The sequence below is a fragment of the Bacillus sp. BC05(2025) genome (assembly GCF_056725905.1).
This window is the reverse complement of the sequence record NZ_JBWYRA010000001.1, coordinates 516,689-574,359: the sequence shown is the minus strand read 5'-3', so window position 1 is coordinate 574,359 and position 57,671 is coordinate 516,689. Positions and strand designations below refer to the sequence as shown.

The 57,671-nt window shown below is 35.1% G+C and carries 55 protein-coding genes, 5 pseudogenes and 1 riboswitch (2 of these 61 running past the window's edge); of the genes and pseudogenes, 42 read left to right on the top strand and 18 right to left on the bottom strand.

All coding sequences use genetic code 11. The features are described 5' to 3' along the window. A protein-coding gene (locus ACZ76X_RS03065) for a bifunctional metallophosphatase/5'-nucleotidase (RefSeq protein WP_479849494.1) crosses the window boundary here: on the top strand, nt 1–83 show its end. The gene continues 1,507 nt to the left of window position 1, outside the view; only the last 83 of its 1,590 coding nucleotides appear in the window; its start codon lies off the left edge, out of view; its stop codon occupies nt 81–83. Between the two features lie 910 nt (nt 84–993). Further along, nucleotides 994–2,361 (top strand): lytic polysaccharide monooxygenase, encoded by a 1,368-nt coding sequence (locus tag ACZ76X_RS03060; RefSeq protein WP_479849493.1) that lies wholly within the window; start codon nt 994–996, stop codon nt 2,359–2,361. Nucleotides 2,362–2,553: 192 nt separating this feature from the next. Here the strand turns inward: ACZ76X_RS03060 and ACZ76X_RS03055 are convergent. Beyond that, nucleotides 2,554–2,673 (bottom strand): annotated as a pseudogene (locus tag ACZ76X_RS03055) (IS200/IS605 family element RNA-guided endonuclease TnpB); the annotation flags it as partial. Nucleotides 2,674–2,843: 170 nt separating this feature from the next. Next, nucleotides 2,844–3,793: pseudogene (locus tag ACZ76X_RS03050) on the bottom strand (CPBP family intramembrane glutamic endopeptidase). 489 nt (nt 3,794–4,282) lie between these two features. Here ACZ76X_RS03050 and ACZ76X_RS03045 point away from each other — a divergent pair. Together ACZ76X_RS03045 and ACZ76X_RS03040 are read left to right on the top strand one after the other, a co-directional pair. Then, on the top strand, nt 4,283–5,869 hold the full coding sequence (locus tag ACZ76X_RS03045; protein ID WP_479849492.1) for an APC family permease: 1,587 nt from the start codon (nt 4,283–4,285) through the stop codon (nt 5,867–5,869). Between the two features lie 1,713 nt (nt 5,870–7,582). Then, entirely contained in the window at nt 7,583–8,911 is a 1,329-nt protein-coding gene (locus ACZ76X_RS03040) for an MATE family efflux transporter (RefSeq protein ID WP_479849860.1), read from the top strand. Between the two features lie 382 nt (nt 8,912–9,293). On the opposite strand, the gene ACZ76X_RS03035 is transcribed toward ACZ76X_RS03040, so the two are convergent. After that, nucleotides 9,294–9,926 (bottom strand): FAD-dependent oxidoreductase, encoded by a 633-nt coding sequence (locus ACZ76X_RS03035; RefSeq protein WP_479849491.1) that lies wholly within the window; start codon nt 9,924–9,926, stop codon nt 9,294–9,296. A gap of 73 nt (nt 9,927–9,999) precedes the next feature. Here ACZ76X_RS03035 and ACZ76X_RS03030 point away from each other — a divergent pair. Further along, nucleotides 10,000–10,235, top strand: a pseudogene (locus tag ACZ76X_RS03030) (response regulator); the annotation flags it as partial. Here ACZ76X_RS03030 and ACZ76X_RS03025 read toward each other — a convergent pair. Further along, a complete protein-coding gene (locus tag ACZ76X_RS03025) occupies nt 10,221–10,640 on the bottom strand; it encodes a DUF1259 domain-containing protein (RefSeq protein ID WP_479849490.1) in 420 nt (139 codons plus the stop codon). The pseudogene ACZ76X_RS03030 and the gene ACZ76X_RS03025 overlap by 15 nt on opposite strands. A gap of 492 nt (nt 10,641–11,132) precedes the next feature. After that, entirely contained in the window at nt 11,133–11,750 is a 618-nt protein-coding gene (locus tag ACZ76X_RS03020) for a chloramphenicol phosphotransferase CPT family protein (RefSeq protein WP_479849859.1), read from the bottom strand. Nucleotides 11,751–12,265: 515 nt separating this feature from the next. On the opposite strand from ACZ76X_RS03020, the gene ACZ76X_RS03015 reads away from it, so the two are divergent. The 4 genes and pseudogenes from ACZ76X_RS03015 to ACZ76X_RS03000 all read left to right on the top strand — a co-directional run bounded on the left by ACZ76X_RS03015 (nt 12,266) and on the right by ACZ76X_RS03000 (nt 15,293). Then, nucleotides 12,266–12,436, top strand: a complete 171-nt coding sequence (locus tag ACZ76X_RS03015) for a hypothetical protein (RefSeq protein ID WP_479849880.1) — start codon at nt 12,266–12,268, stop codon at nt 12,434–12,436. A 113-nt stretch (nt 12,437–12,549) separates the two neighbouring features. After that, nucleotides 12,550–13,668, top strand: a complete 1,119-nt coding sequence (gene tnpB, locus ACZ76X_RS03010) for an IS200/IS605 family element RNA-guided endonuclease TnpB (protein WP_479849489.1) — start codon at nt 12,550–12,552, stop codon at nt 13,666–13,668. Between the two features lie 84 nt (nt 13,669–13,752). After that, nucleotides 13,753–14,955, top strand: a pseudogene (locus ACZ76X_RS03005) (Y-family DNA polymerase); the annotation flags it as partial. Further along, nucleotides 14,952–15,293, top strand: coding sequence for a YolD-like family protein (locus ACZ76X_RS03000; RefSeq protein ID WP_479849488.1), 342 nt, complete (start codon nt 14,952–14,954; stop codon nt 15,291–15,293). The pseudogene ACZ76X_RS03005 and the gene ACZ76X_RS03000, both read left to right, overlap by 4 nt. A gap of 65 nt (nt 15,294–15,358) precedes the next feature. Here ACZ76X_RS03000 and ACZ76X_RS02995 read toward each other — a convergent pair whose 3' ends face one another. Both ACZ76X_RS02995 and ACZ76X_RS02990 read right to left on the bottom strand, forming a co-directional pair. Then, nucleotides 15,359–16,213 carry a manganese catalase family protein gene (locus ACZ76X_RS02995; RefSeq protein ID WP_048527794.1) on the bottom strand — a complete coding sequence of 285 codons (855 nt, stop codon included), beginning with the start codon at nt 16,211–16,213 and terminating at the stop codon, nt 15,359–15,361. A gap of 234 nt (nt 16,214–16,447) precedes the next feature. Then, nucleotides 16,448–17,581, bottom strand: coding sequence for a zinc-dependent alcohol dehydrogenase (locus tag ACZ76X_RS02990; protein WP_061659383.1), 1,134 nt, complete (start codon nt 17,579–17,581; stop codon nt 16,448–16,450). Nucleotides 17,582–17,810: 229 nt separating this feature from the next. On the opposite strand from ACZ76X_RS02990, the gene sasP reads away from it, so the two are divergent. Then, complete coding sequence (gene sasP, locus ACZ76X_RS02985) at nt 17,811–18,023, top strand: small acid-soluble spore protein, SasP family (protein ID WP_046959866.1); 213 nt, start codon at nt 17,811–17,813, stop codon at nt 18,021–18,023. A 294-nt stretch (nt 18,024–18,317) separates the two neighbouring features. Next, nucleotides 18,318–18,833 (top strand): DUF3231 family protein, encoded by a 516-nt coding sequence (locus ACZ76X_RS02980; protein ID WP_479849487.1) that lies wholly within the window; start codon nt 18,318–18,320, stop codon nt 18,831–18,833. A gap of 35 nt (nt 18,834–18,868) precedes the next feature. On the opposite strand, the gene ACZ76X_RS02975 is transcribed toward ACZ76X_RS02980, so the two are convergent. Both ACZ76X_RS02975 and ACZ76X_RS02970 read right to left on the bottom strand, forming a co-directional pair. After that, the gene (locus ACZ76X_RS02975; protein WP_479849486.1) at nt 18,869–19,345 is read right to left on the bottom strand and encodes a YndM family protein; all 477 of its coding nucleotides are present in this window, start codon (nt 19,343–19,345) and stop codon (nt 18,869–18,871) included. 261 nt (nt 19,346–19,606) lie between these two features. After that, complete coding sequence (locus ACZ76X_RS02970; protein WP_479849485.1) at nt 19,607–20,464, bottom strand: MBL fold metallo-hydrolase; 858 nt, start codon at nt 20,462–20,464, stop codon at nt 19,607–19,609. Between the two features lie 466 nt (nt 20,465–20,930). Here ACZ76X_RS02970 and ppsA point away from each other — a divergent pair, with 466 nt between their 5' ends. Next, nucleotides 20,931–23,537: a phosphoenolpyruvate synthase gene (gene ppsA / locus ACZ76X_RS02965; RefSeq protein ID WP_479849484.1), complete on the top strand. Its 2,607-nt coding sequence runs from the start codon at nt 20,931–20,933 to the stop codon at nt 23,535–23,537. A 55-nt stretch (nt 23,538–23,592) separates the two neighbouring features. Here the strand turns inward: ppsA and ACZ76X_RS02960 are convergent, their stop codons facing one another. Further along, nucleotides 23,593–24,210, bottom strand: coding sequence for a TetR/AcrR family transcriptional regulator (locus ACZ76X_RS02960; RefSeq protein WP_479849483.1), 618 nt, complete (start codon nt 24,208–24,210; stop codon nt 23,593–23,595). Between the two features lie 171 nt (nt 24,211–24,381). Between ACZ76X_RS02960 and ACZ76X_RS02955 the strand changes: the two genes are divergently transcribed. The 9 genes from ACZ76X_RS02955 to ACZ76X_RS02915 all read left to right on the top strand — a co-directional run bounded on the left by ACZ76X_RS02955 (nt 24,382) and on the right by ACZ76X_RS02915 (nt 32,887). Continuing rightward, nucleotides 24,382–25,563, top strand: a complete 1,182-nt coding sequence (locus tag ACZ76X_RS02955) for a YhgE/Pip domain-containing protein (protein ID WP_479849482.1) — start codon at nt 24,382–24,384, stop codon at nt 25,561–25,563. A gap of 159 nt (nt 25,564–25,722) precedes the next feature. After that, a complete protein-coding gene (locus tag ACZ76X_RS02950; protein WP_479849481.1) occupies nt 25,723–26,157 on the top strand; it encodes a ferritin-like domain-containing protein in 435 nt (144 codons plus the stop codon). A 165-nt stretch (nt 26,158–26,322) separates the two neighbouring features. Further along, a complete protein-coding gene (locus ACZ76X_RS02945; RefSeq protein WP_479849480.1) occupies nt 26,323–26,784 on the top strand; it encodes a DUF2691 family protein in 462 nt (153 codons plus the stop codon). A gap of 26 nt (nt 26,785–26,810) precedes the next feature. After that, complete coding sequence (locus tag ACZ76X_RS02940) at nt 26,811–27,326, top strand: GNAT family N-acetyltransferase (protein WP_479849479.1); 516 nt, start codon at nt 26,811–26,813, stop codon at nt 27,324–27,326. Beyond that, nucleotides 27,327–28,205 (top strand): aminoglycoside phosphotransferase family protein, encoded by an 879-nt coding sequence (locus ACZ76X_RS02935; protein ID WP_479849478.1) that lies wholly within the window; start codon nt 27,327–27,329, stop codon nt 28,203–28,205. Between the two features lie 112 nt (nt 28,206–28,317). After that, complete coding sequence (locus ACZ76X_RS02930; RefSeq protein WP_479849477.1) at nt 28,318–29,646, top strand: YjiH family protein; 1,329 nt, start codon at nt 28,318–28,320, stop codon at nt 29,644–29,646. Between the two features lie 388 nt (nt 29,647–30,034). After that, on the top strand, nt 30,035–30,622 hold the full coding sequence (locus ACZ76X_RS02925) for a GNAT family N-acetyltransferase (RefSeq protein WP_479849476.1): 588 nt from the start codon (nt 30,035–30,037) through the stop codon (nt 30,620–30,622). 329 nt (nt 30,623–30,951) lie between these two features. Then, complete coding sequence (locus ACZ76X_RS02920; RefSeq protein ID WP_097907989.1) at nt 30,952–31,584, top strand: YdcF family protein; 633 nt, start codon at nt 30,952–30,954, stop codon at nt 31,582–31,584. Nucleotides 31,585–31,738: 154 nt separating this feature from the next. Then, entirely contained in the window at nt 31,739–32,887 is a 1,149-nt protein-coding gene (locus ACZ76X_RS02915) for an acyl-CoA dehydrogenase family protein (RefSeq protein ID WP_479849475.1), read from the top strand. A gap of 196 nt (nt 32,888–33,083) precedes the next feature. On the opposite strand, the gene ACZ76X_RS02910 is transcribed toward ACZ76X_RS02915, so the two are convergent. Continuing rightward, complete coding sequence (locus ACZ76X_RS02910) at nt 33,084–33,554, bottom strand: DinB family protein (protein WP_479849474.1); 471 nt, start codon at nt 33,552–33,554, stop codon at nt 33,084–33,086. Nucleotides 33,555–33,623: 69 nt separating this feature from the next. On the opposite strand from ACZ76X_RS02910, the gene ACZ76X_RS02905 reads away from it, so the two are divergent. The 13 genes and pseudogenes from ACZ76X_RS02905 (at nt 33,624) to ACZ76X_RS02845 (ending at nt 44,034) form a co-directional block, all read left to right on the top strand. After that, nucleotides 33,624–34,352, top strand: a complete 729-nt coding sequence (locus ACZ76X_RS02905; RefSeq protein WP_479849473.1) for an ArsR/SmtB family transcription factor — start codon at nt 33,624–33,626, stop codon at nt 34,350–34,352. A gap of 146 nt (nt 34,353–34,498) precedes the next feature. Next, a complete protein-coding gene (locus ACZ76X_RS02900; RefSeq protein WP_479849472.1) occupies nt 34,499–35,644 on the top strand; it encodes a stage II sporulation protein P in 1,146 nt (381 codons plus the stop codon). A 190-nt stretch (nt 35,645–35,834) separates the two neighbouring features. Further along, the gene (locus ACZ76X_RS02895; protein WP_479849471.1) at nt 35,835–36,512 is read left to right on the top strand and encodes a copper homeostasis protein CutC; all 678 of its coding nucleotides are present in this window, start codon (nt 35,835–35,837) and stop codon (nt 36,510–36,512) included. Between the two features lie 23 nt (nt 36,513–36,535). Further along, nucleotides 36,536–37,087, top strand: coding sequence for a signal peptidase I (gene lepB / locus ACZ76X_RS02890; RefSeq protein WP_098671161.1), 552 nt, complete (start codon nt 36,536–36,538; stop codon nt 37,085–37,087). A 180-nt stretch (nt 37,088–37,267) separates the two neighbouring features. Beyond that, the gene (locus tag ACZ76X_RS02885; RefSeq protein WP_479849470.1) at nt 37,268–38,020 is read left to right on the top strand and encodes an IclR family transcriptional regulator; all 753 of its coding nucleotides are present in this window, start codon (nt 37,268–37,270) and stop codon (nt 38,018–38,020) included. A 14-nt stretch (nt 38,021–38,034) separates the two neighbouring features. Further along, a complete protein-coding gene (gene pxpB / locus ACZ76X_RS02880) occupies nt 38,035–38,748 on the top strand; it encodes a 5-oxoprolinase subunit PxpB (protein ID WP_479849469.1) in 714 nt (237 codons plus the stop codon). Further along, complete coding sequence (locus ACZ76X_RS02875; protein WP_479849468.1) at nt 38,739–39,728, top strand: 5-oxoprolinase subunit C family protein; 990 nt, start codon at nt 38,739–38,741, stop codon at nt 39,726–39,728. Before pxpB ends, ACZ76X_RS02875 begins: the two co-directional genes overlap by 10 nt. An 18-nt stretch (nt 39,729–39,746) precedes the next feature. Beyond that, nucleotides 39,747–40,508 (top strand): 5-oxoprolinase subunit PxpA, encoded by a 762-nt coding sequence (pxpA, locus tag ACZ76X_RS02870; RefSeq protein ID WP_479849467.1) that lies wholly within the window; start codon nt 39,747–39,749, stop codon nt 40,506–40,508. A gap of 23 nt (nt 40,509–40,531) precedes the next feature. Further along, nucleotides 40,532–41,227, top strand: coding sequence for a DUF969 domain-containing protein (locus ACZ76X_RS02865; RefSeq protein WP_479849858.1), 696 nt, complete (start codon nt 40,532–40,534; stop codon nt 41,225–41,227). A gap of 1 nt (nt 41,228) precedes the next feature. After that, the gene (locus ACZ76X_RS02860) at nt 41,229–42,191 is read left to right on the top strand and encodes a DUF979 domain-containing protein (protein ID WP_137035699.1); all 963 of its coding nucleotides are present in this window, start codon (nt 41,229–41,231) and stop codon (nt 42,189–42,191) included. 16 nt (nt 42,192–42,207) lie between these two features. Next, nucleotides 42,208–42,855 (top strand): pyroglutamyl-peptidase I, encoded by a 648-nt coding sequence (pcp, locus tag ACZ76X_RS02855; protein ID WP_479849466.1) that lies wholly within the window; start codon nt 42,208–42,210, stop codon nt 42,853–42,855. A gap of 169 nt (nt 42,856–43,024) precedes the next feature. Further along, nucleotides 43,025–43,219, top strand: a pseudogene (locus tag ACZ76X_RS02850) (hypothetical protein). Nucleotides 43,220–43,299: 80 nt separating this feature from the next. Next, the gene (locus ACZ76X_RS02845) at nt 43,300–44,034 is read left to right on the top strand and encodes an NAD-dependent protein deacylase (protein ID WP_479849465.1); all 735 of its coding nucleotides are present in this window, start codon (nt 43,300–43,302) and stop codon (nt 44,032–44,034) included. A 47-nt stretch (nt 44,035–44,081) separates the two neighbouring features. Here the strand turns inward: ACZ76X_RS02845 and ACZ76X_RS02840 are convergent, their stop codons facing one another. Then, nucleotides 44,082–44,660 carry a hypothetical protein gene (locus ACZ76X_RS02840; RefSeq protein ID WP_479849464.1) on the bottom strand — a complete coding sequence of 193 codons (579 nt, stop codon included), beginning with the start codon at nt 44,658–44,660 and terminating at the stop codon, nt 44,082–44,084. A gap of 279 nt (nt 44,661–44,939) precedes the next feature. Here ACZ76X_RS02840 and ACZ76X_RS02835 point away from each other — a divergent pair, with 279 nt between their 5' ends. Continuing rightward, nucleotides 44,940–47,093: a peptidoglycan D,D-transpeptidase FtsI family protein gene (locus ACZ76X_RS02835; protein ID WP_479849463.1), complete on the top strand. Its 2,154-nt coding sequence runs from the start codon at nt 44,940–44,942 to the stop codon at nt 47,091–47,093. A gap of 82 nt (nt 47,094–47,175) precedes the next feature. Continuing rightward, nucleotides 47,176–47,697, top strand: coding sequence for a signal peptidase I (lepB, locus tag ACZ76X_RS02830; RefSeq protein ID WP_479849462.1), 522 nt, complete (start codon nt 47,176–47,178; stop codon nt 47,695–47,697). 35 nt (nt 47,698–47,732) lie between these two features. Here the strand turns inward: lepB (ACZ76X_RS02830) and ACZ76X_RS02825 are convergent, their stop codons facing one another. Then, a complete protein-coding gene (locus tag ACZ76X_RS02825; RefSeq protein ID WP_479849857.1) occupies nt 47,733–48,356 on the bottom strand; it encodes a cephalosporin hydroxylase family protein in 624 nt (207 codons plus the stop codon). A 157-nt stretch (nt 48,357–48,513) separates the two neighbouring features. On the opposite strand from ACZ76X_RS02825, the gene ACZ76X_RS02820 reads away from it, so the two are divergent. The 3 genes from ACZ76X_RS02820 (at nt 48,514) to ACZ76X_RS02810 (ending at nt 50,190) form a co-directional block, all read left to right on the top strand. After that, complete coding sequence (locus ACZ76X_RS02820) at nt 48,514–49,038, top strand: NUDIX hydrolase (protein WP_479849461.1); 525 nt, start codon at nt 48,514–48,516, stop codon at nt 49,036–49,038. Nucleotides 49,039–49,129: 91 nt separating this feature from the next. Beyond that, nucleotides 49,130–49,285: a hypothetical protein gene (locus ACZ76X_RS02815; protein ID WP_479849460.1), complete on the top strand. Its 156-nt coding sequence runs from the start codon at nt 49,130–49,132 to the stop codon at nt 49,283–49,285. A gap of 47 nt (nt 49,286–49,332) precedes the next feature. Then, nucleotides 49,333–50,190 (top strand): PhzF family phenazine biosynthesis protein, encoded by an 858-nt coding sequence (locus tag ACZ76X_RS02810; protein ID WP_479849459.1) that lies wholly within the window; start codon nt 49,333–49,335, stop codon nt 50,188–50,190. 48 nt (nt 50,191–50,238) lie between these two features. Here the strand turns inward: ACZ76X_RS02810 and ACZ76X_RS02805 are convergent, their stop codons facing one another. Continuing rightward, entirely contained in the window at nt 50,239–51,000 is a 762-nt protein-coding gene (locus tag ACZ76X_RS02805; RefSeq protein WP_479849458.1) for a class I SAM-dependent methyltransferase, read from the bottom strand. 342 nt (nt 51,001–51,342) lie between these two features. On the opposite strand from ACZ76X_RS02805, the gene ACZ76X_RS02800 reads away from it, so the two are divergent. Further along, the gene (locus ACZ76X_RS02800; protein ID WP_479849457.1) at nt 51,343–52,110 is read left to right on the top strand and encodes a MerR family transcriptional regulator; all 768 of its coding nucleotides are present in this window, start codon (nt 51,343–51,345) and stop codon (nt 52,108–52,110) included. A 164-nt stretch (nt 52,111–52,274) separates the two neighbouring features. On the opposite strand, the gene ACZ76X_RS02795 is transcribed toward ACZ76X_RS02800, so the two are convergent. The 3 genes from ACZ76X_RS02795 to ACZ76X_RS02785 all read right to left on the bottom strand — a co-directional run bounded on the left by ACZ76X_RS02795 (nt 52,275) and on the right by ACZ76X_RS02785 (nt 54,962). Next, on the bottom strand, nt 52,275–53,045 hold the full coding sequence (locus tag ACZ76X_RS02795) for a DNA alkylation repair protein (protein WP_479849456.1): 771 nt from the start codon (nt 53,043–53,045) through the stop codon (nt 52,275–52,277). A 33-nt stretch (nt 53,046–53,078) separates the two neighbouring features. Further along, a complete protein-coding gene (locus tag ACZ76X_RS02790) occupies nt 53,079–53,384 on the bottom strand; it encodes an iron-sulfur cluster biosynthesis family protein (RefSeq protein WP_479849455.1) in 306 nt (101 codons plus the stop codon). Between the two features lie 111 nt (nt 53,385–53,495). Further along, nucleotides 53,496–54,962 carry an amino acid permease gene (locus ACZ76X_RS02785; RefSeq protein ID WP_479849454.1) on the bottom strand — a complete coding sequence of 489 codons (1,467 nt, stop codon included), beginning with the start codon at nt 54,960–54,962 and terminating at the stop codon, nt 53,496–53,498. Between the two features lie 112 nt (nt 54,963–55,074). Then, a riboswitch (Lysine riboswitch) is annotated at nt 55,075–55,267 on the bottom strand. A gap of 322 nt (nt 55,268–55,589) precedes the next feature. Between ACZ76X_RS02785 and ACZ76X_RS02780 the strand changes: the two genes are divergently transcribed. Beyond that, nucleotides 55,590–56,039 (top strand): GNAT family N-acetyltransferase, encoded by a 450-nt coding sequence (locus ACZ76X_RS02780; protein ID WP_479849453.1) that lies wholly within the window; start codon nt 55,590–55,592, stop codon nt 56,037–56,039. 39 nt (nt 56,040–56,078) lie between these two features. Here ACZ76X_RS02780 and ACZ76X_RS02775 read toward each other — a convergent pair whose 3' ends face one another. Beyond that, nucleotides 56,079–56,981, bottom strand: coding sequence for a sulfite exporter TauE/SafE family protein (locus ACZ76X_RS02775; RefSeq protein ID WP_479849452.1), 903 nt, complete (start codon nt 56,979–56,981; stop codon nt 56,079–56,081). Nucleotides 56,982–57,187: 206 nt separating this feature from the next. Between ACZ76X_RS02775 and ACZ76X_RS02770 the strand changes: the two genes are divergently transcribed. Then, nucleotides 57,188–57,671, top strand: the 5' portion of a protein-coding gene (locus ACZ76X_RS02770; protein ID WP_479849451.1) for a VOC family protein. Its footprint extends 314 nt past the window's final position; the window shows 484 of its 798 coding nt (coding positions 1–484); it begins with the start codon at nt 57,188–57,190; its stop codon lies off the right edge, out of view.

Here is a 57,671-nt window from a genome sequence, read left to right as displayed (position 1 = left end):
TTGAAGCATTAGTAGATTATATAAAAAAATCAAAAGAACCCATTCAGTCTATTATTGATGGAAGAATTCAAAAAATAAATTAGGTTTTTATTAATCTCAAAAACAAATAGATTACTTGTGCGCTAAACTTTTTCGTGTGCAGGTAATCTATTTTTTATGGGTTTGAAATAAAGTCTTACTGTGGACAATGGGTATACCGTCTAGATGCAGAATGCCGAAAAAAATGAAGTAAGCAGAAAAGAACCCTTAAATGTAACCTAAATGATCGGAATTTTAAACATTCCACAATTAACAGTTTCCTAATACTTATCTAAAATGAGAGGGATGGTTCTAAGAAGAAATCTTCAGGGATAAGAAATTTACTATAGTATGGAAAACTGAAAAACTGAAGAAATTATGGGATGATTAGGATCAATATAATAAAATATTAGGCCTACCATTTAAAGAGTCATTTTGTTGTAGGAATGGGGATTAACCATCAAGGAAGGGTTATTCTAGCAGACGTAATTATCATTGTTTTGTTTGATAGCAATGGAGTCCGGACACATCCATCAACTTAAGGGTTTGGACTATTCTGGATATTAAAAGCACGTTACCATTTTCTTAATTAATGAGAAAGGGTGATGTGCTTTTTATGAATATGCATAAAAAACAAGGGTTGTCATTATTTGCCGAAGATTTATCTCGATAAAAGTCTCCCAATACACTTAAACCATTCATTAAATAAATCTTACTTTTTAATTTTCGATCTTAATGTTGATTGTTATGTGTTAATAAAAAGTTAAATATTTCTGCACAACTTCTGCACATATATAGGTAGTTTCTATGTCATGATATATCAGTCAAGTGAAATGTTTCACATAAAGGGTAGGATACATCTTCACTATAGTTCCTGCGTAACTTACGCATACCCGAAACGATTTACTCTCTTGTTATACTTTTACATCAAAGCCCACATTACACTACAAAGCATAACAAGAAGGGGACATGAACATGAATAACCGAATGATTAAACACCTAAAAAACTTAAAAATGAACAAAAAAAGTCTTGGAGCGGTTGCATTAGCAGCTGGAATTATTGGCACGACACTTATTCCTCAAAATGCATACGCGCACGGTTTTGTTGAAAAACCTGGTAGCCGTTCCGCTTTATGTAGCCCAACTTACGGCGCACTAAATGTAAACTGCGGAAGCATTATGTACGAACCACAAAGTTTAGAAGCTCCAAAAGGATTTCCGCAAGCCGGCCCAGTTGATGGACAAATTGCTTCTGCAGGCGGCAAATTTGGTGGCATTTTAGATCAACAAACGGTAGATCGTTGGTTTAAAAATACAATTACTGGCGGAGAAAATACGTTTACTTGGAAGTTTACAGCGCCACACTTAACAAGTAAGTGGCATTATTACATTACAAAAAAAGGATGGGATCCAAATAAAGCGTTAACAAGAGCAGACTTTGAGCCAATTGGTACTGTACAACATGATGGCTCTGCGGCCTCAAATAATGTAGCGCACAAAATCAATGTACCTACTGATCGTAGTGGATACCATGTGATTTTAGCTGTATGGGATGTAGCGGATACTGTGAATGCTTTCTATAATGTTATTGATGTGAATTTGATTAATGATGTGAAACCAGACATAGAGGCACCAAGTATTCCAAATGGTCTTCAAGCTCAAAAAGTAACAGCGAATAGTATTGAACTAAAATGGAACGCTTCTACGGATAATGTAGGGGTAAAAGGATATCAAGTCTTCCGTAATGGAGAGATGATTGATACCGTACCAGGCACTCATTTTATTAATAAACAATTACAACCAAGTATGGAATACACTTATACTGTGAAAGCGATTGATGCAGCTGGAAATGTATCAAAAGAAAGTGAAGCGCTTACAGTGAAGACGACTGTTGAGGCTCCTGATACAGAAGCACCAACACAACCAAAAGGATTGCATAGTATGGGAACAACAGCGTCAAGTGTAGATTTAATGTGGAGTCCATCTGACGATAATATTGGTGTAGACCATTATGATATTTATAGAGAAATAGAAGGATCAATGAAAAAGATTGCAACATCTACAACGACTTCTTATATGGATAAAAATTTAGCTGCTAATACTACTTATAAATATGTAGTGAAAGCTGTTGATGTAGCTGGAAATGAATCTGTACAGAGTGATATATTCACAATTACTACAAAAACTGAAAACGCTCCATATGAAGCATGGGATGCAAAGAAAGCATATAAAAAGGGAGATAGAGTTCTACACGAAGGAAAAGTGTATGAAGCAGTCCAGAATCATCAAGGGCATGGGGATCCAAACTGGATTTATGCTTTATCATTATGGAAAACGGTGTAAACATTACTTAAATATAAATTAAGAGATAATTGGCTTTGATGTAATAAGAAAAACTTGAGAAATCACTTTACTCTTTATCAAAAAGACGACGTATTCAGCGTCGTCTTTTTTTATCTATTATATGTTCTAATGTTACTAGGTAAAATATAGCATAAATCATTTCCTATCTACATTGCTATACTATTGAACTCTTTACAGCCCCGTAGTCCTGGCGGCTAGAAGCCTTATCGCTTCATTTTTTAGATTGATACTTGCGTTAATATCCTTATCATGATGTGCACGTCAAGAAGGGCTGTCCCATTTACGTAGATTATCCAAGCTATATGATTACAAATGTGGGGGGGGATTTCTTTGCAAGCAATTATATTTCATTTTGAATAGAGAATGACGTTTTTTGTTTTGGGAAAGAATATGATTCTTAACTTGATAGAGATGTGGTGGTATCCTATTGTCATTAACTTATTATTCTATGGTTTTCTTTTCTATTTACTTATATTTTTATTGTTATTGAACTCTACTTCATTAAAAGTTTGTTTATATCCCAGGTTGCCTCGTGTGAAAATAAGAATAAACAAAGCAACAAATCCCAATCCTATCACTACAAATATATCCGTATTCTTTAAAACAGGGTTGGTGGAATGAATTTGTGCCAAGCTAAACGTATTTATACTCGCATGAATTAGCATGACAATAAATAAGTTACCGTGATTGCAGTTATAAACCCAAGTGAGAATGATTGAAATCGGTAAACACAGTAAAATAAAAATTGGTAAATGAATATATAGGAGAGAAAGATCAGAACCCGGGCCACCCCTTTGTGCAGCCGTTAAGAAATGTGGAAGATGCCAAAAGGTCCACAAAACACTAAGTAGTAATGTAGCTTTTAACGGTCCAAACTTCAATTGTAGTCGAGGCAGGGCAAAACCTCGCCATCCGATTTCCTCAGGTAAAGGTCCACCGAGAAAGAAAATTGCTACAAAAGAGATGAGATAGGTTATAAAAAACTCATAATTAAAGTCAAGGAAAGTAGGTATCGCTCCATTTAATATCACCATACCTAGAAACATTGCAGCGGGGATAACGATGAGAGTAAACACATACCACTTCAAACCGACTTTAGTAGATAAGATGCTTTTTCTAAATTTTTCCATGATTCCTTGCCTTCCAGAGTTCGAAACATGATATATGCTGCTAACATAGGACCTACAAATGCATTGGCGAAAAAGAAAATATCAAATACCTTTATTTTAGGGAAAATACCCCATTGAGATAAGATAAATGGAATTAATACAATCCACGAGAATAAATATGCCATTACAAAAAATGAAGTTAACGGATAGGATTCCAAATACCCTCTCAGACCTGTTGATGAGTTTTTTGATTTTGTTAAATACTTCAACACAATCACCTCTTCATTTATAAAATACCGCATATGTGCTAATTCTACATATTTTCATAAAGAACCTTTTTAATGTAATAGAGTTGGTTTTTTTGTAAGAAGGGAGCGATATGTTCCGAAAGAAATGTAGAAATTTCTATAATAGTTTCCTTCAGTTCCTTATCTAACTTGAGTGCATCTGGGGGGAGTACCTTCTATCAAATTAAGAGCATAGACAAGATGAACTTTCGTCTATTAGAACTAAATTATTCATATTATAGAGGCATACTAGATTATGATGTTTTTCCGTAACAAATATAGTTGAAAACTTCAGGTTTAGAGAGAATTATAAAGGGTATACATACACTATAAAGAGTTGATTGGAGATGAATTTTATGGTTTCAAATTACAGCAAATTTTATGGTGAATGAGTCTATAAAATTTGTATTCTTACTTTAAATAAAAAGGGGGCTAGTATACATGAATAAAGGATTAATAAATAAGAGGATTCTATTTATTTTGTAAACAAGGGGCGTGTGAAAAATGAAAAATATGAAACGTAAGCTAGGAACCTTTGCACTCACAATGACTGGGATTGGCTCGATTTTAGGGTCTGGCTGGTTATTTGGTGCATGGAAGGCTGCTAAAATATCAGGGGGGGCCGCTATCTTTTCTTGGCTCTTAGGAATGATTGTAATATTATTTATTGCCTTACCATATAGCGAATTAGGAGCCATGATTCCGGAGGCTGGCGGAATGGTAAAATATACCCAATACTCACATGGAGATTTCGTAGGATTTATTGCTGCATGGGCTAATTGGATAGCCATCGTCTCAGTGATTCCAGTTGAAGCTATAGCCTCAATACAATATATGAGTTCCTGGCCTTGGGAGTGGGCGAGTTGGGCAAAGGATTTAGTAGACAATGGGATGTTGACTTCAAAAGGCCTTGCAGCTGCTTCTTTACTTATTATCATATATTTCTTTTTAAATTATTGGACTGTTAGTCTATTTGCGAAAGTGAACTCGTTAATTACTATATTTAAAATTCTAATTCCTGGCCTTACAATTGGTGCATTGCTATTTGTTGGATTTCATGGAGAAAACTTTACTAGTCATCAGGACTTTCATGTATCTAATTGGTCAAATGTATTAACTGCTATGGCAACATCTGGTGTTATTTTTGCATTCAATGGTTTTCAAAGTCCAATTAATATGGCTGGTGAAGCAAAGAACCCAGGGAAATCCATTCCTCGGGCAGTTGTAGGATCCATTTTAATTTCAACTATAATATATGTATTATTACAAATTGCTTTTATCGGCGCTGTAAATCCCAATATAATAATTAACGGATGGTCGAATTTAAATTTCAATTCACCATTTGCTGATTTAGCAATAGCACTAAATATTAATTGGTTAGTTATTGTATTATATTTAGATGCTTTTGTATCCCCTTCTGGTACAGGTACTACTTATATGGCAACCACATCACGCATGCTGTACGGAATGGAGAAGAATGGATATTTCCCTAAAGTTTTTGGGAAATTACATCCTATATATGGTGTGCCTAGATTTGCCATGATGTTTAATTTAGTGATTTGTTTTGTTTTTTTATTTTTATTTAAAGGATGGGGTGTTTTAGCTGAAGTTATTTCAGTAGCTACATTAATTTCATATGTTACTGGACCTATAACAGTAATGACTCTGAGAAAAACTGCACCTAATTTTAATCGTCCTTTCTATATAAAAGGATTAAACATTATTGCGCCTTTAGGGTTCATTTTTGCATCATTAACATTATATTGGGCAAGATGGCCATTAACAGGAGAAGTAATGTTTATTATACTTATGGGCTTACCTATATATTTTTATTATCAATTAAAAACAAAATGGGTTGGATTTAAGAAGAATTTTTTAGCGGGATTATGGATTGTGGGGTATTTATTATTTATGATTTGTATATCGTACATTGGAAGTGAAAAATTTGGTGGGTTAAATATTATAACTTATGGATGGGATATGGTACTTATTTCAATTGTTTCATTTCTATTTTATAGATGGGCTATAAATAGCGGATTTAAAACAAACGATCTAAAGGTAGCACAGAAGATTAATGGTAGAATTAGTTGAATAATATACATAAATCATTTGTATTTATTTAGAAAGTATAGTTAAATGATTTCTTTAAGTAACAGGAGCAGCTAGCAAAGGCTAACTGCTCAACTCTCGACCAAGGGAACTAGAGTTGGGCAAATATTCAAAGCTGACTTTTTAAAGTCTTATATAGTATCGAGAAAATGTGGGGCGTATTTGTATGAAACATAAAAGAGTAGCTAATAAAAGTTAATTGCTAAGCCTTCGAGTAAGAAGGGAAAACAAAAACTGTATTTGCATTGCTAACGGAGTGTTACGTTTTATTCATAGAGAAAATGCATGGAATTCTATATTGCATGGGATAAGCGATGTAGCTCTGTTGGAAGACAGAGTGAATAAATCCCAAAAAAATCTAGACAACTTTTGAACAAAAGTTTATTAGCGCTTCAAGTGCTTTAACGGAAATTGAAATGAAAATTATGGGTTAATGGTATGAATGTATACTAAAAACTATTACGTGAAAAGTATGTATTAAATGGTGAAGGTAAATTAAATGATTTAAGTGAAAATGTATCTTGAACAGAAGACACTATATAGTAATACTTATACAAAAACAGTTAATTTAACTAAAAAGGACAGTTAAATGACATATAACCGTTCCTAATTATAGGAACGGTTATAAATTTATCATGTGCTGGAGGTCAATCCGAATGGCATGGACTACCGTTGCTAAATAGTATGGACATGGAATTTAACGAGTATACGTAATAATAGCAAACAATAATAGTAGAAGCCGTAACAAATTATTAGTTCGTGATGCTGAAAGTGTAATCGATCAAATGAAATATAAAATCGCACAAGATTTCGATATACTACTTGGCGGTCGATTCACTCGCTAATTATATAGTGTATGGATTAGAAGGAGGGATTATAATCTCTCCTTTTTTAATGGGAACAATCTATGCTCAAATGGTTTTCAAGGAATTTTAAGTAAAAGTATAAACTATTCTTCTGGATAGAAAGAACTAAGCTAATAGTTAGGAATTCATCATTTTGATGAGAACATATTTAATAATAAAAAGTAGTTAGCAAAAGCTAACTACTCGGTAACCAATTTGTTCTAAAACAGGTTAGTTATATTTTGGACAAGTCTTAAAAAATATACAACATAACTGAAAACAGTAATCTATGTTAATTGCTCTAACAAACAAAGCAACAAGGGTCTAATATTAATTATTAAGTATTCACGATGTTAAAAACATAACAAAAGACATGTTTTATACCAATTTCGCTTCCTAATTGTTTATTACATTTAATAATGTAAATAATCTTATTAAAATAAATGGTGCAACGCAAATTAATTTAACTGTTGTAGATGTTGAAGAGTTAACTTGAAGGGGTAAAGAAGCTGTTTACTACTGCTTAGAAGAAATATCAGAATAGGTTTTTATAAGGGGAAAGCTTCATTTCGTTTATATCAAAATTTTTTGGGGGAAAGAGATAAATGGTAGAAAGAATGAATAGATAAACAAATTCTCAAAAATCATTATTACGTAGGGGGAAATCTATGGATAAGATAATAACGTTAATTTAAAAATTTCTTTTTTTATTTTTAACGTATTATTCTCAGAATAACATAATTCCTCCAAATAAAAGGGGAAATCAAATGTGAAATCATCGATAGATAGTATTCAAAAAAGTAAAAAATTAAAAAATCAAGAAAAGGAAGAGAGAGCAACATGGAAATCAATGTCTATGTTTCTAGTTCCCTTGCTCTTAAGTAACATATTACAATCAGTTGGACAATTATTTGGTATGGTGGTAGTTGGACGATGGCTTGGTGTGAATGAATTAGCTGCCATTTCAGCATTTTTTCCATTATTCTTTTTACTTGTTTCGTTTGTAATTGGGATTGGATCAGGCAGTTCGATTTTAATTGGTCAGGCATTTGGAGCCCGTAATGAAGATCGTTTAAAAGCCATTGTTGGTACGACGTTGACATTTACCTTTATAATAGGAGTTATTTTGGCAATAGCGGGAAATATATTTGCTCTGAACATTATGCGTTTTATGGGTACGCCAGAGAATATAATTGATATGAGTGTACATTATGCGCGTATTTTATTTATTTCTATGCCAGTTTTATTTCTATATTTCTCCTATACAACGTTTATAAGAGGGACAGGAGATTCTAAGACACCGTTTTATTTCTTAATTGTTAGTACAGTCTTAAATATAATTCTATTACCTATTCTAATTTTTGGTTGGCTAGGAATACCCAAACTTGGTGTGTATGGAGCTGCCTATGCTTCTGTTATCTCGACCGTTGTAACATTTATTGTTATGCTTATGTATTTAAAGAAGAAGAATCATCCACTGCAATTAGATGAGACCGTACGGAAATATCTTCGTATGGATTGGGATTTATTAAAACTATTATTACGCCTTGGAATTCCAGCGAGTATTAATATGATTCTTGTTTCGTTATCTGAGATTGCGGTAATCGCATTTGTGAATCGTTTCGGTTCTGATGCGACTGCTGCATATGGGGTTGTAAACCAGGTTGCAAGTTATGTTCAGATGCCTGCGGTTAGCCTTGGAATTACGGTATCTATTTTCGCTGCGCAATCTATTGGTGGGAAACAATTTAATCGATTACAGGAAGTTATTCGTGCTGGAATTATTATGAATTATATAATTGGTGGTATATTAATCGCTTTTATTTACTTGTTTTCAAGAGAAATCTTATCGTTATTCTTAACGAACACGAATACAGTTGAAATTGCGCATAGTTTGGTGATGATTACACTTTGGAGTTACTTAATTTTCGGTCATGCTCAAATTATTGGTGCGACAATGCGAGCAAGTGGAACTGTATTATGGCCCACTATTATCGGTGTCATATCAATATGGCTTGTAGAAGTCCCTGTTGCTTATTACCTTTCTTATCATACAAATCTTGGTATAAAAGGAATATGGATTGGGTATCCAGCAGCATTTATTGTAAGTTTACTTTTGCAATATGGATATTATCAACTTTCATGGAAGAAGAAACGAATTTCACGACTTGTTAGTTAGAATAGAAGGTGAAAAATGATATTCTCCTATAAGTTGTCAGTTTTAGGAGTATGACTATAACATCATCAAACGAATAAAACCGAGTTATCCTTAAACGGGAGTATATTGGTTTTAATTGTAAATTCAATTTCACCCTTTCATAGTTATCTTTAGAAGTTCAACTCAATTTTTCATGTTAGGGAAGAATATATTCCTTAAATTGATAGGAATAGAACAGATTATATTTCGATTTGAGATTACGGACAATAAGGAGTTAAAACAGCCAAAACAGCCAAAACAGCCAAAACAGCTACATACTATATAGCTGTTTTGGCTTACATAAATTTAATTAGTAACCAGAGTCTTCTGAAGTAAGGGTATCTATCATTTTATAATCGTATTTTTATAATGGTTTCTCAGCAGGTCCTTCAAGTACTCCTCCTGTATATGAGAATCGCGAACCGTGGCACGGACAATCCCAAGAGCGTTCTCCATTGTTCCATTCAACCTCACATCCAATATGGGTACAAGTTGTATCTACAATATGAAGCTTACCTTCAATATGAAGCTCTTTATAAGCTTCTACTTCTTTTTCTAACTTATATGCATATTCTTCTGTTGTGGCATACAGATAAGCATCTTGTTGAGTGAAATCGCAATCAATTTGATGTTTATTAATTGTGGTTTGAATGAATTTTAAAGCATCGATGTTTGCTTCGTAATACAATCTTGCGGTAGTTCTTCCGGTATATCTGATAAGCTCGTCATAAATCATATCATGTTGAGCAGTAATTTTAGCTGTCGTATGTCCAGTCGTTCCATTTAATAATTTGTCTGCCTCTATAACAGCGACTTTTAGACCTTCATTTACTAAAAGATAGGCAGAAGTAATGCCAGTAATTCCTCCTCCTACAATAATAACATCGACCTGCATGTCATTTTCTAAGGAAGGGTATTCAGGTAAATGAATACTGCTCGTCCAGTAAGATTCAGCATTATGTGGTAATTTCCCACTGTAATTATCGTTATTCTTCAATATAAATCCTCTATCCAAAGTTTTAAAGTTCTATTATTTCCACTTATTGAAGTGAAGGAAGAGGTAGAATAAAATGAGGATGATTACAATTTTAATAGCTGATGATGACTTGGAGATTGCTGAATTAATTGAAATCCATTAAAAAAAGAAGAATACCAGATTTTAAAAGCAACTAATGGAGAAGAGGCGTTTGGAATAAATCAATCGCAGTCAATTGATTTATTAGTTTTTGACATCATGATGCCAAAAATGGATGGTTATGAGGTGAAGCGTCAAATCTGTACTAAATCCCAATCATTGCCCCTCATTATTCGCGATAGGATAGCTACTTAAGGACAAAAAAGAATGGGCTAACTTTTGTGCAAAATGTAATGGAGGCTCTACCGACTGGATATGAATATACATAATTAAGGGATTCATGTACAGCCAGTGATTATGTAAAGCACTTACAATAATTCCTTGTTGTACAATTGATTTCATAAATGCAGGAATTTCTTCTTGTAGAACAGCAATTTCGCCTAAATTTAATGCATTACCATTTGGATCCAACGACTCAAAACTTACTCCGACGGGCACTACAGAAGTACTCGCTTTTCCTTGAACAAGCACCCTAAAATCGCGGTGAAAAGACACTGAACAACCACCTTGATTTCTTTTACCTTTCCCTTTAAGTATTGTAGCAAATTGTTCACAAAGGAAATTAAAATTTTGCATAAATTCAATTCCTTTCTTGTACAAAATTATGTTATTAGAGCTTCGATTGAGGAGATACAGATAAATTATGCAATGATACACTTCTAGTTTATGTAGGTTAGATAAATATGTGTCTAAATTTAAATGATAAAACTAGAAAACAACGTTGAGGAAATAACTAATAATATTTTATTTTCTATAAACAGGCACTGCTAAATAGTAATCTTTTTCGAAATGAGTGTAAAAAGACAATAAAACTATTAAATTTTAAAGCCTAAAACAAGCATAATCCCGTTCTAAATTTAGGACGGGATTAAAATATAGTTGTTTAATTTTCGATATAAGATACTTCACTGTACTCAAAAATATAAACAATAAAGTAGTTTGAAAATCTAAGGTTTCTTCAACAATAGCTCCTCTAATGGAAGATTGATCTACAATATCAGAGTGAAATAATCACCTGATTCATAGAAAAAACGCGGTTTATACTGTAATCCGTGCCATAACAAAGCATTAGCCAGTTCCCATGTGTTCAATTAATTGAAATGCTGTCGGAGTTGGACCATTTTCGAGCCTCAAGCGAATTAAATTAGCACAATCTTCAGGGGTTAGTACTGAAGTATCGATTTCTAAGTCATAAATACCGAGCTCATGGACGGACTCTTGCCATAGTTTTACTGGTAATGGGATTGAACCATCTTCTGAGTAACCAACTTTCCATGTCTCTATCCGTCGTTGCATAATAATTTCAATTGGACAATGTACCCCCACAAACATAACTGGCAGTCCCTTTAGTATCCGTGCACATTCGGGCAAAATTCTCCGTGGGACGGAATAATTGTCATGGTGACCAACATCAACTACGATGTTTATCCCTAAACGACTGTGTGCAGCAATAGACTCATACATGGCTTTATACATAAGTATAACCAAGGGCTCAATATCGGGTCGCTCGCCACCAGGACGTAACCCAATACCTGGGTGATAGCATTCTGGGGTCATTTGCATGAACCCATCTACTCCTAAGTTCATCCACACACCTTTAAACGTGCTCTGGATTATAGTGGCGATGCTAGATTTCCCAGATCTAGGAGTACCGTTCATAATAATAATTTGTCCAGGTTTATCCATTGGTAACATACAGGAATACCCCTTTCATGATTCTACCTTGTAATCGTAACTCCGATTTTCCCTTTAAAAGAATAACTTACAACTTCAAGAATGATCCTCAAGAGTCCTTTCTCATTTCACAATCTGGCCCAATTGTTGAATAACATAATAAAGTCGTTTAAAACAACTTTATTATGTTTTAAACGACTTTATTGTAAATCGAACAATTTTATTATCTCTGTACAATGAGTCTTTCTTATATAAGTATATTACTACTATGAATTTAATACAGGATTTCGTTTGAATACTAAAGAACGGGTTCTAAAATACCGTATCTATTCACGAAGAATCTAGTTGTTTCTTCTTGTATCTATTTACATTTTTCAAGAAAAAATATAGAGATGAATTCTTTAATTTTTTCTTGGAAAATGTTCATGTACGGTTATTTTAACCAAAATTTTCATGAAAACACCTTCAAAAAGAACGTAGGTTCGTGTATAATGAGAACAAACGTTCTGTTGTTAGGGGTGATAACCTTGTATGATTATTCTCTTTTACCGAATCGTATTATTCTTTGTGTAGATCTTCGTAGCTTTTATCAATTTAGCCAAGAAGACCTCTTCCTCAAGGAGCGTGAAGGACGTAGCCCAGCGAGTAGGTGGGAGATGAATTGGCTTCGAACAAGAGATGACAGGAAGACATCTTAATTGTTCGACATATGTAAAGTGTTACCGGACAATTTTTCATAATCACTTCACTATCAATCGAATATACGTTCGGTTTATAATAGATATATATCGAAATGGAGGTGAAACGAAGGATGATCAATAAAGCGTATAAATTTCGTATCTATCCAAATAAAGCACAAGCGATCCTAATCAATAAAACGATTGGTTGTTCTCGTTTTGTATTCAATCACTTCCTATCTCTATGGGATAATGCATATAAAGAAACAGGAAAAGGTTTGACATATGGTACATGCTCTGCCAAAATTCCTGCCATGAAGAAAGAGTTTGTTTGGCTAAAAGAAGTGGATAGTATTGCTATTCAATCGTCTGTTCGCAACCTTGCGGATGCTTATACACGCTTTTTTAAAAAACAAAACAGTGCCCCACGTTTCAAATCTAAAAAGAACAACGTACAATCTTATACCACAAAACAAACAAATGAAAACATTGCTGTTGTGGGAAACAAAATGAAATTGCCGAAACTAGGTCTTGTTCGATTTGCCAAAAGTCGCGAAGTAAAGGGACGTATTTTAAATGCTACGGTTAGACGGAACCCTTCTGGCAGATACTTTGTGTCATTGTTAGTTGAAACAGAAGTGCAAGAACTTCCGAAAACACATTCTTATATTGGAATGGATGTAGGATTAAAAGATTTCGCCATTTTGTCAGATGGAACAACCTATAAAAACCCTAAATTTTTTCGCTCATTGGAAGAGAAGTTGGCAAAAGCACAGCGTGTTCTTTCTAGAAGAATGAAAGGATCTTCTCGCTGGAATAAACAACGAGTAAGGGTAGCTAGAATTCATGAGTACATAGCTAATGCTAGAAAAGATTACTTGGACAAAATCTCAACTGAAATCATCAAAAACCACGATGTTATCGGTATAGAAGATTTGCAAGTATCGAATATGTTAAAAAATCATAAGTTAGCAAAAGCGATTAGTGAAGTATCTTGGTCACAATTTAGAACGTTGCTAGAATACAAGGCAAAATGGTATGGAAAACAAGTCATTCCGGTATCCAAAACATTTGCTTCAAGCCAAGTATGTTCTTGTTGTGGGTATCAAAATAAAGACGTTAAGAATCTAAATCTTCGTGAATGGGATTGTCCTGAGTGCAATAGTCATCACGACAGAGATATTAACGCAAGTATCAATCTTAAAAATGAAGCTTTAAGGCTTCTAACCGTAGGAACTACGGGGATAGCCTAATGAATTAGAAGCCACTAGGCTTCTGTACTTAGGAATCTCCCACTTCAAACAGTCCGTAAGGACGTTAAGTGGTGAGTAGTTCAAGCAAGTGTATCATGTATTAAAAAAGGACTTGATCCATGATATACGAAATTGGCTGTTGTAGGAGATGTAAACCGGAGTGGATCAATTGTATTAGCAGCAACACCGCCATTAAAAGCGTTAGGAATTAAGAAAATGGCTAGGTTGTACGAAATACCGAAGCGGCCAGATATTATTATTGTGAATCCGATTATGCATACGTATATGAAATGTTCAACTTACATAACAGGTTTAGCTTTACAGTATGTTGCGCCGGAAGATTTTCATCAATATAGTATCGATGAGTTTTTTATGGACATGACCGCAAGTATTCATTTGTTTGCGAGTAATCCGTGCGAGTTTGCGTTAAAGTTCAAGCGAGAAATATATGAACGTACACGGATCGAAAGTACGATTGGTATTGGGCCGAATTTACTATTAAGTAAAGTAGCGATGGATGTAGAAGCAAAAAAGAATAAAGATGGAATAGCGCAGTGGACGTATGACGATATACCCGAGAAGTTATGGAGTATTAGACCACTCAGTAAATTTTGGGGTATATCGTATAAAACGGAAATGAAATTAAATCGAAAAGGTATACATACGATTGGGGATTTAGCGCAATACCCATTGAAGTATTTAAAGCAATCATTTGGTGTAATAGGGGAAGAATTACACTTGCATAGTAACGGGATTGATTTCAGCAGAATAGCAGAGAAATATGTTCCAGCGACAACATCTATAGCAAAAAGCCAAATATTATTTCGTGATTATTCAATAGAAGAGTTCACCGTTATTTTATTAGAGCATACAGAAGAAGTTTGTTACAGATTGAGAAGAGAAAAGAAATACGCACAAACGATTCATTTTTCAGTTGGATATAGTAAGGAATACGGAGGAGGAATAAAAAAAGCACATACGTTAAATAGAGCAACAAATTTAACGATGGACATTTACAACGTTTGTACCTATTTTTTATACGAGAGGCATACAGGAGAACCGATTCGATCGGTAAGCCTTTCCTTAACAAATCTAATAAATGAAGGAGAAGAGCAAATTTCGCTTTTCGATAACATCATACAAAGAGAAAAAGAAATGAGATTAACGAAGGTTATGGACGAAATTCGAACACGATTTGGTAAGAACAGTATTTTACGTGGGATTTCTTACACAAGCGTCGCAACAGCAAGATATAGAAACACATTATTAGGAGGACACAAATCGTGAAGAATGCTAATATGCCAAAAGGAAGAGGAATGGTAAAGTGGCAACCGTTTGCTAGTATGCCAGAGCAGTTCGTCTGTATTAAAGACATGATACAGGAGCAAACAAAAATCCCGCGTCCAATTTTAACGCAAGATGCAAAAGAAAGGATTGAAAATAAGCTGTTAATTTCATATTTAGGTGAAGAAGAGGTTTTACTTACATATTATAAAAATGGCTATCTATATAAAAATTACATAACAGTAGCTGATATAAATCCATTAAATAAGACGATTACTTGTACTGATGCTTTTCGTAATCAAAGAATGTTTAAGTTCGGTGATGTAATGGAAGTGGACTAAAGTGTAACTGGCATCCATATAAAGGTTTATGGCCAACCATGAATAAATAGTTGGCCATAATGATCTTAAAGATCCATATCTTTTAATCCGGGACTATGCTCATTTGGCATTTCAGGAAGTTCTGGTACAGGAAAACCTTTTGGCGGTTCCGTTACTGTTAATGTTCCTTTGTTTCTACTTGGAGATTCACCTTGGAATATTTCTCCCATTCTTGTTGGATCTAAGCTGAAATTAAATTGTGCATTATGGAATCCCATGTCTACATATTTTCTACACTCTGGATATTTATTAATATCATAGTTCGGCACAGGGAAGAGTTTTCCCCATTCAACTCCTAATGTCTCTAAAGCTTTTGCAAAAGCATTTTGATGTGCATTATCACGTACAATTAAAAATGCAAGAGTTTCTCTAAATGTTTGATTAGAACTCATTTCATAAATTCTAGTCTTTTGAAGTACGCCTGTAGATTCAAGTACGACATTATCTAGTAAATCGCTAATTAAGTTTCCGTGACTATATACCCAAGATCCATTCCACGGATTTCCAGCTGCATCAACAGGCAGTGAACTTTGAGCACCTACAATAAAGTGGTGAGGATTTGCATGTTTAACCGCTTCATCAAGCGGTGCTTTGTCAATACCAGCATTTCCTGGCGTAGGTTCACCAGATCCAGTTAATAGCTGATTAATTGTATGTTGTACAAGTTCTACGTGGCTTATTTCCTCTAAAAAAACACCTCGAAGTAAATCACGATATTGCTTCTCTTTACCTCTAAAATTTGAGCTTTGGAAGAAATATTGCATCATTGTACGCATTTCACCATAATGACCGCCTAATATTTCTTGTAAAACTTTTGCAGCAGCTGGATCTGGTTTATCTGGCTTAATCATATTAATTATTTCTTCTTTATAATAAAACATGAAGTACACCTCTTTTTAAGTTAGTTAACATTGTTATCGTGTCCGCTAGTTGGTTGCTTAATACTTAAATTCATTTTTTTACCAATAAACAGTTACCTTAAAATACAAAGCCTTTTGGAAATAACTATTTTCGATGTGAGATAAAAGTGGGGGCTAGCTACTTAGCGTGTAATAAAAAAGATAAGATTACGGAGTGTAATCTTATCTTTTCATGAAGAATAATAAATTGTATCTTCAAGGTTTCAAAATGACTTTTATACAATCATCTTCACGATTATTAAAAATTTGATAACCGTAGCTCGCTTCTTCAAGAGGGATTTTGTGTGTAATAATCTCTTTTGGATCGAATTCTTTGTTTATTATTTTTTCAAATAGTTCCGGCATAAAATGAATAACAGGTGCTTGTCCCATTTTTAAGTTAATATTTCTAACCCAAAATGCTCCGAGTGGGAATGCATTATAATTGCCACCATAAACACCAGTCATTTGAACCGTTCCGTATTTTCTTACAGCTTTCGTAGCAATTTGAATAGGACCGAGAGTTCCCCCTTGTAATTTCAATTTTTGTTCTAGAAACTCTAGTGGTGATTTTTTTCCATCCATGCCGACACAATCAATGACTACATCGGCACCGCCATGTGTGATTTCCTTTAAATGTTCTCCCATATCAGGAAATTTTGTAAACTCAAATACCTCAACATTGTTAATCTTTTTTGCATAATTCATTCGGTAATCTAAGTAATCGACTGCGATTACGCGCTTAGCACCTTGCATCCAGGCGAATTTTTGGGTCATTAATCCAACAGGTCCACAACCTAGGACGATAACAGTATCACCTGGCTTAACACCTGCGTTTATTACACTCCAATAGGCTGTTGGCAAAACATCGGATAAAAACAGTAGAGATTCATCTTCAAGTTCGCATGATTCTGGTATAACAAATGGAGTGAAATTTCCAAAAGGAACTTTTAAATATTCTGCTTGTCCGCCTGGATGGTTACCAAATTTCTCTGTATAACCAAAGTATCCACCAGAATCATAATGAGGATTGGAGTTATCACATTGACTTTCCATTTCATGTTGGCAATAAAAACAATGCCCACAAGCAACGTTAAAGGGAATAACAACACGATCTCCTTTTTTTACTTTCGTAACATCTGGACCAACTTCTTCAACAATGCCCATTGGCTCATGACCAATAATATACCCTTGCGGTAAAGGCATGTTGCCTTGATATAAATGTAAATCAGAACCGCAAATAGCAGTTGAAGTAATTTTTACAATAATATCATCTTTTTTCTCTAACTTTGCATCATCCACCTGTGTAACTTGTACTTGGTTTGGTCCTTGATAGGTTACAGCTTTCATCACATATCTCCTTAGGAATCATTTTTCATAATTTATATGTATCTCTTGGCAAAATAGAAATCGATACATAATGTTGTTATGAAAGTACGTTATGGCAACTCTTCTTCCTTATATCTTTTTCCCTATTTTAAGAAGAAACTCGATATTTATTCAAAATCTAATTCCCATAAAAAGGATAACTATTATTTCATGATTCGTAGCATATTAAAAGCATTGGAGGTGAAACGATATGACAAACAATAATAGTGGAAGTCGTAATGAATTGTTAGTTCGAGGCGCTGAACAGGCTCTTGATCAAATGAAATATGAAATTGCACAAGAGTTTGGTGTGCAACTTGGTGCAGATACAACAGCTCGTTCAAACGGATCTGTTGGTGGTGAAATTACAAAACGTTTAGTAGCAATGGCTGAACAACAACTTGGTGGTAGAGCTAACCGCTAAGTAAACTGGTATAAAATATAGCAGGTATGTAAATCAATTTCTTTTGTATATGTATAAAAATAAAAACCCTTATAGTAAATGGATTCTCACTCAAAGATTATTGATAATCTTCTTTCATAATCTTTGAGTATTTTATTTGTAAACTACTTTCCTAAACAATAAACACGCAGTGTTGGAAAGGTGTTTTCCATGCATAGTAGAAAATTTTTTGCAGGAAAAAACATACTTAAAAATTTGCTTTCAATATTGAAAGCAATATTTATTATGATATTTTCGAAAGGGAGGAATTTAAAAATGGGTATTTTAAGTGGAAATCCTCAAAATGAACCGTTACATTACGGAGAAGTATTTGATATCTGGAGTTATCTTTTAGCTGCACAAGGTGCAATCGCAAGCCATCAAGTATTTATGAATCACACAGGTGACGAAGATTTGAAGAAGTTTTTAGAAAGCTTAATTGAAAATGATATGAACTCGGAAGTAGAAGAGTTAAAAACTCTTTTAAAGGTTAATGGCGTAGCTTTACCGCCAGCTCCTCCAGAACGACCAGTTGCATCTATCGAAGACATTCCCCCAGGAGCACGTATTAACGATGCTGAAATAGCAGCAGCTGTTTCTACAGGACTAGCAGCTGGACTTGTGACATGTAGTCAAGTAATGGGAAAATGTCTTCGAGAAGATGTAGGGATGCTATTTGGACAATTTCATATGAAAAAAGCACAAGCAGGTGTAACGTTGCTGCGTTTAAGTAAGAAAAAAGGGTGGGTAGTTCCACCTCCGTTACATGTAAGAAACTCTGATCAAGCTTAATAAACAAAAATAAAAAAGTGGCATTGGCCACTTTTTTATTTTTTAGATGTATCCTCAAGCTTGGATTTATTTATTGTAGAAGAATCCATATATTCATCTGACATTTCCATAGCATATTTTTCATGATGAATATGGTTGTGCTTTCTTAATTCATCATCGTTACGCAGTACCAGTCTCTTCATATAAATGTGGAAGAAAACCTCTATTCCGCCAATAATTAATGTGGCCATAAATGAAGAAAGTCCAATATTACGAGTAGCATCTAAATTAGTAAATAAGGATGTTAAAAGCCAAATTCCGAAGAAGGTTAAGCCGAAATCTGCTATTGTAGCAATCATATTTCCGTATTTAGGCAAAATGAAGAGATCGCCAATTAAATAGGCAGCTCCTGTTAAGAAAAGAGAAATGAGTAATACTCTAGGAATGGAAATGCCTTGAAAGATACCAAGTACGATAAGTAATACTGCAGTTACCGCTGTGTATTTAATTAATAAAGCAACAATATGTTTCATCATTTTCCTCCATTGTTTAAACGTATATGGAATAAAAGATTTCATGAAAAACGGGTTATGCTATATAGCGTAACCCATTTTAATCAACCTTTAATGGTAAGAAGTACAACCTGGGTAAGAAGCAGGTTTATACTACAGATAGTATTTTCGGAATATCGAGTTTTATTCACAAGGTGTAGTTCCATTTTTATAGTAGTGATATTGCCTCAGTACCAGTGTTTTTTTATTTCTTAACTATAAGAATAAAAAGTATTTTCATGCTTAATGTATCTTTTTGTCTACATATTTTCCGTAATCGGGTACAGCGATTTTATCAAATTCTTGAACGAGTGTTTTGAGGCTTGTTGATAGCAATTCACCTGACATTGGTATCCCATGTCCCGTAATAGCGACCAAAGGCTTTAGTTCTTCTAATTTAATGACTGATTCTTTAGCGGCTTTCCAGTCTGTTGTTAAATAACGAGGGGGGCCGCTTATTTCCAGTTCCTGAGTAAATACTTTATATAGATATTCCTGTTTCACTGTAACAAAAGCATCCCCAGTAATTAAAGTTCGGTCTTTTTCTCGGAATAATGAAATATGCCCAGGAGTATGCCCTGGTGTATGAATCCATCTAAACTCTGGCATATGAGGAACAGTTCCATCGGCAGGTAGTGCTTTTACGCTACTTCCTAAATCAATCGGTTCATTAGGAAACAGGGGAGACATTTTCGCTACTATACCACCTTCAACTGTTGGATCTGGTTCAGGATAGCTTTGTTGTCCAGTCAAGAACGGTATCTCCATTTCATGGGCATAGACTGGAACATCCCAATACTTAATGAGTTCAATTATTCCTCCAACATGATCAAAATGCCCATGAGTTAAAATAATTGCTTTTGGACGACTATTTGTACCAAATCGCTTCTCAGTAACAGAGATAATTTCATTTGCACATTTAGGCATTCCGGCATCAACTAAAACAAAATCATCGGTATGCGGATTTCCAACAAAACATATGTTGACGATTTGAATCGTGTAGCAAAATAAATCAGGCAATACTTCGAGGCCATGACCACTTTCAATTGAAGTTGCTGGAATAAACTTGTAATCACTTCCATAATTCATTTCCTTGTCCACTTGTTATCCTCCTTAATATGTTTCAATACGACATTATAGTTCCCCAATTTCTCGAATCCATTTTGAGACATTTGAAAAAGAATTAGTGGGGGATTACAAAAAAATTAAGTCCTAGAATTAAGGTGGAGACATATGAATTTATATAATAGTTGCTACAATTTTTTGAGGAGGGTGATGGGTTAATAAAATATTAATCTTAATATTAAAATATATTCTTATTAAGAACTACACAACAGTAGCTAATAGAACGCCATTAAATAAGACGATTTATTGTACAGAGGTTTTTCGTAATCAAAAAATGTGTAAGTTTGGAGATGGAATTGAAGGGAATGAGAGGGGGAGAAATAAAAATAATTATCTCTTCCTAAGTTAATTATACCATGTAAATCAAGTTCGAAATAGACTGTTTATTCGTATTTACTCCTGCTACAATCAAGAACACATGCATAGTAAGGAGAGATGTTACATGAGTTCTTTCGTTCTCGATTTTCAGGAAATAGAAAACACGCAGCTTTCACTCGTTGGTGGAAAAGGTTTGAATTTAGGGGAGTTATCAAGCGTTCAAGGGATACAAGTGCCAGAAGGATTTTGTGTTACAACGGTAGGATATGAAAAGGCTATCGAGCAAAATGAGGATCTTCAAACTTTGTTGCAGCAGCTAACAAAGTTGAAAAAGGAAGAGCGAGCTCAAATTGGTAAAATGAGTAAGAAGATTAGAGAAGTCATTATGGCAGTACAAATCCCTACTGATGTAGTGGAAGCGGTAGCTCATTATCTCTCACGTTTTGGAAAGGAACATGCGTATGCCGTGCGTTCTAGTGCGACGGCTGAAGATTTACCGTATGCTTCATTTGCAGGTCAACAAGATACGTATTTAAATATTATCGGAGAAGAAGCGATTTTACAGCATGTAAGAAAGTGCTGGGCGTCTTTATTTACAGAGCGAGCAGTTATGTACCGCATGCAAAATGGTTTTGAACATAATCAAGTTTCTATATGTGTTGTCGTTCAAAAAATGGTTTTCCCTGAGGCTTCGGGCATTTTATTTACGGCTGATCCGGTTACTTCTAACCGAAAGGTGTTATCCATTGATGCCAGTTTTGGACTTGGTGAGGCATTAGTATCAGGATTGGTCTCTGCCGATAATTATAAAGTAAAAGAAGGCGAAATTACAGAAACGATGATAGCGACTAAAAAAAAAGCTATTTATGCTGTAAAAGAGGGCGGAACAGAGACGAAACAGATTGATCCAGCTCAGCAACAACTTCAAACATTGTCTGAACAACAAATTTTACAACTAGCAAGTATCGGAAGACAGATTGAAGCTTATTTTGGTTGTCCGCAAGATATTGAATGGTGTTTAGCCCATAATACATTTTATATTGTCCAAAGTCGCCCCATTACGACTTTATATCCAATTCCTGAAGAAAATGATGGGGGAAATCATGTATATATATCAGTTGGCCATCAACAAATGATGACTGATGCGATGAAACCACTTGGGTTATCTTTTTTCCTGTTAACGACTAATGCTCCTATGCGTAAAGCCGGAGGAAGGCTGTTTGTGGATGCTACGCAACAACTAGCTTCACCTGCTAGCAGAAATTACTTAATAAACACTTTAGGAAAATCAGATCCACTCGTAAGAGATGCATTAACGACTATAATCGAGCGAGATAATTTTATTACATTGTTGCCGGATGATGAAAAAGAAAAGATTGTTAGTAAAAATAAGCAACCTGCAAATTCGCAACCAGAAATCGAAAATGATCCGGCAATCGTTACGAATTTAATACAGAATAGTGAAGCATCAATCAAAGAGTTAAAACGAAACATGCAAATGAAATCAGGGGTGGATGTACTTGATTTTATTTTGGGAGACATCCAGCAATTAAAAAAAGTATTATTTAACCCGCAAAGTATCGCTGTTATTATGGCAGGAATGAATGCTTCAACATGGATGAATGAAAAAATGGAGCAATGGCTAGGCGAAAAAAATGCAGCAGACACGCTTTCTCAATCGGTACAAAATAATATTACATCTGAAATGGGTTTAGCATTAATGGATGTCGCTGATGTGATTCGGCCGTATCAAGAAGTTATTACGTATTTACAACATGTAGAAGATGATAGCTTTTTAAATGAACTAGTTCAGTTTAAAGGTGGAGAAGAAGCCCGAGATGCGATTCTAACTTTTCTAAATAAATACGGAATGAGATGTAGCGGAGAAATAGATATTACGAAAACGCGCTGGAGTGAAAAGCCAACTACAATTATCCCGATGATTATAAATAATATAAGAGATTTTGAATATGGCGCGAGTAAGCGGAAATTTGAAGCAGGACTGCAAGAAGCATTGAAAAAAGAAGAAGAGTTAATAGAGCGATTACAGCACTTGCCGGATAGTAAACAAAAAGTAGAAGAGACGAAGCAAATGATTCGTAATATACGTAATTTTATCGGTTATCGTGAATATCCAAAATACGGCATGATTAATCGTTATTTCATATATAAGCAGGCATTATTGAAAGAAGCTGAGCAACTTGTGCAGAGCGGTGTCATTCGTGAGGTCGATGATATATACTATTTAACTTTTGAAGAACTTCACGAAGTTGTTCGCACGAATAAACTAGATTACGAGCTGATACAAAAACAAAAAAATGATTACAAATTATATGAAAAACTAACGCCTCCTCGTATCATGACGTCTGACGGAGAAATCATTACAGGTAAATATAAACGAGAAAACCTCCCAGCTGATGCGATTGTAGGTTTGCCTGTTTCCTCAGGAGTGATTGAGGGAAGAGCTCGCGTTATTTTAAACATGGAAGAAGCGAATTTAGAAGAAGGAGATATATTAGTTACTGCGTTTACTGACCCTGGCTGGACACCATTATTTGTGTCTATAAAAGGGTTAGTCACTGAAGTTGGCGGACTTATGACGCACGGCGCAGTAATTGCACGTGAATACGGATTACCAGCAGTTGTCGGTGTGGAAAATGCTACGAAATTAATAAAAGACGGACAACGAATTCGGGTACATGGAACTGAAGGGTATATTGAAGTGGTGTAATGAAATAAAAGATCATCCGCTATTATAGTGGATGATCTTTTCATATATACTTGGCTTATTTCTTTAAACCAGCCGCATAAAAAGGCCCATGAACTGCGATTGTTGATAAAATGCGAGCAATTTCCTCAGGTGTTTCTTTTTGCCCGGTATTTAGCCATTGCTGAATCACACCAATATGAGCAGATGCCATATAAGAAGCTAAATATTGGCTTGGGACAAGTAAATTCTCTTTATGAATGAGAGCGCCATTCGTATCTTCAAATATTGTTTTCCACATAAAGTCTTTCAGTTTTGTTTGGAAAGATAAATCTCCTTTTGGACTTAATACAGCTTTCATAAAATCACTATTTTCATTTAGAAATTCAAGAATAGAAGTGATAAGTATAAACGGCATTGTTGGGGAAGGATTTGAACCAAGATCAGCAATCACTTCAGGTAATCTCTGTTTGGCAATGCTAGAAATTTTATACATAATTTCTTCTTGGCATTTCGTCATTAAATCAAATTTATCTTGATAATGCGCATAGAAAGTACCGCGATTAATGTTTGCTTTCGTTGTAATATCTTTTACTGTAATGGCGTCAAAACCTTTTTCTTCAATTAATTCTACCAATGCATTTCGTATGGCAGTTTTCGTACGAACAACACGTAAATCTACATTACTATCACGCAAAGCATGTCCCTCCTTCATTTTAGCCAACACATTTCAAAGATGTGTCTTATAACCGACACATTTATGATTTTTGATTATTGTATAAGGTGCAACTCGAACATATAATTCAAAATATAAATAAACAACACGTTGTTGGTTATTATAAATCAAATGTAAGGGGGAGAAAAGAAAATGTTTAAAAATAAACTTTTATTGTTATCACCAGTTATTGCACTACTTGTTGTTTTTATTTTTTCATTAACGTTATTTCCAACCGTTCAACCTCAGCCGAAAAACTTGCCAATCGCAATTGTAAATGAGGATCAAGGAGTAGAAATTCCGAACCAACCAAAGATGGATATGGGGCAAACGATTGTTGATAATATGAAAAAGACATCAAAATCAGAGGAAGAACCTGCGGTGAAGTGGGTAGAAGTGAAAAATAAAGAAGCAGTTCAAAAAGGCTTAAATAATCAAGAATATTACGCAGCATTAGTTATTCCGAAAGATTTTAGCACAAAGCAAGCATCATTACGAACACCACAGCCATCTTCGCCAGAGGTAGAAATATTCGTCAATCAAGGAATGAATACAGCAGCATCAACTATGGCTGGGCAAATGTTAAATGGGATAGTTGATAATATGAACAATACTGTTCGCGCGCAACTATTAGAAGGATTGAAAGCAAAAGGAGCAACATTAACAGCAGAGCAAGTTTCAAATGTAGTAACACCAATTGCAAAGAAAGTGACAAATGTGAACGAAATCGGCAAAAATAGTGCGAACGGTAACTCGCCAATGTCTTTATTTCAGCCGTTATGGATTGCCAGTTTAGCGAGCGCAGCAATTATCTTTATTGCGATAAGTAAAATGCCAGTAGGTACAAGAAAAGAAAGTTTCGTATTAAAACTAAAACAAATCGTAACAGGGGCTGTTGCGACACTTGTCATTGGGTTCGGTCTTACATGGATCGCGGATGGTATGGTAGGGTTAAATATTTCGAATTTCACAGATACGGCACTGTTTCTATCTATTACATCCTTTAGTTTCTTCTTAATGATATCGGCGGTACTTTCATTAGTTGGACTAAAGGGAATCGGTGTATTCGCTCTCTTACTATTCTTCGGGGCACCGTTATTATCGTTAGCACCGGAAATGTTATCACCATTTTATCAAGACTGGGTGTACGCATGGTTGCCAATGCGATTTATGATTGAAGGACTTAGAGAAATATTCTTCTTCGGAAAAGGGTTAAGCTGGAGTACACCTCTTACTGTACTCGTTTGGATTGGTGTAGTAAGTATGATTATTATTTTAGCGACTGTATTCAAACGTAGTGCAGTAAAGGAACATAAAACGGAAGTAAATGTATAAAAGATAAAAGCGTTTCACTAGGAGTGAAGCGTTTTTATCTTTTATTAACTTATAGGTTAAAGGGAATAAAAAAGTTCGGATTTGCAGTTCCTTTTTGTATACATGCTCCTGCTATTTAAAATTGCATAAAATGTTATGCGGAATAATGGAGGGGATACGATGTATAATTCGAATTATTATGATTCGTATAGGCAAAATGATAAGTTGATTCGTGATATTGAGAAAGCAATTAACGGAGAGTTTAGTGCTATAAATTGTTATGCGAAATTAGCTAATATGGCTCCAAATACGGCGGAACGAAATCAAATTCTTGAGATTCGTAACGATGAAATAAAGCATTTCCATCATTTTGTACAAATCTATACAAATTTAACGGGTCAGCAGCCGAAACCACAAATTACGGAAGAATGTCCAAATACGTACTTACAAGGATTAGAATTCGCAATACAAGATGAACAGAAGACAGTAGATTTTTATTTGGAAATTTCAGACGAAACATCGGATGCACAATTAAAAGAGTTGTTGCGCAGAATAGCTGCGGATGAACAAAATCATGCGGTGTGGTTTTTATATTACTTTGTGAAGACGAAGTGAAGTTAATTGGAAAATAGAAGGGAAAGTACCTTAGTCATATGTCACAACTGAGGTGCTTTTTCTTGTTTTTTATTGAATAATATGCTTGATTAGATAAATAATCATCTATTTTTGTATTCGGGAAAGAAATAGGAGTATTATGGCCTATAAGGGAGGTACAAACAAATGAAACGAGGGGTTATTGTAGATATTCCAAATGAATATGATAATTTACTTTGGAAAGTGTTAAAGCCAATTGATATTAATTCATTTGATTGGCGAGTGGAAAATGAGGAATCTTATTTCAGATTACCTGATGGATTAGGAACAGAATTATTTTCAGAAGATAACAAGGTAATGAGTGGATTAGAATTGAAAAAATTAATAAAAGACAACATATATTATCTCATTTTTGCAGATTTAAAAGCGTATCCAAAAGGAGAGGAAGTAGTAGATATTGAGACATATGAAGAATTTAAAGAGAGTAAGTGTGAATTAGTTTTACTAGTTTCGGATTGTACATACGTCACAATTTACGCTAAAGATCAAAAACAGATTGAATTGATGTATGAAAACGCAAGGAATCAAGGTTATTATGTTGAATACGTTACAGACGAAAATGACGGTAGAACGCGTTTATCAGTATGATAGCGATAGGAAAGGGGAACAGCGATATGGAGAGAAATACAGTTAAAGAATATACAATTCGAACTGCTACTGAAGAGGAAAGTGATAGTATAATCACTCTATTAAAAGAAGTAGCAGAATGGCTACAACATAAAGAAGTGGATCAGTGGCAGTATTTGTTAAGCGGAGAGGCTACAGCTGAAATACTAGAAGGTATAAGAGAGAAATATACATATGTGGTTACGAAAGGAGATGAAATTGTCGGTACGGTTACAGCATCTCCTAAACAAAATGAGTGGGATGAACATATTTTTGGTAAAGAGGAAGTTTCTAATTCATTATATATTCATAGATTTGCGGTGAAAAGGGAGTATAAGGGGAATGGAATAGGAGAATACATTTTACAGTGGGTAGATGAGAATATGCAAAGTGATAAACAGTATTTGAAGTTAGATTGTGTTGGACATAATCGTACGTTGAACGATTTTTATAAGAAAAACGGTTTTGAATATATCGGTAGTACGGATGGGCATAGTAAGTTTCAAAAGAGAAGGGGCAAGTAAATGAATCAAATTCATACAGATTTAGTTAAAAGGTTGATAGAGGAACAGTTTCCTAAATGGGCACATTTAGAAGTGAAACCTGTAAAGTTTAGTGGACATGATAATAGAACGTTTCATCTAGGGGATGAGATGAGTGTCAGATTGCCAAGTGATGCAGCATATGCACCGCAAGTAAAGAAAGAAAATAAGTGGCTACCTCTATTAAGTAAGGAACTTTCTTTACCGATTTCTACACCAGTTGCGAAAGGAAATCCATCGGAAGGGTATCCATTGTCTTGGTCTATTAATAAGTGGATAGAAGGGGATACTGTTACGAAACAAAATGTTCGTGACCTAAATGAATTTGCGGCGGATTTAGGATCATTCTTAGTGGAATTGCAATCCATTGATGCGAGTAACGGACCGATAGCCGGAGCGCATAATTTTTACAGAGGCGGGCTTATATCTGTATATGATGAAGAGGCGAGAGGCGCTATCGAAAATAATAAGGACGTTTTTGATGAAACTGTATTAAAGCATCTTTGGGATTTAGCCCTTCAGTCAACGTGGGAGCGTAAACCAGTTTGGGTTCATGGAGATGTTGCACCTGGAAACTTACTTGTTAAGGACGGAAAGCTTTGTGCCGTAATTGATTTTGGTATTTTAGGAGTAGGCGATCCAGCTTGTGATGCAGCGATGGCATGGACATTTTTTGATAAGAATAGCAGAAATGTATTTCAAGAAGTATTGCAAATAGATGAAGAAACGTGGAATAGAGCAAGAGGGTGGGCACTTTGGAAAGCGTTAATTACATATGATGCGAATAAGACTAGTGATAAGGCAGTTGCAGAAGAATCGTATCGTGTTATTCAAGTGATTGTGGATGATTATGAGAGGTAGTAGAAAAAGCCTATTTTAAAATAGGCTTTTTCATATGATGAAATATTAGAAACTGAAAGAAGGAATCTAATGTAATTATACAGAATATTTAGATAATAGGGGGTGTCGAATTTTGAGTGAAATTGAATTAAAAAGGAATGTAATTAAGACAGGGAGTGAGAAGAGGATCATTCTTCGCTTTATACTCGCTAGTCTAGTTGGGGTGTTTATGTTTTTCGTACCAGTTACGATAAACGGTGCTTCGTCCATTATGATTGATCATATCGTATCATGGATCAGGACTTCGGTTCCGAGCGTCGTACCTTATTATGCACTACTCGTTATGATAATGGGTGCGATTTATCCGTTTTATACGAAAAAATGGAATGCATCTCTCGTAGACATTTGTTTTTCAATTTTAAAAGTAGTTGGCGTCGTTTTTGGTGTATTATATTGCGTGAAAGTAGGGCCGGCATGGTTCTTTGCACAAGATGTAGGGACGTTTTTGTATGAAAAACTAGTCATATCGGTAAGTTTACTCGTTCCAATTGGCTCGGCTTTTTTAGCGTTATTAGTCGGGTACGGATTACTTGAATTTATCGGTACGTTTTGCCGTCCCATTATGAGGCCGTTATGGAAAACACCAGGACGATCAGCAATCGATGCGGTTGCTTCTTTTGTGGGGAGTTATTCGTTGGCTTTATTAATTACAAATCGCGTGTATAAAGAAGGTAAGTATACGACAAAAGAAGCAGCTATTATTGCTACAGGTTTTTCTACAGTATCCGCAACATTTATGATTATCATCGCAAAAACATTAGACATTATGCATGTATGGAATGTTTATTTTTGGACTACTCTCGTTGTAACATTCATCGTAACTGCTATCACCGTAAGACTCCCGCCTCTTAGTAGAAAACCAGATACATATGTAACAGAAGAAGGATTCCCAGAGCCCGTTTATAAAGAGAAAATGTTAGAACGCGCTTGGGAAGATGCGCTAGAAGTATCGAAATCTGCACCGAGTATTATGAAAAACATCGCAGTAAATTTAAAAGATGGATTTATTATGACGATGGGGATTTTGCCATCTATTATGTCAGTAGGATTAATTGGTATCGTCTTAGCGAAATTCACGCCAATATTTGATTGGATCAGTTATATTTTCTATCCATTTACGTGGGCTTTACAGCTTCCAGAAGCTGAACTAGCTGCTAAAGCCGCATCCGTTGGTATCGCAGAAATGTTTTTACCTTCTCTTTTAGTTGTAAGTGCACCACTTGTGACAAAGTTTGTCATTGGGGTTGTTTCGGTATCATCTATATTGTTTTTCTCAGCTTCCATTCCTTGTATTTTATCGACGGACATCCCGTTAAAAGTATCGGAACTTATAATTCTCTACGTACAAAGAACGATATTAACGTTACTTATTATTACGCCGGTTGCTTATTTGTTGCTTTAAAGTTTTAATAAGATAAATTTATAACAAAAGAAGCCTTCTGTAAAAGGAAGGCTTCTTTTGATTAAAAGCTTGGTATTTTTATTTGTTTTTCGTATATGACGTAATGCTTCTTAAGAAGATTCCTAATCCTGCAAAAAAGAATCCTAAGCATAATAAGCTGCCTGGCGTTCCCCAAGTAATTTGATCTAGCATTTTTATCCCCTCCCGTTTATCATTATATAGTATTTATTGGAAATTATCAAAATTTTCCTTTTTAAAGGTTATTGATGAGCCTTCCCGACGTATACGAGAAGAATATATTGGAAAAGGAATTTTAAAAAAATATTCTATTATCCTTATAAAACGTTTTATTTTCATATGATATAGTAACAACAAAGGGGGCTTTCAAATGGAAATCATTCACGAAAGAGCAAAGTTACGGTTAATAGAGAGTGAGGATGTCGAAACTTTGTTTTCGATTGTAGAAGGAAATCGGGGTATTTGGGCGTATTTAATCTCTAAAATGGATAGTGTTCAAGATATGCAGCAATATGTTCAAAAAGCGATACGGGGTTATGGGAAGGGGTCTCAAATACCTTTCGTTGTAGTAGATCAACAGACGAATATGATTGTAGGAAGTACACGTTTATATAATATTTCAGTAGAAGATAAAACAGTAGAGTTAGGGCAGACTTGGTATCATCCAAGTGTACAACGTACGAGTATTAATACAGAGTGTAAGTATATGCTTCTTCAGTATGCTTTTGAAAAATTGCATATGTTGAGAGTACAAATTAAGACGGATGCAAGAAATGAAAAAGCACAACGAGCAATTGAACGTTTAGGAGCAGTTAAAGAGGGCGTGCTTAGAAATGAAAGAAAATTGCCAAACGGTCATGTGAGAGATGCGGTTGTGTATAGTATGATTGCAAGCGAATGGCCAGTAGTGAAAGCTCATTTGTTGGAAAAATTAGAATTGTATAAAGAAAAGTTATAATTCGTGTTTTGAAAGGTATATTGTTCGTAATACATGAAAAATATACCTTTTTTCTTACAAAATGCTACTTTATTTTAATTACTTTTGTTTCATCGTTCCCTTCTGAGAAAAAATTCGTTACAATGTAGTTGTATGGTAATAAACTTATGAATTTAAAACATGTAATGAAAACCGCAAATGAAAATGAATTGATAATCCTCAATTTTAAATGAAAACCCTTTTATACATAAATAACAAGTAAAGTTCCTTCTTTTAAATAAACTCAAACAAAACGATTTGATATAAATGTTTTTTATAGAAGTATGGATGATGTACGGAGGCAATTACAAATGAAAGAAAATAAGAAAAGTAAGAAAAGACGAATCTTTCAAGTATTTTTACTAATGATTTGTTCTGCTATTTTATATGTAAGTTATGCAGCTTACGATATTTGGAGCTATCGTTTTAAAACAGACGATAGTGTGAAAACGGATGCTGGTATCGTACTAGGGGCGGCTTCTTGGAACGGAAAACCATCCCCTGTATTTAAAGAAAGAATTAATCATGCGATTTCTTTATATAAGAACGGAAACATTAAAAAGATTATTTTTACGGGTGGTACAAAGTTTGAGGCAGAACTTGAGGAAGCGCGTACTGCAAGAGTATATGCAATGAAACAAGGTGTAAAAGACGAAGATATTTTAATTGAAACAAAATCCCTTTTCACGGAAGAAAACTTAAAGAATGCGAAGGAAGTTGGACTAGAGAACGGAATACGCACATACACGATTGTAAGTGATCCACTTCATATGAAACGCGCAATGAGAATCGCAAAACATATTAATATTGAAGCGTATGCTTCACCAACGCCGACATCAGCATATAAAACGTTAGACACAGAAATTCCATTCTTCTTTAAAGAATTATTCTCGTATATTGGATATGTAACCTCTTTGCCATTAAAGGCATTAAAGGGAGACTAACATAAGAAAAGAACCTATCTTTAAATAGGAACTTTTCTTATTAGTCAAAAACATTGTATTTTTATCGGAATAGTGAAACAATAGAGAGGTAGCTTCATATAATCATAATGAAAAAGTGAGCGGTTGATGAATCGAACATAAAGGAGATTATAGTATGGCACTCTCATTTGTTGAAACAGAAGAACAATCTTTCATTATTACACAAATAAATAAATTGATTCCGAAGTTCATGGAAAGGGAGCATCAACTAAGTGAATTAGGATCATTTCCGTATGAAAATATAAGTGATTTGAAAGATATCGGATATACGAAATTAACGTTACCGAAGGAATTTGGTGGTAGTGCGATTTCTTTATATGACTTCGTTTTATTTCAAGAGAAAATCGCGGAAGGCTGCGGAGCTACTGCATTATCGATTGGCTGGCATCTTGGCATTGTGAAAGAGCTAGCGGAAAATCGCTCTTGGAATGATGAGATGTTCAAATGGTTTTGCGAAGAAGTGCGTAACGGTGCACTCTTTAACAGGGCAGCAACAGAACCAAAGACAGGGAGTCCGACGCGCGGCGGCAAACCAGAAACAATAGCGGTTCAACAAGGCGAGAAGTGGGTTATAAACGGAAGGAAAACCTTTACAACGATGGCGCCAATACTTGATTATTTTATTATTTCAGCGAGTATGGAAGGCCGAGATGAAGTTGGTGAGTTTGTTATTCCAAGAAATACACTCGGTGTATCCATTGAAGAAACGTGGGATAGCGTTGCGATGCGAGGAACCGCTAGTCACGACCTTGTCTTACAAAATGCGGAGATAGAAAACCGCTTTTTTACAGATATAAAGGGCGGAAAAGTGAAACAAAAGGGTATTGGCTGGTTGCTACATATACCAGCATGTTATTTAGGAATTGCACAAGCAGCAAGAAATTATGCAGTTCAATTTGCGGGATCATACAAGCCAAATAGTTTAAATCATTCTATTAGTTTATTGCCGAATGTTAGAAGATTAGTTGGAGAATTAGAACTTGAGCTTATGCAAGCTCGCGTCTTTTTATATCAAATTGCGAAAAAGTACGATGAGGCAGAAGATAAACTATCACTGCAAGCAGAATTAGCAGCAGTGAAATATGCCGTAACGAATGCGGCGATATCAATTGTAGATAAAGCAATGCGCATCGTGGGGGCAAAAAGTTTATCAGAAAAAAATCCACTTCATCGTTACTACTTAAACGTCAGAGCAGGATTACATAATCCGCCGATGGATGATGTAACACTGTCTATGTTAGCGGATGCGGCGTTTCGGTCGTAGTTTTTAAAGCTTACATTTTATTGTTTATGGATATTATAGTTGTTTCGAAAGCACGGATTTGATTACTAATCAAACCCGTGCTTTTTATGTGTACGACGTATCAAATTGAGATGAGATTGTTAATAGAAATTGTTATCATGATTTTGGATTGTTATTGGCTGAAAGAATATTTATTGTAATGTTCGTTTGGCAACTTTTAATCCCAAATTAAAGGTCTTTCCAAGTTTACCATTCGTAAATATTGTAAAAATTGACCTGCATGGACCGCATCATGATAGGCAATTCGTAATAGCATGTCGCCTAAATATCTTTGATAGCCAACATCGCTTCGATCAATAAGGGTTGAATCTAGCTCAGCTATGCTTATGGATTGAACATATTCTATGAAGTCAGTAAAGTATACTTGTGCCAATTCAATTTCTTTTTTTACACAAGTAATTGGCTCGTCATCATACGGGAAATGTATATCATGTATTGAGCCGTTGTTTTTTAAAATCATATGATAGTAAAAAGTTGAGGCCCAAACATGACGAATCATCTCACCGAAGGTCATGGCCTCATGATCAGGCTTCCAATTAAGAAAATTATCGGGAAGAGAATTCCATAATTTTTCTGAGCGCCTTCTCGTTTCTTTCAAATTTAATATACTAAGATCAATTGCATTCATAATACGTTCTCCTTTACTATTAAACTTAAAATAATTGTATCAGTTTAATAGTTAGGGTATCATCGAAATATGAATGTATATCCGAATATCTCATATATAGCCAAACTAATTGCTGAACCTACAAGAGCAATTATCTTAGATTGTTTAATGAACAATCAGGCACTACCTGCTAGCGAATTAGCTTATATGGCAAAGGTGTCACATCCAACGATTAGTTCTCATCTTTCTAAATTAGTAGAGGGGAATCTACTTACAGTTGAGCAACATGGTAGACATCGTTACTATCGACTTGCTAATCAAGAGGTAGCAGAGGTTCTTGAAAAGTTAGGAACAATCGCACCAACAGTCCAAGTTCGTTCTTTAAAACAATCGAATCAACTAAAACAAGTTCGTTATGCTCGAACTTGCTATGATCATCTTGCAGGCAAACTCGGTGTAGAGATAACCGAAAAATTATTAGATAAGGAATTTATCATTTTAGAGAAAGGAGAATACATTGTAACGGAACAAGGTAAGCACTGGTTTCTGAATTTTGGAATAAATATTGAAGCGGCAGATATAAAGAGAAGAATATTTGCAAAACCTTGTCTTGATTGGAGTGAACGACGCTACCATATTTCTGGTTGGTTAGGATCTGCAATAGCAAAAGTATTTTTTGAACAGGAATGGATTACAAAAACAGATAAGAATCGGGCTGTTCATCTTACAACAAAAGGTATGAAGTTCTTGAAAGACCAATTAGACATTGACATGGAAAATAAAAAAGTCCATCAAAATGCAATGCCTCCTGTCGAGTAAACGGCATGAAATAACCTGAGTTCTATATTTATATAGACTCAGGTTATTTCATTTCTTTTAAAATTTTTGAGGCAATTCTATTAAATTAGTAATCATATTACTTAAAAATTATGCGTAAGAATATAGTAGATGAAGGGAGATATAAAATGAATAAAGTGAAACTGAAAGTATTGAATGTAAGATATGTAGTGGTATGTATTTTATTCACGATTATATGTATCCTCACTTCATTCGTCATTTCTAGTAATTCTAGCGTATTTAAATCATATTATATGAATCAGTTATTAGGAACGAATTCTACTAAAGGTCTTATGTATATGATAGGAAGTGAAAATCGTTATTTTGCAGAAGAATTTCATAAAGAAAAAGGACGAGCGTCTTTAGAATCTTTTTTACTATCACTTTCTACAAACATTAATGTAAATGATCTCCGAAGTTTATTAACCCGGGAAATTCCTAATATGAATCAATTTTATTCGGAAATATTAATTGCTGGGGAAGGAACAGATTATACGAACATTCCTGAAGAATCTAGTATTCCTTTAGATAAAATTAAAGATAAAGGCACTGCTATTGAGCACCCAAAGAGTGAGAAAGAAAACAATTCTACCGGTGAAAATTCAAATACAAAAAATAACAGTGAAAATAAAGTTTTTATTTATCATACACATAGTTGGGAATCGTTTATTCCTCTTATTCCAGGTGCTACTGTACCCGATGATGCTTCCAGTACAAATAATGAAGTGAATATTACGTTTGTTGGAAACTATTTAAAACAAAAATTAGAAGAAAAAGGAATAGGTGTTTCACATGATACGACAAATATGAGGGATTTTCTGCGGAATAAAAATTTAAATTGGGCCCAATCTTACAAAGGATCCCGTCAAATATTACAAGATAAATTAACGCAAGATAAAAATATTATGTTCCCAATGGACCTCCATAGAGATGATGCACGAAAAAATACTACAACAAAAAATATTAACGGAAAAAATTATGCTCGGCTCTATTTCATTTTAGGGCGAGAGAATCCTAACTTTGAAAAAAATAAAAAAATAGTAACGGCAATCAATTCATATTTAGATGAAAAGTATTACGGTTTAAGCCGAGGCATTTTTATTAAGGATCGTAAAAGCGGGAACGGAGTATATAATCAAGACCTTTCTCCCAATGCATTATTGATTGAAATGGGAGGGGTAGATAATACACCAGAAGAATTATATGCTTCCGTTGATGCATTAGTAGAAGCATTTAGCCATTATTATAATGAAGTAACTAAGAAGAATAACTAAAATAAAAAGGAGTGACACCTAGTTGGAAATTCTAGAGGTTACTCTTTTTTAGAATATAAAATCACCAATAGGTGTTAGTAGTTAAAAAATCTTTCTTTTCATTCTTCTTTTTATAGTTTTATAGGAGAATGCTATGCTTCTTATTTCACCTACTGTATAATAAGAAAAAAGCACGAAAAGAGGTTATCTCATGCTAGAGGTTATTGCAACATGTTTAGAAGATGTGAAACGAATTGAACGAGCTGGCGGGAAGCGAATTGAATTAATTTCATCTTATACAGAAGGCGGTTTAACGCCGAGTTATGCATTTATTAAAAAAGCGGTAGAAGCAGTACATATACCGATTCACGTTATGATTCGCCCGCATGCGAAGTCTTTTACATATACGGAAGAAGAAATTGAAATGATGAAGGAAGATATTATCATTGCACAGAGGTTAGGTGCAGCTGGTGTTGTATTAGGTGTATTAAATGAACAAAATGAAGTGGATGAAAAGAAATTAGCAGATTTACTATCTGTTGTAGATGGAATAAATGTAACGTACCACCGTGCGATAGATGATATAGAAAATCCGGTAGAAGCGATGAGAACTTTAAAGAAGTTTCATAAAGTGACTCACGTTTTAACTTCAGGTGGACAAGGAAATATAGTAGAGAATATTCCGGTACTTACAGAAATGCAAAAGGTAAGCGATGGTCAAATTCAACTTGTAGTTGGAGCTGGAGTAACGAAAGAAAATATAAAGCAATTACTAGATGAAACTGGAATCACGCAAGCGCATGTCGGTACAGCGGTAAGAGAAGGGAAATCATGTTTTTCTGACATTGATCTTAATTTAGTACAAAAATTAGTTCAAATCATACAATAAATAATAAAGAAAGAGGAGAAACGATGAAGGAAAATACGAAGAAAGAATTATTCTCATGGGCTAAAACGATAGGGTTTACCCTTGTATTAATCGTTATTATTCGAGGTGTTTTATTTACACCTTCATTAGTACAAGGTGAATCGATGATGCCTACTTTAGAAAATAACGAACGAGTTCTCGTGAATAAGATTGGTTATAGTATAAGTGGATTAGATCGCTTTGATATTATCGTCTTCCACGGAAAAGAAGGATATGATTTAGTAAAACGAGTAATTGGTTTACCAGGCGATACAGTTGAGTATAAAAATGATGTGTTATATGTAAACGGAAAAGCGATGGAAGAACCATATTTAAAAGAGTTTAAAGAAAAAGCAGCAGGCCGTGTATTAACTCCAGACTTTACGTTAGAACAAATCACAGGAAAAACGAAAGTGCCAGAAGGCCAAGTGTTTGTTTTAGGAGATAACCGTGAAGTTTCGAAAGACGGTCGTATGTTCGGATTTATTTCAGAAGATGAGATTGTCGGAAAAGGACAAGCTGTTTTCTGGCCGTTGAAACAAGTAAGAGCGTTATAAACAGAAAGTATGGAAGAAAATATTCTTCCATACTTTTTTTGTGCGCTATTTATATATATCGAGTCATAGGCTTGAAAAAAATATTGATAGAATTGAAAGAATATTTTATAATTTTAAATTATATATTTGTTTCGGAAAATGGAATTTAAGTTCCGAAATTCGGAACGAGAGGGAGATAGAATGAGTATAAATAAAACGGCAGTTAAGACAATGGATATTTTAGAGTTGTTTTATGAGCATGAAGAGCTAAGTTTAACAGAGATGGTTCAGCTAACGAGTATGCCGAAAACATCTGTTTATCGTTTAATTGGCTCGTTAGAAGAAATGGAGTTTTTACAAAAAAATGAGAAGGGGAAATATCGACTCGGAGTCGTTTTTTTACGATTTGGTCAACTTGTTTCGCAAAGATTATCAGTAAGAAATATTGCGATTCCGTATATGAAAGAGCTTAGAGATAGTTTAGGGCAGGCAGTTAATTTAATTATTCAAGATGGTAATGATGCGATTTATGTGGAAAAGATGGAAGGTGTTCAGCCTGTACGCGTGTATACGGCGGTTGGAAGAAGAGCGCCGCTTTATGCGGGTGCATGTCCGAGAATATTGCTATCGTATTTTTCAGAGCAAGAGAAACAGAATTACATAGAGGAAACGGATTTAAAACAGTTTGCAGATGGAACAATCGTGGATAAGGAGCAATTGCTAGAAGTGTTACAAATGGCGAAAAAGGAAGGACATACAATTAGCTATTCTGAGTTAGAAAACCATACAGCCGCTATAGCAGCGCCCATTTTTGCAAGTGATGGAACGGTTGTAGCAGGCATTAGTATTTCGGGATTAGCAATTGAGTATAACGAAAGTAATATTGCATATTTTATTGTGAAAGTGAAAGAAACAGCACGTCGCATTTCGAAAGAACTCGGCTTTTTGGCATAGAAAGAGGGAGTGGGATGAAATTTTCTGCGTTAGGGGATCAAGCAATTATTGTTACATTTGGTGAAGAAATTGGTATGGATACATACGAAAAAGTGCAGCGATTGTTTCAAGCGTTAGGGCGGCATCCGTTTACAGGAATGGTTGAGTGTGTACCATCTTTCACCTCGTTAGCGGTCTACTACAATGTATACGAAGTATGGAAGCGAAATGCGAGAAGTGAAGGATCATATCATTACGTTTGCCGGTATATACAGGAGCTTTGTAATTCGTATCAAGAAGAATTACATCAAGGTGTGAAACATCTTTCTATACCTGTTTGCTACGGAGGAGAATATGGACCTGATTTGGAAGAGGTCGCGCATGATAGAGGATTACGAGTGGAGGATGTCATTCGCATACATAGTGAAACGACATATTTTGTGTATATGTTAGGTTTTACACCAGGGTTCCCGTATTTAGGAGGACTATCAAAAGAACTAGAAACACCTAGAAAAGAAACACCACGGTTACAAATACCTGCTGGTTCGGTAGGGATTGGCGGAAATCAAACAGGTATATATCCGCTTGAAACACCGGGTGGATGGAATATTATTGGCCGAACACCAATCTCCTTATTTAATCCGGAAGAAGAAACACCAACATATATTCAAAGCGGTATGTACTTAAGATTTATCCCAATAACGAAGGAAGAGTACGTATCACTTGAGGGGGCCAAAGAATGGATGTAGAAGTTTTGCATGCAGGGATGTTTACAACAGTCCAAGATTTAGGGCGAACTCATTATCAACAATACGGTGTACCAGTTGGCGGGGCCATGGATCAAAGTGCACTTCGGATAATTAATATGTTAGTCGGTAATGAAGAGAATGAAGCGGGACTCGAAATGACAATTATGGGACCTAAATTGTTAATAAAGAAAACGACTTTACTTGCGATTGGCGGAGCTGATATGGAACCGTTACTGAATGGGAAACGTATTCCATTGTGGCGTCCCATTTTAGCAGAAGAAGGTAGCATGCTTTGCTTCGGAAAAGTGAAAAGTGGTTGCAGAGCATATGTAACTTTTGCAGGTGGTATACAGATTGATCGCATAATGGGCAGCAAAAGTACTTACATACGTGCAGCGATTGGTGGTATGGAAGGGAGAATGCTGAAAAAAGGAGATTATTTTCAAATTGGTACGCAGACAGAAATGGCGAGTCGTTTTATTCAAGACTTACAAAAGAGAGAGCAAATCAAAATAAACTGGGCAATTAGCAGCAGCATAAGGCCAAAGTATAAGAAATATCCTAAGCTTCGCGTCATAACTAATTTTGAATATGATCAATTTACAGAAGAAAGTAAAAAGGCATTTTTTACGAAAGAGTATAAAGTATCTAATTACGCTGATCGTATGGGCTATAGAGTTGAAGGAGAAGTTTTAAATAGAGTGGAAGAAAAAGAGATTTTATCGAGTCCTGTTACATTTGGGACCATTCAAGTGCCGAATGGCGGACAGCCAATTATATTAATGGCAGATAGGCAAACGACGGGCGGATATCCGAGAATGGGAAATATCATTTCAGTAGATTTACCTCTTCTTGCTCAGTTAAAACCAGGGGACTATGTTTCATTTGAGAAAATTACGTTGGAAGAAGCGGAACAATTGTATATAGAACAAGAAGTAAATATAAATCTATTAAAGAAATTCATCGCTTTACGAAGCTGACATTAGGAGGGTAACATCGTGACGACAATCGATTTAAACTGTGATTTAGGAGAAAGTTTTGGAGCTTATAAAATGGGGAATGATGATGAAATTCTTCCGTTCGTTTCCTCTATAAACATTGCTTGTGGTTTTCATGCGGGAGATCCGACTGTAATGAGGAAAACGGTCGAAAAGGCACTGCAGCACAACGTAGCAATTGGCGCGCATCCTGGTTTTCCTGATTTAATTGGATTTGGAAGAAGAAATATGAACGTTTCAGCAAGTGAAGTTTACGACTATGTATTGTATCAAACCGGTGCATTAGATGCTTTTGTGAAAGCAGCTGGCGGGAAGATGCATCATGTGAAACCGCACGGTGCTCTATATAATATGGCGGCGACTAATCCGGAAATTGCAGATGCAATTACGAAGGCAATTTATCATAGCAATCCAAATCTAATACTTTACGGATTAGCAAATAGCGAGGCATTTATACAGGCTGCGGAAAAATATAATATAACTCTCGTACAAGAAGCTTTTGCAGATCGTACGTATAAGCAAGATGGGACATTAACGAGCCGTACGGAAGAGAATGCACTTATAAAAAATGAAGACGAAGCGATAAAGCAAGTGCTTCAAATGGTGAAAGAAGGCTACGTAAACGCAGTGAACGGAGAGAAAGTAGCAGTTCACGCGAAAACAATCTGTTTACATGGTGATGGAGAGAAAGCAGTGCAATTTGCGAAGAGAATATACAGAACATTCGAACTTAATGGCATTTCTATTTGTGCACCGAAGTAAAAATATGAGGGGAAGTGTTGGAATTGGTGAAATTAATCGGGATATTACTTGTTGCGGTGGGCTTTTTATTTAGATTAAATACACTTTTAGTAGTTATGGTTGCAGGTATTGTTACTGGTATGGTTTCAGGATTAAGCTTTTATGATGTCATTAGCATGTTCGGTAAATTTTTCATAGAAAATAGATATATGTCTATGCCAATTATATTAACTTTACCGGTCATCGGAATTTTAGAGCGTTACGGTTTAAAAGAAAGAGCAGAAGCACTTATAACGAAATCAAAAGGCGCAACAACTGGAAGAGTATTAATGTCATATTTTACGATAAGAGAATCATCAGCAGCACTTGGACTGAATATTGGTGGTCATGCACAAACAGTAAGACCACTCGTTGCACCAATGGCAGAAGGGGCCGCGCAAGGTAAATATGGTAAGTTACCTGAAAAGTTAAGAGAAAAAATTAAAGCAAATGCAGCAGCGGCGGAAAATACAGCATGGTTTTTCGGAGAGGATATATTTATCGCGACTGGTGCGATTTTATTAATGAAAGGATTCTTCGATTCGGTAGGTATGCATGTCGGTGTGTGGGATATGGCGCTTTGGGGTATTCCAACTGCAATATCAGCGCTTATCGTAAGCTGGATCAGATTTAGAAGATTTGATAAATATATAGCAAAAACGATGACATCAAAAGAAAAAGAAAAGAAGGAGGCAATATAAAATGAATATCATCACAATGGATACAATTTATTACGTATTAGGTATAATTGTTGCCTTTATCGCCGTTCGTATTGCATTTGATCGTGAACATCCAAATCGATTTGGTTCTAGCTTATTTTGGGCGTTATTTTCAGTTACATTTTTATTCGGAAATGTAATCCCTTCGTTTTATGTTGGCTGTATCGTGCTCGCTATGGTCGTGTTAGCTTCATTAAATAAAGTAACAAAATCAGAGGAGAAAGAAGTACCAGTACAAGAGCGTGTGAAACATGCGGAGAAATTAAAAAATAAAATTTTTATGCCTGCACTATTAATCCCTATTTTTACAATTATTGGTACGTTAACGTTAGGGAAAATCAAATGGGGAAATGTTTCTCTTGTTGATCCAGATAAAGTAACATTAGTTGCATTAGCGCTTGGGGCATTACTTGCATTCGTTGCGGCGATGCGTATTACAAAATCGAAAATAACAACGCCTGTTCAAGAGGGAAGCAGACTATTACAAGCTGTCGGCTGGGCTGTTATTTTACCACAAATGTTAGCAGCACTTGGCGGTATTTTCGCGAAGTCTGGCGTTGGACAAGTCGTTTCTGATTTAGTTGGACAAGTATTACCGACAGAGTATCCGTTTGTTGCTGTAATGGCATATTGTTTAGGCATGATGCTTTTCACAGTTGTAATGGGAAATGCATTCGCAGCGTTTGCCGTTATTACTGGCGGAATTGGTTTACCTTTAATTGTACAAATGCATGGAGGAAATCCGGCAATTATGGCGGCACTTGGCATGTTTGCTGGATACTGCGGAACATTGCTTACTCCAATGGCAGCAAACTTTAATATCGTTCCGGCGATGCTATTAGAACTAAAAGATAAAAATGCAGTTATTAAAGCGCAAGTACCAATTGCTCTTTCAATCTTTATCATAAATATGTTTATTATGTACGGCCTCGTATATCGTTTTTAATTAGGAGGGAAAAACTATGAAAACAGTATTATTAACAGGATTCGATCCGTTTGGCGGAGAAAGCATCAATCCAGCTTGGGAAGTCGCAAAAAGTTTGCATGAAAAAACAATCGGAGAATATAAGATTATTAGTAAACAAGTACCAACTGTATTCCAAAAATCAATCAGCGTATTAAAAGAGTATATAGAAGAACTAAACCCTGAAATGATTATATGTATCGGACAAGCGGGGGGCAGACCAGATATTACGATAGAGCGTGTCGCGATTAACGTTGATGACGCGAGAATTGCTGACAATGAAGGGAATCAGCCCGTAGATGTAGCAGTTGTAGAAGAAGGACCAACTGCCTATTGGTCTACACTTCCGATGAAAGCAATTGTAAAAAAGCTACAAGAAGAAGGGATACCAGCTTCTGTGTCACAATCAGCAGGTACATTCGTTTGTAATCATTTATTCTACGGTCTCATGCATGAACTAGAGAAACAGGATAAGAAAATGAAAGGCGGATTTATTCATATTCCGTTTTTACCAGAGCAAGCGAGTAACTATCCAGGTAAAGCGAGTATGTCACTTCCTACGATTAGTAAAGGGATAGAATTGGCAGTAGAGGTAACGACGACAGTTGAGGTCGATATTGTGGAAATTGGGGGTACGACACATTAAGTAAGATTCTGAGATAGTACCGAAGTGCGTATGTAGTTGTTATTTTTGTTTGGAAGAAGGGTATATCGTTAACTTGATAATGATTGGGTACATTGCATATTTTAAATTCGCCCATTTTCAGGTATAATTATTGTGAAAATTGGAAGTTTGGAAATTAGGGGTGGATATCTTGAAAAGTTTTGGTATGTTAGTATTCTCTACTGTGCTTGCAGCGGGGCTATGATATTATAATGCTCAATCCTTTTATAATAGGTTTACTTCTGGAAATACATATTACTGGGTAAACGGTATCCTAGCGGTTATCTTCCTTGTATTCCTGTATAATAATGCAAAAGATATCATCAAGAAAAACTATATAAAATAAGGAAGTTTAAAGAGTTCTTTATACAAAGACAACACCTCCTATAAACAACTGGTATAATAAGTATAGGAAAATACATAGAGGTGATTTTTGTGCAATTTGAAGAAGTACGTTCAATTTTAGAAAAAGCGAAGAAAATTACAGTGTTAACAGGCGCAGGAGCAAGTACGGAAAGTGGTATTCCAGATTTCCGTTCAGCAAATGGATTGTATGCTGATGCGAATGTGGAGATGTATTTATCAAGAGGATATTATAATAGAAGTCCGAAAGAATTTTGGAAGCATTATAAAGAAATCTTTCAAATTAATACGTTCCATCAATATAAACCAAATCGTGGGCATCGCTTTTTAGCTGAATTAGAAGAACAAGGGAAAGATATTACGATTTTAACGCAAAATATTGACGGTTTACATCAACTAGGTGGTAGTAAGCATGTCATTGATTTACATGGAACACTTCAAACAGCACATTGTCCGAAGTGTAAAGCGGGATATGATTTGCAGTATATGATTGATCATGAAGTGCCTCGTTGTCAGAAGTGTAATTTTATTTTAAATCCAGATGTTGTTTTATACGGTGATACATTGCCGCAATATCAAAATGCGATAACACGTTTATATGAAACAGATGTACTTATCGTTATGGGAACATCATTAAAAGTACAACCCGTCGCTTCATTCCCACAAATCGCAAAGAGGGAAATCGGGGCAACAACAATTTTAGTAAATGAAGAGTTAACAGGACAAGAATATAACTTTGACTTTGTTTTTCAAAATAAGATTGGTGAGTTTGTTGAAGGGTTATCTTCAATGAAATAAGTTATCGGAAAAACTGAGGTGTCCACCTCAGTTTTTTATTTGAGTAATCACTGTTTAAAACATTTCAATAATGTCGCAACCACATCTCTATAACCTATAAAAAAGGCTTTGGTTGGCAAAATAGCAGAATAGGAAGAAATGTTTTCTTTAGCGAATACGCAATCGTCATAAAGTAAGCTAATGTGTAGTTGTTGTAAAGGTTCTATTTCGTTTTGTTTTAAGTATAAAACTAAGTCATTATAAAGTTGTGTACTATATTCACTTACAGACCATTCTAATGAATGCTGGCCTACTATGCTAGTCCACCATACTTTAAAACTATATAGTATCTCTTTAAAGGATTCCTCATTACATAACTGATTGTCAAAAAGCTTCTCGTAAAAGATATTATTTTCCTCATAAAAAATTTGTAAATCATATCGGTCGTTAGGAATTTGTTTACGAAGTGTATGCCATAAATCTTTGAAATGATCTTCAAAATCAGTAGAGAAATTTAATTGTCTTGCTATGTAAGGAAACCGCAAATTTTCTCTATTCTCTTGTTGGTTGAGATAAATGTTTTGAATATAAATCATAAAGTTTAAACAATATGACGTATTAGTATGAATTGTGAATGAATCTGTCATTTCATTTTCTCCTTAGTAATGTCTTTTATTGTTAGTATACAGAGAAATGTAAATGAATGATATGAAAAAACAATTGTATACACTCATTCTTTCAGAAAAAAATTCATGCTATGAAGAATTAAGGGAATGGTAATAAATAGGATGTAAAATTAAAAAACTGAAAATTAAATCTTTTATTTCTTTTGTAATTAATATAAAATTCTATATATATCATATAAATAAATTTGATACATAATGGTTCTATGTAGAAATGTTAATAGAATGAAGCGAGGGAGCGAAATGAGACAGAAAAAGGAGCAGAAGAAACAATCGAAAAAGAAAAAGACTCATATTCCTTTTCGATTAAATGTACTATTTTTTATCGTCTTTCTTTTATTTTCAGCTATTATAATTCAATTAGGTAAAGTACAAATCATTGATGGAGAAACGTATAGAAATGAAGTGAACAAAAAGGAAGATGTAACGGTAAGCACTCCTGTTCCTAGAGGGAAAATGTTTGATCGGCAAGGTCAAGTGATTGTAAATAACAAACCGCTACGAACCGTTACATATACGAAAATGAAAGGAGTAGATTCGAAAGAAGTTTTACAAGTAGCAAGACAGTTAGCTCAGTTAATAGAAATGTCACAAGAAGATATAGATAAGTTGACAGAAACAGATAAAAAAGATTTTTGGATGCAGTTAAATGAAAAGCGAGCAGCTGCAAAAGTGACAAAAGAAGATGAGAATACATTTAGGAAGCAAGAGATAGAAGGGAAAGAATTAGATAAAAGAGTAGAAGAGTTACGCAGGGAAAGGATTACGCAAGAAGAATTAAGCGAACTTTCAAAAGAGGATCTAGAAGTACTAGCAATTAAAAGTAAGATGAATGCGGGATATAAAATGACGCCGCAAATCGTTAAAAAAGATGTAAGTCAAAATGAATATGCAGTCGTAAGTGAAAGATTGGCGAATTTGCCAGGAGTGGATACGACAGTGGACTGGGAACGTGAATACCCAAATGATAAAATACTTCGTTCTATCCTTGGTAGCGTTTCTACTGAAAATGAGGGCTTGCCAAGAGAACAGTTAGATTATTATTTAGTGCGTGATTATAACCGAAATGACCGTATTGGTAAGAGCTACATCGAGAAACAGTACGAAGATGCATTACATGGAACGAAAGAACAGTCTAGAAATATTACGGATAAAGCAGGGAATATTATTCGAACAGAAAAAGTAACTGAAGGAAAAAGTGGAAATAATTTAATGTTAACAGTGGATATGGAGTTACAGAAAAAAGTAGAGCAAAGTCTTGAAAAGAATTTACGAGCATTTCATTCTGCAGAGCCGATGATGGATCGTGCGTTCGTCGTAATGATGAACCCGAAAAACGGGCAAATTTTATCAATGGCTGGGAAGAAGATTGTAAATAAAGATGGTGGCATGCAAATAGAAGACTTTGCGTTAGGAACGATGACAAGTTCTTATGAGTTAGGATCAACAGTGAAAGGGGCTACGTTATTAGCTGGATATCAAACTGAAACAATTAAGCCGTATACGCATTTCTTCGATGCCCCAATGTACTTTAAAGGAAGTACTAAGCCAAAGAAATCGTGGAAAGACTTTGGAGATATTGATGATTTAAGAGCTTTACAAGTTTCATCAAACGTCTATATGTTTAATACAGCATTAAAAATGGCAGGTATAAACTATGTACCAAATAATCCGCTAGATATCAAGAAAGAGACATTTAATAAAATGCGCTACTACTTTAGACAGTTTGGCTTAGGTGTACCGACTGGAATTGACTTGCCGAATGAATCGATTGGTCAAATGGGTAGAACAGATAACATACCTGGTTTTTTACTTGATTATGCGATTGGACAGTACGATACATATACGCCGCTTCAACTTGCTCAATATATGTCAACAATTGCAAACGGCGGTTACCGAATGAAACCGCAAATTGTACAAGAAGTGAGAGAACAACCACATAGACCAGAGGATGTTGGAAAAGTTATACGCTCTATTGAACCAGTTATTTTAAATCGAGTGGATATGGACACTTCTTACATTAATCATGTAAAAGAAGGATTTAGAAGAGTTTTTCAGGAGAATGACGGGACAGGTACTGGAACGTTTAAAGGATTACCGTATAAACCAGCTGGAAAAACAGGAACAGCTGAAACCGTATATGGGGGAGAAAGTGATATTGGAAGAGATGAAAACAATAACCGAAAAAAATGTTATAATTTAACTCTTGCCGGTTATGCACCATATGATGCTGATCCGGAAGTTGCTTTTTCAGTTGTTGTACCTTGGGTAAATGATGACAAATCAGGAATTAATTCCGCGATTGGTAAAGAGATTTTGGATTCATATTTTGAATTGAAAGCGAAAAGAGCGGGTGGAAATCCAGTCCCAGTAGAACAGCCGAACAAGGCCCAGTAAAAATAGTATCACTGCACAGAAACTTATTGTGCAGTGATATATTTTTTGAGTTGAAAAGCGTTTAAATAAGGTGGGAATGGATATGAAACAGGAGATTAAAAGAGGCTGGGGGAAATACATACTCTTCGTGTTTGTTTTGGTAATAGCCTATCATTCTTTTACTTTATGTAAAGTGGAAGGGAAATCGATGCAACCAACTTTATATGAAGAAGACTACGTATTTGTAAATAAAGCAGCAGTACATTTTTCTAATTTAGAGCACGGAGAAATTGTCATTATAAAAGAAGAGGATGAGTCGAAATATTATGTAAAACGAGTAATAGGACTTCCTGGTGACGTAATTAACATAACGAATGGATCTGTATATGTAAATGATAAAAAACAAGAAGAACCGTATACAAATAAAGATTTATTCAATAATACGCAAGTGTTTTATAACTTTCAGAAGACAAAAATCCCGCCAAATAAGTTATTTGTCATGGGAGATAACCGTGAAGTGAGTAGGGATAGTCGCAATGGCTTAGGATATATTGAAGAAGATAATATAATCGGCAAGGTGGAATTTGTGTATTATCCTTTTTCAAAAATGAAAATCATAGAATAAGTGGGGGATGAACAAAACCCCCACTTATTAAAGTTTCACTTTATTTTCTTTAAAAAACCTTTTGGATTGAATGATATGAAAAATTTATGTTTAGACTCGTCGATTATGAAGTTATTGTTTTTAGTTAAAAACTCATCCACAGCTTCCATCGGGCCAGGTCCCCAACCGGGAAGAAGCGGATTTCCATTAATAGAGGTATCTTCTACAATCATATAACTTCCAGTAGTGACGATAGATTTATAAAGTAAAAGCTCTTTTGAGACATGCTCTTTACTATGATCAGAATCTAAAATAACTAAAATCACATCATCAGGTTTGCGCATACTTAAAATGGTTTGGACGGCCTGTACAGAAACAGAAGAAGCTGTTAAATACGTAATCCGATTATGTGATGGCCGATTTGGCTGCGGAGTTATATCAATAGTAAGTACATGACCTTTTCCAATTAAATCTAACATAGAAGCTAAATACAGTGCACTACCACCATGAAATGTCCCGCATTCAATAATTAAATCGGGCTTTAATTCGTGAATGATTTCTTGGTACAAAAAAAGGTCAGAGGGAAGTTTACAGATTGGAACCCCGAGCCAGTGTGTATCTTTTAACCACACAAGGCTATCGTAATATTGGTTTAGAAATTCATTGCTTATATTATCGATTTTAAATTCTCCTTTCTATAAAAGATTCTTTCGTTTGACGTAAAGTGTTTACGCATGAAAGTTGTACTATATACTATGTGGTAAGGAATTGTAAGGCGAGTGTTTTTACTTGAAAATAAGCCAAATAACTTATATGAAAATGAAAGGAAATGATCGTATGTACAAGTACACCATTTGTTTTATTAGAAAACGCGATAAAATACTGTTATTAAATAGAAATAAAAAGCCAAACATGGGAATGTGGAATGGTGTCGGAGGAAAAATAGAAGAGAATGAAACGCCGTACGAAGGAGTTATTCGAGAAACGCTTGAGGAAACAGGAATAGAGCTTCCAAGTGTAACATATAAAGGGAATGTTATTTTTAAAGATAAAGACGAGTCTTGGGATGGTGAGGGAATGTATGTATTCCTTGCTGATTTACCACATGGAGTGCATATGGACACACCATTAAGTACGGCGGAAGGATTATTACAATGGAAAGAAATTGATTGGATATTAAATTGTGAAAATAGAGGTGTGGTTAGCAATTTACAAAAATACTTACCAGTAATATTAAATGAAGAAAATAAGTTAGAACATATATTCACATATGATAACCGGAATATTATTTATTACACAACTGCATGTTTGACGGAAGATGACGTGAACAAAAGGTATGAAAAGCAATTTGTTTCTCAATAGAAAAGTATAAAAATAATCACTCTTATAATCTAGTAGAGATTATTTTAATAGAGCAATCAGCATTTTTATGTTATATATGCGAGGTGATGATATGTTTCGGAAGTATATTTCATTAGGCATCATCGTTATATGTATGATGTTCCTTTTTGTAGCTTGTTCTAAAAGTGATAAAGAACTGAAAGACATTCAAAAAGCAGAGTTTGCCTCTTATTTCATGGAGAATTTACCCAACAATATATATACGTAGTACGTTATATGCTACAATTTACTATAAGTGAGGAAGGAAGGTGTCATATGAAAATATCTGTTTATGTTGCAAGTGCATTTAGCAAGGATCATAAAGGCGGAAATAAAGCTGGAGTGGTATTTATGGAGGATACATTGACCACTACTCAAAAAATGGAAATAGCCAAACAACTGGGCTATGCGGAAACCGCATTTATATCAGAATCTGAAATTGCTGATTATAAATTTGAGTATTTTACACCAAAAGAAGAAGTTGATTTATGTGGACATGCCACAATTGGCTCGTTCGCGATACTGATGCATGTAAATAAACTTTTCAAGAATCGCTATACGATTGAAACAAACAGCGGTGTTCTGACTATTACCATAAAAGATGACACCATATTCATGGAACAAAACGAACCAATATTTTATGATGTTATACCTCCAAATGAGTTTATCGACTGCTTTGACATTAAAGATATAGATAATACATACCCAATTCAAATTGTCTCTACGGGTTTAAAAGATATTTTAATTCCTATAAAAAGCGAAACACAATTACATACACTGCAACCTAATTTTGAAAAAATGAAAGAAATCAGCAAGGATTATAATGTTGTCGGGATGCATCTATATACTTTTAATGACAATCGAATAATATGCAGAAACTTTGCTCCACTATACGATATTAATGAAGAAGCAGCGACAGGAACTTCAAACGGTGCATTAGCTTGCTATCTTTATGAACAGCACTACTTACAAAAAGAAGTCTATGTATTTGAACAAGGTTATTCTTTACACTCGCCTTCTGAAATATTAGTTAAATTAGCAACCGATAGCAAGAATAAAATAGAAAAGGTTTATGTTGGCGGCAAAGGCTATTACTGTGAAACGAAGTATTTAACTGTAGAAAATATTGAGTGAAAATAAAAAAGAGATGGTAGATCCATCTCTTTTTTATATGCTCCATGATTAACTGCGAATCGCCTTAATCAGAAAACGATGTTGCTTCACATCAAAATAACCTTTTTGTAAGATGACTTCATGTATACGATATAATTCCTCATAATACCTTTCGACAGTAAAATTAGGAATTTGCCACGGAATCGCTTTTAAATAATAGACAATCGCACCAATGTCGTAAAAGCGTTGAAAAGGGAACTCTTCTTTTTCTTCTAAAATAGTAAATCCATTTTCTTTTAACTCACTACATGCCGCTTCGAGCGACCAACTTGCAAATTCGTTATTCAGTGGTGCGTTAAATTGCTCATTAAGTTCCGCACAATCGAGACCACCAACTTGTTGGGTAAGGAAAATCCCATTTGGAGAAAGGATTCTGTTTACCTCAGAGGCAGCGTATGATTCATGTTGATTTATGATTAAATCAAACTGACCATCTTGAAATGGTAAAGCAGTATCATCTGTTACCTCTACAACTGTAACCCCTAAAGGTTCTAATTTCTTCCGAGCAATTGGCACGTTTGGCGTGTACCCCTCAGTAGCATAAATAGTTGATGGGAACGGTTGTAACATAGATAAAAACTCTCCGCCGCCAGTACCCATATCGAGCATTGATTCTGCATGCTGCATAAGCTGGAAAGCGGTGCTGCCGTACGACCACGATAAAGGTTCGCTCTTCATTCGATCCGTTTCTGAAATGAAAGAAAAATCCCAACCGCTAAAATTTGTATTAGCACTTTCTAATAAAGTTAAAAATAATGGATCACGTTTCATAATTGTATCCTCCTATTTTGTAAGTAAATGATATGATGAGAAAAGAAAAAAGGAGGACCTCTTATTAAAGTGGAACGGTTTTACGTTTCGTGTTCGAATAGATTCATATACATTCGCTCCTTGTGAGAATGGTTATTTATATATTCGGGATAAGTAAGTGAAAGTCCTTTGAATTTGTGAGGGAAGGTTATGCTCTGCAATAATTGGGCCATTAAATGAAATAGTGCAATACGTATTGATTACATGCATTTTAACATTTTTGAATTTTCTTGAATTATCCTCTTGAACCTCTAGTTACTTTAGGTTTTATAATGAATTTATACTTTTAATAGGGGGATTTACATGAATACGGATAAAAAGTTTTCTATTGGAGAATTCTCGAAAAAAACGGGCATACCAATTCCTACTTTGCATTACTATGATGAAATTGGATTGTTACAACCAGAAAAGAATCCTTCTTCAGGGCACCGCATTTACAAGTATCAAGATATTATAACCTTACAAAAAATTATAAGTTTAAAATTTCTAGGCTATAGTCTAGATAAAGTCGCTAATTTGTTACATGAATCAAGCTTTAGCGTTGATCTGAATGAAAGCTTGTCTCTCCATTTGCAAGTGTTAGAAAGAGAACAAGAACAAATTGAGCAATCAATGCAAGCAATTAAAAGAGTAATGAAGTTAGTCGAAGAGGAAGAAGAGGTAGATAGTACTGTATTATTTAGTCTTATTTACAGTATGAATACTGAACATACACACAAAGAATGGACGGAACGCCATAAGTTAACGGATATCGTGGAAAAAATATCAAAGAAATCAGAAGAAGATAAAATTGCCTTGGATAAAACGTTTATTCAATTGTCTAAAAAGGTTAAACAATTATATGGTAAACCAGTCGAGGATTCGAAAGTACAAGAGATGATTAAGGAATATATAGAAGAGTCTTTTTCATTTCTTAGTGAAGATTTGATACAAAAATTAGCTAATACTAGTGTGGAAGAACTGGATATGCAAGAACTTGAAAATATGATACCTTCGCCTTTCACAGAAGATGAACAAAAATGGCTTAATGAAGCGATGGAATATTATATGAAGCAAGTAGAAATGGAATAGGGATAGATTTTATGAGCAATGGTAGGTGGTTTAGCTTTATCGAAATAATGCTATAGACCTTTCATTGAAGAAGGGGAATGTTGGAAAAAACGTTTGTTATTGCTGTATTTAAAAGAAATGCGTATGCTTTATTTTTGAAGCATACGCGTTTTTATTTAAAATACTCAAAAAGAAAAATCTTTTGGCAAATTACCATTTTTAATAACCGTTCGTAACCCATGTTTTATAATCCAAGGATTAACTGGATGCTGTTTATCACGTAACTGCTGCAACCATTGAAAAACGAGTTCTTGATCTTCTTTCGTAATATCGTTCATATGATTGGCTACTGATTTTTGGACATATTTAGAAGGATCATTCATTAATGGTTCAAGAAGCTGTAAATTGTTCTTAAAGTCACCTTTTAGAGCTCCCATTTTTTTAGCCCAAGGAAGTCTTGGCCTTGTGCCTTCGGAAACTAATCTCCTAATGTGGCTATTTTCGTCATGAATCCACTGTTGTAATATGTGTAGTGTGTCTTCATGGTATGTTTCAAGAAAAGGCCGAATGGCATATTCAGCAGTATTCCTTTTTGTTATTTCATACATGGCGTTAAATGAGGATTCAAAATCGTTAAGCCCATATTTTTCAACGTATCTTGCAATAGGCATGTACATATATCCGTTTGTAAATGTCCCTACTTCTGTTGTGTTTTCTGGTCCCAATGTTTTCAGTAAAATATGTATTGCTGCATTAAAATCTTTTTGTAATGTATGATGTAATTCATCTGCTATTACTTCAATCCGCTGCTTTAACTCTAAATTTTCAACTTTACATGTTACGGAAGAAACAAAGTTTCTTTTAGGGAAATTAGGATCGTGTTTACAAATAGAATCAGCCATTTTTTCTGCTAATTCTTCATTAAATAAAAATTTTAACGGAACATATTTAGCCATTTTTTCACCTCAGTGGTCAGTTGAAAACAATTTTTATTTTTTTATCGACAACCCATAAACCAAAGTCTCACTCGGAGTCGTAATACTAAAACCAGTCGTCTTATAATCAAGTTTCACCGTATCACCAGTGTAGTCTTTCGTAAATGAATCCATTTGTACGGTAAAATTAGCATCTTCATATACAACATCATCTGCAACATATGTATCCCAAATTAAATCAACATCAACGAAAATACTACAAGAGTTTGTCATTGTCCCTCTAATGCGAATAATCTTTTTGTCTTCACGTTCTAATCTATGTATAGCTGCTTTTGCTTCATCAGTAATGCGAATGTTCATCGTATCCCAACCTTTATTTATATTTCCTTTATTATTGCAAAAACAGGAGCAATAGGGAAGGGAGAAGCATTGGAATAAAAACGAGCAAACAATTTGTTTGCTCGTTTCACTTTATTTTAGTTCACATTTATCAAGTGGAATCACTTTCGTTTTCTTCGTAAATTTATATCCTAACCATAGTACTAAGAAGAGTGGTAAACCGATGTAAGAAACGAGTACGCCGTTCCAGTCGATTGATTCACCCATAAATGCGCCGTAGTTTTGTCCTAAAATTACGATGATACAAAGTGTAAATGCGAAGATTGGACCGAATGGGAACCATTTTGCTCTATATGGTAAGTCTTTTAAATCTTTGCCTTGTGCGATATATGCTTTACGGAAACGGTAATGACTAATTGCGATTCCAACCCATGCGATAAAGCCAGACATTCCAGATGCGTTTAATAACCAAATGTATACAACACCGTCACCGAATAAAGAAGCAATGAAAGCGATACTACCGACAATTGACGTTACGATTAATGCGTTAACAGGTACACCGCGGCTATCTAATTTGCCTAAGAATTTTGGTGCTTTACCTTGGCGAGCTAAATCCCAAAGCATACGAGTTGATGCATACATACCAGAGTTACCAGCAGATAGTACTGCCGTTAAAATAACAGCGTTCATAACAGAAGCAGCAAAGGCAACGCCCGCTTTTTCAAAAATAAGTGTAAATGGACTTACTGTTACATCGCTTGCAGCAAGGCTTTCAGTTGTATAAGGAATTAATAAACCGATAACGAGAATCGCAAGAATATAGAATAAAAGAATACGCCAAAAGATGGAACGAATCGCTTTCGGAATATTACGCTCTGGATCAGAAGTTTCACCAGCAGCAACTCCTAACAATTCAGTACCTTGGAAGGAGAAACCAGCTGCCATAAACACACCGATAATTGCCATGATGCCGCCGTTAAATGGAGCATCTGCAACAGTGAAGTTTTTGAAGCCAACAGTTTCACCGCCCATAATTCCAAAAATCATCATGAAGCCGACAATTAAAAAGATAATAATAGTAACGACTTTAATAAGTGCGAACCAATATTCAGATTCACCAAACCCTTTAACAGATAAGTAGTTTAAAAGGAAAATAATAGCTAAACATAATCCGCTCCAAATAAGAGAAGGGGTATCAGGGAACCAAAATTTCATAATTAATGTTACAGCCGCTAGTTCAGCAGCAATTGTAATGGCCCAGTTATACCAATAGTTCCATCCGAGTGCAAAGCCAAGTGATGGATCAACAAATTTTGTTGCGTACGTGCTAAAAGAACCGGTAACAGGCATGTAAGCTGCGAGTTCAGCTAAGCTTGTCATTAAAAAGTAAACCATAATCCCAATTGCGGCGTATGCAATTAATGCGCCACCAGGTCCAGCTGAATGGATGACACCACCGCTGGCAAGAAATAATCCGGTACCAATTGTACCGCCGAGAGAAATCATTGTAAGGTGCCTAGATTTTAGACCGCGTCTTAATTCACCTGTTTCTTTTGTAGCTTGCGTTTTAGAGGTAGCTTGATTCGTTGCGCTATTCATGTTCAACACTCCTTTTCTTGTAAGATAGGAAGGAGCGGGGGAGAAAAATACAAAAAACCGCCAAAGGAATTTGGCGGAACGTTTCACAAATAACCACCCCATCATACCCTTCCGTTAAGATAGCACCCCACGTTTACACGGTAATTTTGTAAACGTGACAGTTCTGTTCCTTTCGGAGACAGCCCCAGCTCATATTTCCAGAGAAGAAATATAAACTTCGGCGACTTTTCCTTTCAAACGGAGTTGGTGACATTCCCTGTGTCTCGTCCGTCTTACTCTTAAAAGTCGCAACCTCTACCTCATCGGATTGATGAGGATTTATATATTGCTAAGATTTTTAATATATGGCAATTGTAATGAGTTTCTGAATATATTGCAAGATATTTTGTTAGGAAAAGTCAAAAAATATCGGTTATTGTATAGGAAACGCTTGCAAAACTCCACCCGAACCTACTGTTATGTAACAAAAAATAAAGAAAGAAATTGTTATACAAATGTTTCGCAAAAAATATCGAAAAACCCTTCAAAAATAAAAGAAAATTCAGAAAATATAATTCGACATTTATAATAAGGTTATATTTTTTGATATAATTAGAGAAACGTTGAATCAAAAAAGGGGAAATCAATATGAAATTAGAAACAGAAAGGCTCTATATAGTACCGTGTACAGAAGAGAGTATTCGCGTTGCTAACGAGCAAGGATATAATAGTGGTCCACATATTGTAGGGCATGTAGAAAATGTAAAACAAAATAAGGCTTTATTACCGTGGGGGGCGTGGCATGTCATTCGTAAAGAAGATGACATCGTTCTAGGTGATATAGGATTTAAAGGAAAACCAAATGAGGAACATACAGTAGAAATTGGTTACGGATTTATTGAGAAATATTGGAATAAAGGGTATGCGACAGAAGCCGTAAGAGAATTAATAAATTGGGCTTTTCAAACAGGAGAGGTAGAAATAATTATTGCGGAGACACTTCTTGAAAATGAAAGCTCGATTCGTGTATTAGAGAAATTACATATGAAGAGAACTGGCACTACAGAAACGATGATTCATTGGAAAATAGAAAAATAAAAAATACCGCTCGACGTATATCGAGCGGTATTTTTATCGTTATGGTAGCATTTGTTTTTGATCATTCGGATATCCGGCTGTCGGCGCGTTAGAACGATTGGAATGATTGCGAACAGCAATGAAAATAGAAATAATAACGACAAGACCAACTGCCACGTAAGAAAGTGAAATAATAGTTGGATCCACTTTAAATGTAGTAAGCAGTGTACGAATGTTTGTAAAGATTATAAGGCCACCAACTAATACGCCAAGTAAATGAGAAGGAACGATGCGCACTAGCCATGCAGCGATTGGTGCCGCTACGATACCACCGAGCATAAGAGAAAATACCCAAACCCAACTTACTTGTTCCCAGCCAAGTGAAATGAAAAAGCCGATTGTTGCAGCGAGTGAAACAGGAAACTCACTCGTATCTACAGATCCGATAACCTTTCTAGCTTCATTTCCTCTTGCTAAAAGTACAGGTGTCGTAATCGGACCCCAGCCACCACCACCAGTTGAATCAACGAATCCAGCGAATAAGCCAAGCGGAACAAGCTGTTTAGCAGACATACGTTTATTTGAAGTAACAATTTGTTTTTGAATGATGAATCGTAATAAAATATAAACCCCTAAAGTAAATAAAAATACGGAAATGTACGGTTTAATTATATCACCAGGTAAATTGCTTAAAAAACATGCCCCAACAAATGCGCCAATTGCTCCTGGCAATGTAAGTCTGGAAACGGTATATTTATCAACATTTCCAAATTTGAGATGAGATGCACCAGAAGCGGCTGTTGTAACGACTTCAGCTAAATGAACAGATGCGGAAGCTACGGCCGGTGCGATACCAAACATTAATAATAGTGAGGTAGATGTTACCCCGTATGCCATTCCAAGTGCTCCATCAATCAATTGAGCGAAAAATCCAATAATAGCAAAGACAATTAATTTCTGCATAAATAATCCCCCTGTAATAATAAATGAAAAAGACACTTTTCCCGTGTGAGAAAAGTGCCTTTGGTTTTTCCAATCAGCAATAATGAAATTTGTTTTATTATAATACACATTAATCGTATAAATCAACTAGGTTTTAAAGTTTTTTGAATTGAATGAAAGAAAAATAAAATATACAATAAAAGGATGGAGAGAAAGGGGAGAAAGACATGTTACGATTTGATCATCTCGTACACGCAGTACATGGTACACCGGAGGAAGCAGCAAAACAAATGCAGGCGCATGGATTCCATACTGCAATAGGTGGAGAGCATACTACTTGGGGCACTTGGAATAGTTTATGTTATTTTGATTTATCCTATATAGAATTTTTAGCAGTACAGCATGAAGAAAAAGCGAAGAAAGCAGACAATCCATTAGTACAAGAAACAGTAGTGAAATTACAAGCTGGAGAAGGCATGCTGCAAATCGCAATTCGAACAGATACCATTGAAGAACTAGCAGTTAAGTTTAGTAAGCACGGTTTACATACGATAGGACCATTTGAAGGAAAACGTATGAGGGAAGATGGTCGCCTTTTAGAATGGAAAATGTTATTTGTAAAGCAAGAAGAGAATGGACCGAAATTACCTTTCTTCATACAGTGGAATGAAACGGACGAAGAAAGAAGAAACGATTTACGTAACATTGGGA

Excerpts from the sequence above, each read along its gene's own strand:
- ACZ76X_RS03060 (WP_479849493.1), top strand. The coding sequence starts at position 994 with ATGAATAACCGAATGATTAAACACCTAAAAAACTTAAAAATGAACAAA.
- ACZ76X_RS03045 (WP_479849492.1), top strand. The coding sequence starts at position 4,283 with ATGAAAAATATGAAACGTAAGCTAGGAACCTTTGCACTCACAATGACT.
- ACZ76X_RS03040 (WP_479849860.1), top strand. The coding sequence starts at position 7,583 with ATGTCTATGTTTCTAGTTCCCTTGCTCTTAAGTAACATATTACAATCA.
- ACZ76X_RS03025 (WP_479849490.1), bottom strand. The coding sequence starts at position 10,640 with ATGCAAAATTTTAATTTCCTTTGTGAACAATTTGCTACAATACTTAAA.
- ACZ76X_RS03020 (WP_479849859.1), bottom strand. The coding sequence starts at position 11,750 with ATGGATAAACCTGGACAAATTATTATTATGAACGGTACTCCTAGATCT.
- tnpB (WP_479849489.1), top strand. The coding sequence starts at position 12,550 with ATGATCAATAAAGCGTATAAATTTCGTATCTATCCAAATAAAGCACAA.
- ACZ76X_RS02995 (WP_048527794.1), bottom strand. The coding sequence starts at position 16,213 with ATGTTTTATTATAAAGAAGAAATAATTAATATGATTAAGCCAGATAAA.
- ACZ76X_RS02990 (WP_061659383.1), bottom strand. The coding sequence starts at position 17,581 with ATGAAAGCTGTAACCTATCAAGGACCAAACCAAGTACAAGTTACACAG.
- sasP (WP_046959866.1), top strand. The coding sequence starts at position 17,811 with ATGACAAACAATAATAGTGGAAGTCGTAATGAATTGTTAGTTCGAGGC.
- ACZ76X_RS02980 (WP_479849487.1), top strand. The coding sequence starts at position 18,318 with ATGGGTATTTTAAGTGGAAATCCTCAAAATGAACCGTTACATTACGGA.
- ACZ76X_RS02975 (WP_479849486.1), bottom strand. The coding sequence starts at position 19,345 with ATGAAACATATTGTTGCTTTATTAATTAAATACACAGCGGTAACTGCA.
- ppsA (WP_479849484.1), top strand. The coding sequence starts at position 20,931 with ATGAGTTCTTTCGTTCTCGATTTTCAGGAAATAGAAAACACGCAGCTT.
- ACZ76X_RS02955 (WP_479849482.1), top strand. The coding sequence starts at position 24,382 with ATGTTTAAAAATAAACTTTTATTGTTATCACCAGTTATTGCACTACTT.
- ACZ76X_RS02950 (WP_479849481.1), top strand. The coding sequence starts at position 25,723 with ATGTATAATTCGAATTATTATGATTCGTATAGGCAAAATGATAAGTTG.
- ACZ76X_RS02945 (WP_479849480.1), top strand. The coding sequence starts at position 26,323 with ATGAAACGAGGGGTTATTGTAGATATTCCAAATGAATATGATAATTTA.
- ACZ76X_RS02940 (WP_479849479.1), top strand. The coding sequence starts at position 26,811 with ATGGAGAGAAATACAGTTAAAGAATATACAATTCGAACTGCTACTGAA.
- ACZ76X_RS02935 (WP_479849478.1), top strand. The coding sequence starts at position 27,327 with ATGAATCAAATTCATACAGATTTAGTTAAAAGGTTGATAGAGGAACAG.
- ACZ76X_RS02925 (WP_479849476.1), top strand. The coding sequence starts at position 30,035 with ATGGAAATCATTCACGAAAGAGCAAAGTTACGGTTAATAGAGAGTGAG.
- ACZ76X_RS02920 (WP_097907989.1), top strand. The coding sequence starts at position 30,952 with ATGAAAGAAAATAAGAAAAGTAAGAAAAGACGAATCTTTCAAGTATTT.
- ACZ76X_RS02915 (WP_479849475.1), top strand. The coding sequence starts at position 31,739 with ATGGCACTCTCATTTGTTGAAACAGAAGAACAATCTTTCATTATTACA.
- ACZ76X_RS02910 (WP_479849474.1), bottom strand. The coding sequence starts at position 33,554 with ATGAATGCAATTGATCTTAGTATATTAAATTTGAAAGAAACGAGAAGG.
- ACZ76X_RS02905 (WP_479849473.1), top strand. The coding sequence starts at position 33,624 with ATGAATGTATATCCGAATATCTCATATATAGCCAAACTAATTGCTGAA.
- ACZ76X_RS02900 (WP_479849472.1), top strand. The coding sequence starts at position 34,499 with ATGAATAAAGTGAAACTGAAAGTATTGAATGTAAGATATGTAGTGGTA.
- ACZ76X_RS02895 (WP_479849471.1), top strand. The coding sequence starts at position 35,835 with ATGCTAGAGGTTATTGCAACATGTTTAGAAGATGTGAAACGAATTGAA.
- lepB (WP_098671161.1), top strand. The coding sequence starts at position 36,536 with ATGAAGGAAAATACGAAGAAAGAATTATTCTCATGGGCTAAAACGATA.
- ACZ76X_RS02885 (WP_479849470.1), top strand. The coding sequence starts at position 37,268 with ATGAGTATAAATAAAACGGCAGTTAAGACAATGGATATTTTAGAGTTG.
- pxpB (WP_479849469.1), top strand. The coding sequence starts at position 38,035 with ATGAAATTTTCTGCGTTAGGGGATCAAGCAATTATTGTTACATTTGGT.
- ACZ76X_RS02875 (WP_479849468.1), top strand. The coding sequence starts at position 38,739 with ATGGATGTAGAAGTTTTGCATGCAGGGATGTTTACAACAGTCCAAGAT.
- ACZ76X_RS02860 (WP_137035699.1), top strand. The coding sequence starts at position 41,229 with ATGAATATCATCACAATGGATACAATTTATTACGTATTAGGTATAATT.
- pcp (WP_479849466.1), top strand. The coding sequence starts at position 42,208 with ATGAAAACAGTATTATTAACAGGATTCGATCCGTTTGGCGGAGAAAGC.
- ACZ76X_RS02840 (WP_479849464.1), bottom strand. The coding sequence starts at position 44,660 with ATGACAGATTCATTCACAATTCATACTAATACGTCATATTGTTTAAAC.
- ACZ76X_RS02835 (WP_479849463.1), top strand. The coding sequence starts at position 44,940 with ATGAGACAGAAAAAGGAGCAGAAGAAACAATCGAAAAAGAAAAAGACT.
- lepB (WP_479849462.1), top strand. The coding sequence starts at position 47,176 with ATGAAACAGGAGATTAAAAGAGGCTGGGGGAAATACATACTCTTCGTG.
- ACZ76X_RS02820 (WP_479849461.1), top strand. The coding sequence starts at position 48,514 with ATGTACAAGTACACCATTTGTTTTATTAGAAAACGCGATAAAATACTG.
- ACZ76X_RS02815 (WP_479849460.1), top strand. The coding sequence starts at position 49,130 with ATGTTTCGGAAGTATATTTCATTAGGCATCATCGTTATATGTATGATG.
- ACZ76X_RS02810 (WP_479849459.1), top strand. The coding sequence starts at position 49,333 with ATGAAAATATCTGTTTATGTTGCAAGTGCATTTAGCAAGGATCATAAA.
- ACZ76X_RS02805 (WP_479849458.1), bottom strand. The coding sequence starts at position 51,000 with ATGAAACGTGATCCATTATTTTTAACTTTATTAGAAAGTGCTAATACA.
- ACZ76X_RS02800 (WP_479849457.1), top strand. The coding sequence starts at position 51,343 with ATGAATACGGATAAAAAGTTTTCTATTGGAGAATTCTCGAAAAAAACG.
- ACZ76X_RS02795 (WP_479849456.1), bottom strand. The coding sequence starts at position 53,045 with ATGGCTAAATATGTTCCGTTAAAATTTTTATTTAATGAAGAATTAGCA.
- ACZ76X_RS02790 (WP_479849455.1), bottom strand. The coding sequence starts at position 53,384 with ATGAACATTCGCATTACTGATGAAGCAAAAGCAGCTATACATAGATTA.
- ACZ76X_RS02785 (WP_479849454.1), bottom strand. The coding sequence starts at position 54,962 with ATGAATAGCGCAACGAATCAAGCTACCTCTAAAACGCAAGCTACAAAA.
- ACZ76X_RS02780 (WP_479849453.1), top strand. The coding sequence starts at position 55,590 with ATGAAATTAGAAACAGAAAGGCTCTATATAGTACCGTGTACAGAAGAG.
- ACZ76X_RS02775 (WP_479849452.1), bottom strand. The coding sequence starts at position 56,981 with ATGCAGAAATTAATTGTCTTTGCTATTATTGGATTTTTCGCTCAATTG.